The organism is Methylobacterium sp. Leaf465 (genome assembly GCF_001424705.1).
Lineage (GTDB): Bacteria > Pseudomonadota > Alphaproteobacteria > Rhizobiales > Beijerinckiaceae > Methylobacterium.
In genome coordinates this window covers 1-55,400 of sequence record NZ_LMRA01000010.1, presented here as the reverse complement: position 1 = coordinate 55,400, position 55,400 = coordinate 1, and the positions used below count along the sequence as shown (strand labels likewise).

At 67.4% G+C, this 55,400-nt stretch carries 55 protein-coding genes, 1 tRNA gene and 3 pseudogenes (1 of these 59 running past the window's edge); 28 read left to right on the top strand and 31 right to left on the bottom strand.

Annotated elements, in window-relative coordinates; all coding sequences use genetic code 11:
- Both ASG51_RS08305 and ASG51_RS08300 read right to left on the bottom strand, forming a co-directional pair.
- Nucleotides 1-981: the 5' portion of a YVTN family beta-propeller repeat protein gene (locus tag ASG51_RS08305; RefSeq protein WP_056380193.1), read on the bottom strand. Its footprint begins 24 nt before the window's first position; only the first 981 of its 1,005 coding nucleotides appear in the window; its start codon is at nt 979-981; the stop codon falls past the left edge of the window.
- 56 nt (nt 982-1,037) lie between these two features.
- A complete protein-coding gene (locus ASG51_RS08300) occupies nt 1,038-2,183 on the bottom strand; it encodes an ABC transporter substrate-binding protein (RefSeq protein WP_244480094.1) in 1,146 nt (381 codons plus the stop codon).
- A 296-nt stretch (nt 2,184-2,479) separates the two neighbouring features.
- Here ASG51_RS08300 and pedF point away from each other — a divergent pair, with 296 nt between their 5' ends.
- The 6 genes from pedF (at nt 2,480) to ASG51_RS08270 (ending at nt 8,722) form a co-directional block, all read left to right on the top strand.
- Entirely contained in the window at nt 2,480-2,902 is a 423-nt protein-coding gene (pedF, locus tag ASG51_RS08295) for a cytochrome c-550 PedF (protein WP_056380190.1), read from the top strand.
- Nucleotides 2,903-2,916: 14 nt separating this feature from the next.
- Nucleotides 2,917-3,801 carry a transporter substrate-binding domain-containing protein gene (locus ASG51_RS08290; protein ID WP_056275071.1) on the top strand — a complete coding sequence of 295 codons (885 nt, stop codon included), beginning with the start codon at nt 2,917-2,919 and terminating at the stop codon, nt 3,799-3,801.
- Between the two features lie 202 nt (nt 3,802-4,003).
- Entirely contained in the window at nt 4,004-5,767 is a 1,764-nt protein-coding gene (locus ASG51_RS08285) for a PQQ-dependent methanol/ethanol family dehydrogenase (RefSeq protein ID WP_056380188.1), read from the top strand.
- Between the two features lie 168 nt (nt 5,768-5,935).
- Complete coding sequence (locus tag ASG51_RS08280; protein WP_082513924.1) at nt 5,936-6,166, top strand: hypothetical protein; 231 nt, start codon at nt 5,936-5,938, stop codon at nt 6,164-6,166.
- Between the two features lie 378 nt (nt 6,167-6,544).
- The gene (locus ASG51_RS08275) at nt 6,545-7,021 is read left to right on the top strand and encodes a hypothetical protein (protein WP_056380184.1); all 477 of its coding nucleotides are present in this window, start codon (nt 6,545-6,547) and stop codon (nt 7,019-7,021) included.
- An 81-nt stretch (nt 7,022-7,102) separates the two neighbouring features.
- On the top strand, nt 7,103-8,722 hold the full coding sequence (locus tag ASG51_RS08270; protein WP_056380182.1) for an AAA family ATPase: 1,620 nt from the start codon (nt 7,103-7,105) through the stop codon (nt 8,720-8,722).
- Between the two features lie 75 nt (nt 8,723-8,797).
- Here ASG51_RS08270 and ASG51_RS25340 read toward each other — a convergent pair whose 3' ends face one another.
- Complete coding sequence (locus tag ASG51_RS25340) at nt 8,798-8,929, bottom strand: hypothetical protein (protein ID WP_277996202.1); 132 nt, start codon at nt 8,927-8,929, stop codon at nt 8,798-8,800.
- Nucleotides 8,930-8,990: 61 nt separating this feature from the next.
- On the opposite strand from ASG51_RS25340, the gene ASG51_RS08260 reads away from it, so the two are divergent.
- From ASG51_RS08260 to ASG51_RS24970, 6 genes and pseudogenes are all read left to right on the top strand, one after another.
- Entirely contained in the window at nt 8,991-9,377 is a 387-nt protein-coding gene (locus ASG51_RS08260; RefSeq protein WP_056380178.1) for a hypothetical protein, read from the top strand.
- A gap of 485 nt (nt 9,378-9,862) precedes the next feature.
- The gene (locus tag ASG51_RS08255; RefSeq protein WP_156389628.1) at nt 9,863-11,656 is read left to right on the top strand and encodes a hypothetical protein; all 1,794 of its coding nucleotides are present in this window, start codon (nt 9,863-9,865) and stop codon (nt 11,654-11,656) included.
- 2 nt (nt 11,657-11,658) lie between these two features.
- Nucleotides 11,659-12,129 carry a hypothetical protein gene (locus ASG51_RS08250; protein WP_056380174.1) on the top strand — a complete coding sequence of 157 codons (471 nt, stop codon included), beginning with the start codon at nt 11,659-11,661 and terminating at the stop codon, nt 12,127-12,129.
- A gap of 50 nt (nt 12,130-12,179) precedes the next feature.
- Complete coding sequence (locus ASG51_RS08245) at nt 12,180-12,590, top strand: hypothetical protein (protein ID WP_156389627.1); 411 nt, start codon at nt 12,180-12,182, stop codon at nt 12,588-12,590.
- A gap of 521 nt (nt 12,591-13,111) precedes the next feature.
- On the top strand, nt 13,112-14,527 hold the full coding sequence (locus ASG51_RS23260; RefSeq protein WP_156389626.1) for a DUF3987 domain-containing protein: 1,416 nt from the start codon (nt 13,112-13,114) through the stop codon (nt 14,525-14,527).
- A 422-nt stretch (nt 14,528-14,949) separates the two neighbouring features.
- Nucleotides 14,950-15,138, top strand: a pseudogene (locus ASG51_RS24970) (hypothetical protein); the annotation flags it as partial.
- A gap of 6 nt (nt 15,139-15,144) precedes the next feature.
- Here the strand turns inward: ASG51_RS24970 and ASG51_RS08240 are convergent.
- The 5 genes from ASG51_RS08240 to ASG51_RS24965 form a co-directional block, all read right to left on the bottom strand.
- Nucleotides 15,145-15,510 carry a VOC family protein gene (locus tag ASG51_RS08240; protein ID WP_244480093.1) on the bottom strand — a complete coding sequence of 122 codons (366 nt, stop codon included), beginning with the start codon at nt 15,508-15,510 and terminating at the stop codon, nt 15,145-15,147.
- 244 nt (nt 15,511-15,754) lie between these two features.
- Entirely contained in the window at nt 15,755-16,561 is an 807-nt protein-coding gene (locus ASG51_RS08235; protein ID WP_056380169.1) for an SDR family oxidoreductase, read from the bottom strand.
- Nucleotides 16,562-16,647: 86 nt separating this feature from the next.
- The gene (locus ASG51_RS08230) at nt 16,648-17,217 is read right to left on the bottom strand and encodes a type 1 glutamine amidotransferase domain-containing protein (RefSeq protein ID WP_056380167.1); all 570 of its coding nucleotides are present in this window, start codon (nt 17,215-17,217) and stop codon (nt 16,648-16,650) included.
- Nucleotides 17,218-17,254: 37 nt separating this feature from the next.
- Complete coding sequence (locus tag ASG51_RS08225; RefSeq protein WP_056380166.1) at nt 17,255-18,337, bottom strand: catalase family protein; 1,083 nt, start codon at nt 18,335-18,337, stop codon at nt 17,255-17,257.
- 191 nt (nt 18,338-18,528) lie between these two features.
- Complete coding sequence (locus ASG51_RS24965; RefSeq protein WP_055955696.1) at nt 18,529-18,933, bottom strand: hypothetical protein; 405 nt, start codon at nt 18,931-18,933, stop codon at nt 18,529-18,531.
- A gap of 380 nt (nt 18,934-19,313) precedes the next feature.
- On the opposite strand from ASG51_RS24965, the gene ASG51_RS25335 reads away from it, so the two are divergent.
- A complete protein-coding gene (locus ASG51_RS25335; protein ID WP_277996201.1) occupies nt 19,314-19,436 on the top strand; it encodes a hypothetical protein in 123 nt (40 codons plus the stop codon).
- A 336-nt stretch (nt 19,437-19,772) separates the two neighbouring features.
- Here the strand turns inward: ASG51_RS25335 and ASG51_RS08210 are convergent, their stop codons facing one another.
- The 4 genes from ASG51_RS08210 to ASG51_RS08195 form a co-directional block, all read right to left on the bottom strand.
- On the bottom strand, nt 19,773-20,732 hold the full coding sequence (locus ASG51_RS08210; protein ID WP_055955704.1) for a TIGR03885 family FMN-dependent LLM class oxidoreductase: 960 nt from the start codon (nt 20,730-20,732) through the stop codon (nt 19,773-19,775).
- Nucleotides 20,733-20,773: 41 nt separating this feature from the next.
- Complete coding sequence (locus ASG51_RS08205; RefSeq protein ID WP_055955707.1) at nt 20,774-22,603, bottom strand: glycoside hydrolase family 15 protein; 1,830 nt, start codon at nt 22,601-22,603, stop codon at nt 20,774-20,776.
- 77 nt (nt 22,604-22,680) lie between these two features.
- A complete protein-coding gene (locus ASG51_RS08200; RefSeq protein WP_156389625.1) occupies nt 22,681-23,571 on the bottom strand; it encodes an SMP-30/gluconolactonase/LRE family protein in 891 nt (296 codons plus the stop codon).
- Between the two features lie 614 nt (nt 23,572-24,185).
- The gene (locus ASG51_RS08195; protein WP_156389624.1) at nt 24,186-24,455 is read right to left on the bottom strand and encodes a hypothetical protein; all 270 of its coding nucleotides are present in this window, start codon (nt 24,453-24,455) and stop codon (nt 24,186-24,188) included.
- Nucleotides 24,456-24,680: 225 nt separating this feature from the next.
- Here ASG51_RS08195 and ASG51_RS08190 point away from each other — a divergent pair, with 225 nt between their 5' ends.
- The gene (locus ASG51_RS08190) at nt 24,681-25,034 is read left to right on the top strand and encodes a hypothetical protein (protein ID WP_056380157.1); all 354 of its coding nucleotides are present in this window, start codon (nt 24,681-24,683) and stop codon (nt 25,032-25,034) included.
- A 149-nt stretch (nt 25,035-25,183) separates the two neighbouring features.
- On the opposite strand, the gene ASG51_RS08185 is transcribed toward ASG51_RS08190, so the two are convergent.
- Together ASG51_RS08185 and ASG51_RS08180 are read right to left on the bottom strand one after the other, a co-directional pair.
- Nucleotides 25,184-25,843 (bottom strand): hypothetical protein, encoded by a 660-nt coding sequence (locus ASG51_RS08185; protein ID WP_056380155.1) that lies wholly within the window; start codon nt 25,841-25,843, stop codon nt 25,184-25,186.
- A gap of 94 nt (nt 25,844-25,937) precedes the next feature.
- Nucleotides 25,938-26,519, bottom strand: coding sequence for a hypothetical protein (locus tag ASG51_RS08180; protein WP_056380153.1), 582 nt, complete (start codon nt 26,517-26,519; stop codon nt 25,938-25,940).
- 238 nt (nt 26,520-26,757) lie between these two features.
- Here ASG51_RS08180 and ASG51_RS23990 point away from each other — a divergent pair, with 238 nt between their 5' ends.
- The 5 genes from ASG51_RS23990 to ASG51_RS08160 all read left to right on the top strand — a co-directional run bounded on the left by ASG51_RS23990 (nt 26,758) and on the right by ASG51_RS08160 (nt 28,765).
- Nucleotides 26,758-27,036 carry a hypothetical protein gene (locus ASG51_RS23990; RefSeq protein ID WP_156389623.1) on the top strand — a complete coding sequence of 93 codons (279 nt, stop codon included), beginning with the start codon at nt 26,758-26,760 and terminating at the stop codon, nt 27,034-27,036.
- Nucleotides 27,036-27,743: a hypothetical protein gene (locus tag ASG51_RS08175; protein ID WP_056380151.1), complete on the top strand. Its 708-nt coding sequence runs from the start codon at nt 27,036-27,038 to the stop codon at nt 27,741-27,743. The genes ASG51_RS23990 and ASG51_RS08175 overlap by 1 nt, the downstream gene beginning before the upstream one ends.
- Complete coding sequence (locus ASG51_RS08170) at nt 27,740-27,988, top strand: hypothetical protein (protein WP_156389622.1); 249 nt, start codon at nt 27,740-27,742, stop codon at nt 27,986-27,988. Before ASG51_RS08175 ends, ASG51_RS08170 begins: the two co-directional genes overlap by 4 nt.
- Complete coding sequence (locus tag ASG51_RS08165; RefSeq protein WP_056380145.1) at nt 27,985-28,167, top strand: hypothetical protein; 183 nt, start codon at nt 27,985-27,987, stop codon at nt 28,165-28,167. The genes ASG51_RS08170 and ASG51_RS08165 overlap by 4 nt, the downstream gene beginning before the upstream one ends.
- Before the next feature lie 130 nt (nt 28,168-28,297).
- A complete protein-coding gene (locus ASG51_RS08160) occupies nt 28,298-28,765 on the top strand; it encodes a hypothetical protein (protein ID WP_056380143.1) in 468 nt (155 codons plus the stop codon).
- Nucleotides 28,766-28,813: 48 nt separating this feature from the next.
- On the opposite strand, the gene ASG51_RS08155 is transcribed toward ASG51_RS08160, so the two are convergent.
- Nucleotides 28,814-29,377 (bottom strand): metallophosphoesterase family protein, encoded by a 564-nt coding sequence (locus tag ASG51_RS08155; RefSeq protein WP_056380141.1) that lies wholly within the window; start codon nt 29,375-29,377, stop codon nt 28,814-28,816.
- Nucleotides 29,378-29,888: 511 nt separating this feature from the next.
- On the opposite strand from ASG51_RS08155, the gene ASG51_RS08150 reads away from it, so the two are divergent.
- Nucleotides 29,889-31,154, top strand: a complete 1,266-nt coding sequence (locus tag ASG51_RS08150; protein WP_056380139.1) for a tyrosine-type recombinase/integrase — start codon at nt 29,889-29,891, stop codon at nt 31,152-31,154.
- A gap of 107 nt (nt 31,155-31,261) precedes the next feature.
- Here ASG51_RS08150 and ASG51_RS08145 read toward each other — a convergent pair.
- The 9 genes from ASG51_RS08145 to ASG51_RS08110 all read right to left on the bottom strand — a co-directional run bounded on the left by ASG51_RS08145 (nt 31,262) and on the right by ASG51_RS08110 (nt 40,104).
- A tRNA-Pro gene (locus tag ASG51_RS08145) sits at nt 31,262-31,338 on the bottom strand.
- Between the two features lie 97 nt (nt 31,339-31,435).
- A complete protein-coding gene (locus tag ASG51_RS08140; RefSeq protein WP_082513923.1) occupies nt 31,436-32,236 on the bottom strand; it encodes a 4'-phosphopantetheinyl transferase superfamily protein in 801 nt (266 codons plus the stop codon).
- A 120-nt stretch (nt 32,237-32,356) separates the two neighbouring features.
- The gene (locus ASG51_RS08135) at nt 32,357-33,229 is read right to left on the bottom strand and encodes an RNA polymerase factor sigma-32 (RefSeq protein ID WP_055956812.1); all 873 of its coding nucleotides are present in this window, start codon (nt 33,227-33,229) and stop codon (nt 32,357-32,359) included.
- Nucleotides 33,230-33,484: 255 nt separating this feature from the next.
- Entirely contained in the window at nt 33,485-34,075 is a 591-nt protein-coding gene (locus ASG51_RS08130) for a CarD family transcriptional regulator (protein ID WP_056212152.1), read from the bottom strand.
- A 435-nt stretch (nt 34,076-34,510) separates the two neighbouring features.
- Nucleotides 34,511-34,849: a ferredoxin FdxA gene (gene fdxA / locus ASG51_RS08125; RefSeq protein ID WP_056212150.1), complete on the bottom strand. Its 339-nt coding sequence runs from the start codon at nt 34,847-34,849 to the stop codon at nt 34,511-34,513.
- A 234-nt stretch (nt 34,850-35,083) separates the two neighbouring features.
- Nucleotides 35,084-35,359: an RNA-binding S4 domain-containing protein gene (locus ASG51_RS08120; protein WP_056380135.1), complete on the bottom strand. Its 276-nt coding sequence runs from the start codon at nt 35,357-35,359 to the stop codon at nt 35,084-35,086.
- Between the two features lie 6 nt (nt 35,360-35,365).
- Nucleotides 35,366-38,776 (bottom strand): helicase-related protein, encoded by a 3,411-nt coding sequence (locus tag ASG51_RS08115; RefSeq protein ID WP_056380132.1) that lies wholly within the window; start codon nt 38,774-38,776, stop codon nt 35,366-35,368.
- A gap of 66 nt (nt 38,777-38,842) precedes the next feature.
- Entirely contained in the window at nt 38,843-39,139 is a 297-nt protein-coding gene (locus tag ASG51_RS24960) for a hypothetical protein (protein ID WP_082513929.1), read from the bottom strand.
- Between the two features lie 47 nt (nt 39,140-39,186).
- Entirely contained in the window at nt 39,187-40,104 is a 918-nt protein-coding gene (locus ASG51_RS08110) for a DUF3108 domain-containing protein (protein WP_056380130.1), read from the bottom strand.
- 317 nt (nt 40,105-40,421) lie between these two features.
- On the opposite strand from ASG51_RS08110, the gene rpmB reads away from it, so the two are divergent.
- From rpmB to ASG51_RS08090, 4 genes are all read left to right on the top strand, one after another.
- Nucleotides 40,422-40,727 (top strand): 50S ribosomal protein L28, encoded by a 306-nt coding sequence (gene rpmB, locus ASG51_RS08105; protein ID WP_055956796.1) that lies wholly within the window; start codon nt 40,422-40,424, stop codon nt 40,725-40,727.
- Nucleotides 40,728-40,863: 136 nt separating this feature from the next.
- Entirely contained in the window at nt 40,864-41,793 is a 930-nt protein-coding gene (locus ASG51_RS08100) for an AEC family transporter (RefSeq protein ID WP_056355219.1), read from the top strand.
- Between the two features lie 72 nt (nt 41,794-41,865).
- Nucleotides 41,866-42,339 (top strand): nuclear transport factor 2 family protein, encoded by a 474-nt coding sequence (locus ASG51_RS08095; RefSeq protein ID WP_056380201.1) that lies wholly within the window; start codon nt 41,866-41,868, stop codon nt 42,337-42,339.
- 10 nt (nt 42,340-42,349) lie between these two features.
- Entirely contained in the window at nt 42,350-42,913 is a 564-nt protein-coding gene (locus ASG51_RS08090; protein ID WP_056380129.1) for a TetR/AcrR family transcriptional regulator, read from the top strand.
- Between the two features lie 36 nt (nt 42,914-42,949).
- On the opposite strand, the gene ASG51_RS08085 is transcribed toward ASG51_RS08090, so the two are convergent.
- Nucleotides 42,950-44,128: a PQQ-dependent sugar dehydrogenase gene (locus ASG51_RS08085; RefSeq protein WP_244480097.1), complete on the bottom strand. Its 1,179-nt coding sequence runs from the start codon at nt 44,126-44,128 to the stop codon at nt 42,950-42,952.
- A gap of 436 nt (nt 44,129-44,564) precedes the next feature.
- Here ASG51_RS08085 and trxA point away from each other — a divergent pair, with 436 nt between their 5' ends.
- The gene (gene trxA / locus ASG51_RS08080; RefSeq protein ID WP_055956782.1) at nt 44,565-44,885 is read left to right on the top strand and encodes a thioredoxin; all 321 of its coding nucleotides are present in this window, start codon (nt 44,565-44,567) and stop codon (nt 44,883-44,885) included.
- 198 nt (nt 44,886-45,083) lie between these two features.
- Here the strand turns inward: trxA and ASG51_RS23985 are convergent.
- From ASG51_RS23985 to trpA, 5 genes and pseudogenes are all read right to left on the bottom strand, one after another.
- A pseudogene (locus tag ASG51_RS23985) lies at nt 45,084-45,638 on the bottom strand (porin family protein); the annotation flags it as partial.
- A gap of 7 nt (nt 45,639-45,645) precedes the next feature.
- Nucleotides 45,646-46,035, bottom strand: a pseudogene (locus tag ASG51_RS23980) (porin family protein); the annotation flags it as partial.
- Nucleotides 46,036-46,165: 130 nt separating this feature from the next.
- Nucleotides 46,166-47,491, bottom strand: coding sequence for a folylpolyglutamate synthase/dihydrofolate synthase family protein (locus tag ASG51_RS08070; RefSeq protein WP_056278431.1), 1,326 nt, complete (start codon nt 47,489-47,491; stop codon nt 46,166-46,168).
- 45 nt (nt 47,492-47,536) lie between these two features.
- On the bottom strand, nt 47,537-48,445 hold the full coding sequence (accD, locus tag ASG51_RS08065) for an acetyl-CoA carboxylase, carboxyltransferase subunit beta (RefSeq protein ID WP_056355317.1): 909 nt from the start codon (nt 48,443-48,445) through the stop codon (nt 47,537-47,539).
- Between the two features lie 62 nt (nt 48,446-48,507).
- Complete coding sequence (trpA, locus tag ASG51_RS08060) at nt 48,508-49,365, bottom strand: tryptophan synthase subunit alpha (protein ID WP_056380125.1); 858 nt, start codon at nt 49,363-49,365, stop codon at nt 48,508-48,510.
- A 221-nt stretch (nt 49,366-49,586) separates the two neighbouring features.
- Here trpA and ASG51_RS08055 point away from each other — a divergent pair, with 221 nt between their 5' ends.
- From ASG51_RS08055 to gluQRS, 3 genes are read left to right on the top strand one after another with little or no spacing between them, the layout of a single operon-like run.
- Nucleotides 49,587-51,677, top strand: coding sequence for an ATP-binding protein (locus ASG51_RS08055; protein ID WP_056380123.1), 2,091 nt, complete (start codon nt 49,587-49,589; stop codon nt 51,675-51,677).
- A gap of 38 nt (nt 51,678-51,715) precedes the next feature.
- Nucleotides 51,716-51,997, top strand: a complete 282-nt coding sequence (locus ASG51_RS08050) for a hypothetical protein (RefSeq protein WP_056219807.1) — start codon at nt 51,716-51,718, stop codon at nt 51,995-51,997.
- 22 nt (nt 51,998-52,019) lie between these two features.
- The gene (gluQRS, locus tag ASG51_RS08045) at nt 52,020-52,931 is read left to right on the top strand and encodes a tRNA glutamyl-Q(34) synthetase GluQRS (protein WP_056380199.1); all 912 of its coding nucleotides are present in this window, start codon (nt 52,020-52,022) and stop codon (nt 52,929-52,931) included.
- 57 nt (nt 52,932-52,988) lie between these two features.
- Here gluQRS and ASG51_RS08040 read toward each other — a convergent pair whose 3' ends face one another.
- Nucleotides 52,989-54,929 (bottom strand): M23 family metallopeptidase, encoded by a 1,941-nt coding sequence (locus ASG51_RS08040; protein ID WP_244480096.1) that lies wholly within the window; start codon nt 54,927-54,929, stop codon nt 52,989-52,991.
- Nucleotides 54,930-55,400: the final 471 nt, after the last annotated feature.

The following is a 55,400-nucleotide window of genomic DNA, read 5'->3' as shown; positions in this document are numbered from 1 at the left end:
GGCCGGTGCCGGCCGGACCGCCACGCCCCAGGGGAACCGGCCGACCTTGACGCTGCGGATCGGGCGCTGCGTCGCCAGGTCGATCACCGTCACGTCCCCCGACACCCCGTTCGTGGTGAACATGCGTGACTCGTCCGGCGTCATCGCGAGTTGCCAGACCCGGCGTCCGACCAGGATGTAGTTCACGACCCGGTAGGTCTTCGCATCGATCACCGCGACCCGGTCGGAGGGGCCGAGCGCCACGAAGGCGAAACGTCCGTCCCGCGTCAGGGTGATGCCCACGGGCTGAAGGCGGTCCTCGGCGATGCCCTTCACGCCGAACCCCACCGTCTCGACGACCCGGCGGGTGGCCACGTCGATTACCGCCACCGTGCCGCCGATCTCCGAGGAAACCCACAGCGTCCGCCCGTCCGCCGAGAAGGCGGCGGCGCGCGGGCGCTGGCCCACCGGCGTCGCATCGAACGCCGAAAGCGTCGCGACATCGATCCAATGCACCATGTTGGTCGTCTCCGAGGTGGTGACCGCGAGCTTTCCGTCAGGGCTCACCGCCATGCCCTCCGGCTCGATGCCGACATCGATCTGGGCGAGGACCTTGCGCGCCTGCGCATCGACCACAGTGGTGGTGGCGTTCTCCTCATTGGCGATGAACAGCGTGCGGTCGTCCGGCGCGAGGGCGAACTGCTCGGGGTCCTCGCCCGAGGGAAGGTTGTGCCGCACCGCGCCCGTGTCGGGGTCGATGACCTGCACAGCATCCGAATCGCTGGCGCAGATGTAGAGGGTGCGCCCGTCGCGGGAGAAGGTCAGACCGCGCGGGCGCCGGCCTACGGGGAAGGTGCGGACCACCTCCAGGGAGCCGCCGTCGATCACCGAAACGGTATTGTCGCGCTCGTTCGAGACAAAGACCTCCTGGCCCAGAACAGGCAACGCCAGGAGCGCGCCGGCAAGGCAGAGAAGGCTGGCGAGACACGCAGTGCGAGCCATGGCATTCGCCTTCGGATGTCTGTGCGGGCGGTGCGGAGCCGATATGTGCGGTCGCATCAGCCTGCCTTCCGGAAGGTCCGGCACACGCTCTCGGGCTCGTCGAGGCCGAGGGTATCGAGTTCGGTGCGGTGGTGCAGAAACCCCTCGATCGGCGCAACGGCCGTGACCGCACCGGGGCCGATCAGGAACACCGGCTGGCGCAGCTGCCCATTCCAGGCACGGAAGCTCAGGGGCCGCCCCTTGAAGCCGCCGACCTCGAATGTGGGTGCGAGGACCAACGCCGCGACCCTGTCGGGATCGGTGCTGCGCACCTGCACCGCCGCTTCGCCGAGCGCATGCACGGCCATCCAACCGGCATAGTCCACCGGGCGCATCGCCCGCCCGGCGAGCCGGCGGAAGCGCCCCTGGAGTTGGACCGCCGCCCAGGCCTCCACCGGTCGCCCCCAGGCAGCGGGGGTGAGCCCTTGCGTGCCGACGACGGGGCGGGGCGATGCCGTGTTGTAGAGGAGGTTCGTGCCGAATGCCCCCGCCTCGTCGGCCACCGCGACCACGTCGTGCTCGGGACCACGGGTGGGAATCACGAACTCACGCAGCGCCGTGTCCCGTGTGTCGCCGCCCTCCGGATCGAAGCGCGACTCGGCGACGATCCGCAACCCGAACTTCTTCGCGCTCCGCCGCAGCGCTTCGGCGTAGAGGGCATCGGCCGGCGCCGGGCCGGACAACAGCAGGATGCGGGCCCAGCGCTTGAAGGCCAGGAACTGAACCAGGGCATCGGCAAGCATCGCCCGCGAGGGCAGGACATGCAGCAGCCGAGCCCGGCAGTCGGCATCCCGCAGGCGGGTGTCGGGCGCCCCGATATTCAGGAAGACGGTGCCTCGGGCCTCGGGCAGGTCGGTCAGCGCCAGGACGTCGTCGGCCGGCGCGTTCAGCACGACGAACCGGACCGGACCGTGTCCGAGGCTCCTGAACACGTGCCGGAGATCCTCCTCCGGCGCGACGATCCGGGTTTCGAGCGTGAAACCCAGTCCGACGAAGCGGCCGGTGGCGTTCGAGTCCCTTAAACCGAGTTCCGCCCCCTTCAGACCTTCATCGTCGGGGATCGGATCTTCATTATTGAGGGGGGCGGGGCGCTCGATACGCCGTTCGAGGTAGTGGATCGTCAGCGCCTCGCCGGCGGCCGACGCGCGCGTACCGCCGGGCATCGCTATCGCGCCCGCTAGCACCAGGCCGGATACCACCGCCGCTGCGATCCGCGCGGCACGATGGGGACGCGGGCGGCCACGGCCCGCGCCATCCCGCTTCCAGCGCCGACCCTGCATCGGCCCTCCCGCCCTGTTCGTTCTTTGGCGTCAGGATAGCGGCGGCACTGCCGCGGCCGGTATTGGACCAAAGTGCAACGGGGCGGGTGCGGGATTTCGATGCTGACCTGTACCAAAGCACAATGGGTTCGGCTCAGGGCGCTTGCTACCCGTTTCCAATAATAACGGGAGGAACGACGATGAAGCCTGTCATCCTGGGCGGAGGGCTCCTCGCCCTCGGTCTCGCTCTGTCTGCGTCCATGGCGTTCGGTCACGGCGACGTCCAGCCGCAACCCGTCGACACCGCAGGCCTCGCGCCCCTCGGCGAAGGCTGGAAGGAGGAGAATCCATATCGGGGCGACGCCAAGGCGATCGCCATCGGCGATTCGGGCTTCAATCAGAACTGCGCCCGCTGCCACGGTCTTCAGGTCATCTCCGGCGGCCTGGCGCCCGATCTGCGCTACCTTCCGGTTGGCAAGGAAGGCGATGAATACTTCGTCGAGCGCGTGCGTCACGGCGCGATCATCAATGGCATGACGAAGATGCCGGCCTTCGAAGGCGTGCTCTCACAGGAGGCCCTGTGGGCGATCCGCACCTATATCGAATCGAAGCACGAGGAATGAGAAGGTATCCTGCGATGCGGCGTCTCGCTGATCCGTTCGCCCGGACGCGCCACCTCGTCCTGGCCGCCCTCTTCAGCGCGACCTGCCTGGCCACTGGGCGGCCGGCAATCGCGCGGCCCCTCGACGAGGTGACGGCCTCGGGCGTTCTCAGGGTCGCCGTCTACGGCGACAACGTGCCGTTCTCGGGGGAGGGCGAAGCCGCCCCCCGCGGTATCGATGTGGACCTCGCCCGCGCCATCGCCGATCGCCTGAAGCTGCGCCTCGATCTGCGTGTGGTGGATGCAGGCGAGACCGTCGACGGCGATTTCCGTCTCAATCTGTGGCGCGGCGACCTCGCAGGCACACCCCTGGCCGACCTGATGCTGCATGTGCCTCACGACCGGGTGCTGGCCACGCGCAACGAGCAGATTTTCCTGACGACGCCGTATTTCGAGCAGCGCCTCGCCTTCGCCTATCATCGTGACCGGATCGAGGGATTCGAGGGTGTGCGCGACTTGGAAGGCCATGCCGTCGCCGTCGAGGGGATGAGCGCGTCCGACAGCCTCGTGATGAACGCCGAGGGCGGGCGGTATCGCGCCGGCGTGAAGCACTACCGCAGCTTCGACGAGGCGGCGAAAGCGTATCTCGCGGGCGAGGCGCCAATCCTTGCTGGCACGCGCGCCGGCATCGAGGCAGCGCTCTCGGGCGCCGGCGCCTCGCGGGAGAACAATCCCGTGGTCGAGGTGCCCATGCCGGGCATCGTCCGGACTCGATGGGACCTGGGCGGGGCGGTCCGCAGCGATTCTCGCGACCTCGCCTACGCGGTGGGCGATGCTCTGGCGGCCTTGGCGACCGAGGGGCGCCTCAAGGCGATCTGCGACGCCTACGGCGTCACCTACTCCGCGCCGCAAGGCTATTGAGCCGACCGAGCATCGTCGAGGACCGAAAGCCAATACCTCATCCTCAGTCCCGGCACCCGACGGCTATTCGACCAATGGCCAATAAGAATCCCCTGAGAACTTCTCTAGCTTCGACATCAAGGGGCGCCTTCCCAACACATCGGGACGGCGAAACCCAGTGGGTCACGGAGAACCGGGCCTGGCCTTGAGCGGAGGAAATGCCATGAGAATACGCGACCAGTTCCTGACGGCGGTGGGCGTCACTGCCCTTTGCGTCAACCTGACCTTGCCGGCACTCGCCGAAGTCACCGAACAGGACATCCTCAACGACGCGAAGACCACTGGCGACGTCGTTACCTACGGTCTCGGGCCGCAAGCCCAGCGCTTCAGCCCTCTCAAGACGCTCAATCGCGACAACATCAAGGGCCTGGTGCCGGCCTATTCCTTCTCGTTCGGTGGCGAGAAGCAGCGTGGCCAGGAGAGCCAAGCGCTGGTCAAGGACGGCGTGCTCTACGTCACTGGATCGTATTCGCGCATGTACGCCATCGACTCGCGCACCGGCGACAAGCTGTGGGAATACAACGCCCGCCTGCCGGAGGGCATCCTGCCCTGTTGCGATGTGGTGAACCGCGGTGCCGCTCTTTATAAGGACAAAGTCTATTTCGGTACCCTCGACGCCAAGCTCGTGGCGCTCGACCAGAAGACCGGCAAGGTGGTCTGGCGCAAGGACATCGACGACTTCAAGGCTGGCTACAGCTACACCGCCGCGCCGATCATCGTGAAGGGCAAGATCATCACGGGCGTGTCCGGCGGCGAGTTCGGCGTTATCGGCCGGGTCGAGGCGCGCGATGCCGAGACCGGCGAAGTGGTGTGGAAGCGGCCCGTCATCGAGGGTCACATGGGCGAACTCAACGGCAAGCCCTCGACCATGACCGGCCAGGTCAACGAGACTTGGCCGGGCGACACCTGGAAGTTCGGCGGCGGCGCGACCTGGCTCGGCGGCACCTACGATCCCGAGAGCAACCTCGTCTATTTCGGCACCGGCAACCCCGGCCCCTGGAACTCGGCGCTGCGCCCGGGCGACAACAAATGGACCGCCTCGCGGCTCGCCATCAATCCGGACAACGGCGAGATCGTGTGGGGCTTCCAGACCACACCGCATGACGGCTGGGACTTCGACGGCGTCAACGAGTTCGTGCCGTTCGACATGCAGAAGGACGGCAAGACCGTGAAGGCCGGCGGCACCGCCGACCGGAACGGCTTCTTCTACGTCCTCGACCGGACCAACGGGAAGTTCATCTCGGCTACCCCGTTCGTGAACAAGATCAACTGGGCGAAGGGCATCGACGAGAAGGGCCGCCCGATCTACGACGACGCCTTCCGCCCGGGCGACCCGGCAAAGTCCGAGGACGGCAAGAAGGGCAAGTCCGTCTTCGCGGTGCCAAGCTTCCTCGGTGGCAAGAATTGGATGCCGGTCGCCTACAGTCCCGACACCAAGCTGTTCTACGTTCCATCGAACGAGTGGGGCATGGACATCTGGAACGAGCCGGTCTCGTACAAGAAGGGCGCGGCCTATCTCGGCGCTGGCTTCACGATCAAGCCGGTCTTCGAGGATCATATCGGCTCGCTTAAAGCCATCGACCCGGCCTCCGGCAAGACGGTGTGGGAATACAAGAACAAGGCGCCGCTCTGGGCCGGCGTGCTGACCACGGCGGGCAACCTCGTCTTCACGGGAACCCCGGAGGGCTTCCTGAAGGCCTTCGACGCCAAGACCGGTGAGGAAGTCTGGAAGTTCCAGGTCGGCACCGGCGTCGTCGCGTCGCCGATCACCTGGGAGCAGGACGGGGAGCAATGGGTCGGCGTCGCCGCCGGCTGGGGCGGGGCCGTGCCGCTGTGGGGTGGCGAAGTGGCGAAATCCACCGCCGGCATCAACCAGGGTGGAAGCTTCTGGGCCTTCAAGCTGCCCAAGACCGTCGCCACGCGCTGAACGGAGCCGTCATCGGACGGTGGCTCCGGCCATCGCCCGACCGATGACTCCCGAATTTTCTGAAAGCGTGCCGGCCTTCGCTCGAGGGTTTGGCGCGCCCGAGCTCCGGAATGTCGGCGGTATCTCAACAACCGCAGGCATCCCGGAGCTTTCTCATGCCTTGACCATATCGCCCGCTTCGATTGGAGCTGCCCGTTCCGCGTGTCGTGGTGGGGCGTGAGCTTCCCCCTCGCCGCAGCATCCGTCGCGGCCCTGCGGATCGCGACGGCGCGGCCGGGCCCGGCGATCGACCTCCTCGCCGTCTGCCTGCTCGCGCTCGCGACGGCGGTGATCGGATGGCTGCTCGCCCGGACCCTCGTCGGACTCGCCCGCGGGGAGCTGCGTACGCTGGCGCAATGACAGGCAGGCGCGACAGGCCCTCGCTCACCCGCGACGAAGAATTTGAACGTCGAAATTGAGACACCGCGAGAGCCGACTGTGTAGTTGCAAAGGGCGCATCCCTGACAGAGTAGAGGTGGATTACACGTCCGCTTACGGGAGCCGCACGAAGGCGCTTGAACGACTGGGTTGGGTCGGAGGCGGAACGTCTGCTTCAGGGCGAAGAGCCAGGGTCCGTTCCCAACCCCAATCGGACTTTGTAAAACAGGAGTCGAACGCAGACTGACATCTATGAAAATCGATCCCGTAGAATATCGGGGTTCGCGCGATGAGCAATCAGACAAGGCCCCGCCGCAAGCGGGGCTTTCTTCGTTTCGGGGTAGCGCGCTATGCCGGGGCATGCGCGTTGTCTTGTGCCCAGTCCCCGAACACCCCGATGCCGTCGGCACAGTCGACCGCGAGATCCTCACCTATGCTGGACGGGATGCCTACGCCGGCGGCCGTCCCATCGCGCAGGAGGAGATTGGCGAGGCGCTCGCCCAGGCCGTCGAGCAGGCCGCCACGGCGCTGTGGGGAAGCGACTATCTCGGCAGCCTGTCCCGTGTCTCGGGGCTTAACCGCCGGTCGGTCGTGGGCGACCGCATCACCCGGAACGGTGTGCCTGACTGGCTGCTCCGCATCCTCGCCTACGCCGCCGGGCACCCGTCCCCAAGGGCCCTCGGCTACCTGATGCTCGCCGCGGCGGAGGTCCTCGACGCCGATGCCGAGCAGGCCCGCGCTGAACTTGGCGCGCTCGCCCGGCAGGGCCTGGAGGATGCCCTTGCGCTTGTCGCGCGAGCCCGAGACATGAAGCGGCTGCCGGCGGGTACGCGCTAACGTATCCTTCAGGATTGTCGGGGTATGCGGAAGTTCTCTGTGCCTGATTTCCGATCGGGTGCGTGGTGAAGGATACCCGAGATGGACGAGCACACCCCCGCATTCGGGGTCCCCGCACCCCTGCGCGCACTCCTCGCCGGCGCCCCGCTACACGGCGGCAGCCCGCAGCGCGACCTCTACTGCCATCTCGCCTACTCGTGGCCCTCGCTCGTCGTAGACGACCGCCTCGGCCTCTACCGCTCGGTCGGCGATTCGTGGGCCATGGCTGAGCTCCTGACGGGGGCGTGGCAGGCCGCCGCTAGGATGCTCGACCGGCGCGGCCGCCCCAGCCGCACTGCGATGCGCACATTCCATACGCAGCTCTTCGCACTGTGGACGGAGCTCGGTCGGCTGCTGGCCTTGAGGCCGGCGACGGACCTTTACTTCGAGGCCTCCTGCGGCTTCGCAGATCCCCTCGACGATCTGCACGGGCGCCTGACGCTCTATTGCTCGATGCTCGGCGAGCACACCGCGACGCAGGCACTTGTCGACGTCTCATGGCGCGCGGCCCGGGAGGCGCGTCCCATCGATGACGACGCGGTGGCACTGTACGCGGTCGCGTTCGGGGCGACCGTCCTCCAGGGCGACGTGCGCCATCGGCTGTCGGCCGGCACGGACACGGTCGACGTCGTCGGGCAATGGCGCGAGCATGGTCGCGAGGTCCTGGCTGCAGCTATCAAGCCGGTCGCTCCGGCGCGGAGCCTGCCCTCGCACGTTCAGGCCATCGTCGAGGCGCGCAAGGCGCCCGTCGACGATGGGCCGTCGCTGTTGGTTTTGGCGTCGGTCGAACACCTGCCCGGGACCGCCAAGAACAGCGAGAGCAAGCCCGGCGCGGCGGTGCCCTCCACCCCGCGGGGCGAGTACGCTACATTCGCGGGCCGGCGTTTGCCGCTCACTCGCGTGGGAGATCTCGCCGCGGCGCGGGCGGAGCTCCTCGCGGAGTTCCCGTATGCCGCGGGCATCGTCGATGCGGTCCTGCGCGACCTCGCCGGGCGGCCCCACGTCCATGTGCGCCCCGTCCTGCTCGTCGGTTCCCCAGGCTCAGGGAAGACCAGGCTTGCCAGGCGGATCGGCGAGGTGTTGGGGCTCGGTTTCCAGGTCTACTCAGCGTCTGGCGTAGCCGACTCGACGTTCCTCTCGACGTCGAGGGCGTGGTCTACCGGGAGGGCCTCGATTCCGTTGCAGCTCCTGAAGCGCCTGTCCGCGGCGTCGGGGCTCATCGTGATCGACGAGCTCGATAAGACCGCCTCGGGGACCCACAACGGCAGTCTGCTAGATGGGCTCCTGCCGCTGCTGACGGACGACGCGGCCCGTTTCTTCGACGCCTACGTCGAGTCCCCGGTCGACCTTTCCGGCGTCTCCTACATCGCGACGGCGAACGACGTCACCGGCCTGAAGAAGTCGCACCCCGCCTTGATCGACCGCTTTAGGATTTTCACGATGCCGTCGCCCCGGCGCCAGGACCTTCCCGCGCTGCTGCGCGGCGTCATGCGGGAGATCCGCACCGAGCGCGGCCAGGACGAGCATTGGCTGCCCGATCTTGATGGCGAGGAGGCCGAGCTCGTCGAGGCCCACTTCACCGAGGGAGGCAGCGTCCGTGTCGTGCGGCGCCTCGTCGAAACCGTTCTGGCGGGCCGCGAGGCCCTGGCGACCCGGATGTGAGGGGGCGACATGCAACAGCACGACACTCCTCAGGCCGTCCTGGCGCGCGTGAAGCTCGCTTGGTCGACGCGCCGCTCATGCGGGATCATGGCCTCCGCGGCCGACCTGCGCATCGGGCAACTCCTCGCTCTGCTGGATGCCGGGCAGGTATCCCGTGAGGATGCCCTCCGGCTTGCGCTCGAAGCTGAGGCGACGGCCCTGTGCCATGCCCCGCTCCAACGCTTGCGGAACTGCCCTGGCAGGATCTCGCTGTAGCGGCGAGGCCGAGATGGTTGACGTCTACCGCTGCCTGACGCGAGCGCGGCTGCCCTGGTCGCTCCGCGACAGCGGCCGCGTCGTCGGGCACCGGGACGCCCTGGCGCTCCGAGACGTTGAGTTCCGCGTCTCGACCGCCGGGTGCGCCCGCATCCGGGCCCGCCGCCAGCGCGAGGTCGTCGCCTACGCCCGGGGCGTCCTCGTCGAATCCGGAGCGGTCCCGCCAGGCGCGCATCGGGTCCGCTTTCACCCCTACGGACCGCCCGCCTTCACCCTAGACGACGGCAGCCCGATCAGCGCGGCCGCCCTCGTCGTGTTCCTCGCCGACGGCTCTTGCTGGGCCGTCCCCCCATCCCTCGGAGTGTCCCCATGCGTAGCCTCGTCGTCGCCCTCGCGCTGATCAGCGCAGCCTCCCCCGCCGCCGCCGAGGAGAGCCCTTGGTCGGCTCCGGCTTGGTACGTCGGGGCGACACGCACGGTCCGAACCGGTCCGCGAGATCGCGCACGAAGTGATACGGGGTATGGGGGCTTGGCTTTAGCCAAGGTACGGGCAAGAAGATTTTTCAGCCTGCTTTGTCCGGGTTCTACCTCGCCCTTGACGGACGCGAACCGCAGGGAGGCTCGCCAGGCACCCTGAGATGCCCGGATAGGTCTCTACACAACCCCAGGCCCCCGGTGCGCTGCAGCCCCCGTTTCCGGGCGTTTTGAGGCTGGTCTCAACCCCTGCGCGGCGTCCTCTCCTGACGGTGTGTCAAAGTATTGGCGCAGCAACACCCCGTGATTCACCTAGTTTGACCTAAGCCAGCTCCCGTGTTTCATTGTTGTCATCGACCTAGGTCGCGCCACGGACGTGCTGCCCCGTGACAGACCCAGTACAGGGACCGTCGTGACACCTACAACCGCCTACGTGCTGGCCCTGTCCGGGGCGCCCTCCGCTGTCGAGAGCCTTCCCTCTCCGCAGTTTTGCTTCCAGCTACGCCCGCTCGGCTACGCCCGCCTCGTGCACCCGCGTGCCCCGGGCGCCGTCCTGTTCGGGGCGCACATGGCATCCAAGACGAAGAAGAAGGACGACTCCCCGTCGTTCGGCTGGCAGGACCGGCGCTGGAGCCCCGGCGCCCTCGCGAGCCGCGCCGTGGACCTCGGGCGGTTCAAGTTCATGGGCTTCGCCACCTACCCCTTCCACAAGCCCGGTGAGCCCAAGCCGGAGAAGGTCGAGGCCAACTGCATCAGCATCGGCGCATGCTGGGTCGACCTCGACTTCCACGACCACGATGACTGGAAGCACCTCCCGCCCGCCGTCGTCTTGGAGGCCGTCCGGAACACTTGTGCCGAACGCGGTTGGCCTTCGCCGTCCTACGCCACACACTCCGGGAGGGGGCTGCTCGTCGTATGGCTCTACCCGGTCCAGCCCGCCCAGACTGTCATGGCCCGCCACAAGGCCGTCCAGCAGGTCCTGCACGAGGGGTTCCGGCATATGGGTTCGGACCCGTCGGCCAGGACGATGACTAAGCAATTCCGCATGCCGCGGACCGTCAACGAGAAGTCCGGCGTCCCGGTCAGCATCATCTGGCCCGCGATGGTCCGCGAGATCGAGCGGACCACCTTCGACGAGCTCTGCCGCACCGTCCTGCCGTTCAAGCGGCTGACCACGAAGGAGCGGGAGGCCAAGGAGGACGCCGCCAAGGCCAAGCGCACCGCGGCCCGCCTCGCAGCCCGCACGCCACGGGATGGGCACTACGGCGCTCGCCTGACCGGGACGTCTTACTGGTGCACCATCCGCGCGGATCTGGAGAAACTCCTCGCGTTCCGGCACGGCCAAAAGGGCGTCATCGATGGGAAGTCGCGGTCCGAGTTCGGCGCCGGCCGCAACGCCTGGCTGACCTCCCTCGTCTATGCCGCGGCCTGGGACATGACCCCCGAGGAGCTCGACGCCTACGTCATCGAGTGCGCCGACCGCCTCGGCTACGAGCACGCCGAGACCAAGAGCAAGACGTGCAGCATCGTCCAGAGGGCCAAGCAAGCGGCTCGCGGCCTGCGCAGGACCTTCAAGGGGCGCCCGGTCGACCCGCGCTACAAGCTGTCCCCGGCCCGATTCATCGAGACCCTCGCCATCACCCCGCGGGAGATGCGTCGGGCCGACCTGCGCATCTTGGTGGACGAGGCGCGTCGGTCGGAGAACGCGGTCGCCCGCGTCGTGGCCAGCCGCCGCGCCAAGGGCGTGAAGGCCCGCAGCAGCCAGCAGGACCTCCGTCGCCAGGTCGGCGAGCAGGCCCTGGAGATGGTCGCCGAGGGCATGACCGTGAAGAGGGCTGCCGAGCTCTACGGCGCCTCGCCAAGGTGGATGGACAAAGCCCTGCGGGATGCCCGGGCCGTCGCCGGCATCGGCTCCGTGCGGAAGGAGAGGCCGGCATTCATGCCTGAATCCGAGACCACCATCGATCAACCCCTCCTCGTCGTCGACGATGTCGCCAACACCCTCGACACCATCCCGCAGGCCACGCACGAAGTGTTACGGGGTATTAGGCTGGACGCAGTCGACGGTGTTGTCGCTGGCGCCGTCGTGACCTATTCTGCGGCTGTTACGACGAAGGGCAGCACTCTTCTCAGACCGGCGCCCGCTGCGCGCCAACTGGCCCGGCGGGCGTTGTCATGTCCTGACCTCGTAGGGGTGGGAGCGTGACTATGCTGGACGGCACCGCATACGACGAGCGCCGCGCCCGCCTCGGCGCGATCCGCACCGGTTGGTACGGAGACGCCCCAGCCGTGTCCCCGCATGGGCGCCGCATCTACAAGGAAGGCGGCTCGGTCGAGCACCTCGGCGACCAGAACGAAAACCGTCAGCCGCCACCCAGCCATGAGGCAGGGCGTGCATTCCTCCGGTCCCTGCTGCGCGACTGGCGCACAGAGAACGCTCTCCTGGCGCAGTGGGACGTCGAGCACGGTGGAGCGCTGCGGCGCTGCCTCATGGACGCCGGTGTGGCCCTACGGGACGAGACCGACGACGGGCGCGAGCGCGCCGACCATCTAGTTCGCCTGGCATGCAGGGCCGTCACGCCGTCGGGTCTCGCACGGCTCGATGCTAGCGTCGCTGACCTAGCCGCGGTGCCGAAGGGACCATGGCGCTTCGGCTGGCTCGGGCCCGCTTCGATCTGACGTGTGCATTGCCAGGGCTGGTGGCATCCTCCTCGGAGGAGTCCCCGACCATGTTCACCGAGACCTCTCACCTTCTCGCCGGCCTGATCGAGCAGATGCCCGAGGAGGTTCACCTTGACCCCGAGCCCGTGCGCGCGCCCGAGACCGGGTCGGCGCGCACGGCGCGTGAGCGCAGGGAGGCGGCTGAGCGCAAGCGGAGGGAGCGTGCGCGGAGGAAGAGGGGCGGTGTTCCTGACCCTCAGCTGGTCGACCGCGCCATCGCGACGGCCCTCAATGACATTTCCCGCCGCGCCGCCTTTCGTTCCCGTGCGAAGGCGCTGGGAAACTTCAACGGGATGGCCATCACCCTTGAAGCTATCCTCGGGCAGTCCATCCAGGAACTTGTGGAACATCGCGGCGTCGGCCTCCCACAGGCTCGGGCAGCCATCAAGCAGCGCCTCGGGCTGACCCGACAGGCCTGAGCGGGAAAAGCGGGATGCAAAGGCCTGCGCAGGGTGGTGCCGTTGGCCCACCTACGTCGCTCATCGGTTTTCTCACATAATTCAGAGCCATCTGTGTCGCTCGTCGAGTGCAGCTTCGAGGCGATTCCCATTGGCCCCGACTCGGGATCCTTGGGCCGTCGGTCGATCCCACACCTGAGCCGTCCTTGTCCATGATGTGGCAATCCGTGCCGTTGAATGGGGCGCCTGCTACTTTGCAACTCTGCTACCGAATTTGAGTCGGCTTCTTTTGGTGATGGAAGAACTCTCGGGTCAGCTTAACTGTGGATGAAGCTATCATCGTCCGTTCTGAACGGACCGCAGACGCGAATTTGCTTGACAGGCGTTGAGGGCCTGTAGCACCGTAGCACTGTTGCACCGTTGCTAATTTACAGGCTGATACAGAACGAGAGGGGAACGTTTCGTTCCCGGCGACTCACGTTAAAAAAACTGAGAATTACTATAGAGGGTTCCGTAATCCACGAAAAAACTGCGAGTATACAATGCGTGACAACAGAATCGAAAATTCAGATGCAATCTCTGAAAAATATCCTGTAGTAAATCCGATCTTCGATACAAATTATCCTGTCGATGCGCTCGGTGCGACAGCCGATCTTGCACGATCTTTAGCTATAGCATTCCAAACGCCAGTAGAAATTGTTGCACAAAGTTTACTTAGCGTATTGTCATTGGTCACTCAATGTATTGCAAATTCACAAACACCATTTGGGTCTGATTGCCCTCTTTCCCTATGTCTAATCACAGTAGCGGAGCCTTCTGCGCGAAAAAAATATGTCGAAAAACTAATCTTTGCAGAAATTGAAGCCTATGAACAAGGCCTGCAAGACATGTTAATACATGACCCTCAAGTCAAAAATCTATCAGATAAATCGTTGAAGTCAAAAGTTATAAATCAAAACTTATTAGAGTCCTTACATAGAGCGCCAGCATCAAAGTTGGACGTTGTAATAAAAGGGCTCTCAAAACTGGCAAACTCGATTGTATACAGTAGCAACGATTTAACACAATTTGTTGGTGAAAACAAACGTCGTCTGTCGACTGCAAATTTACTTGCTAATTCATATCTTGATAGGCTATGGTTTGGCGAGAATATTATCGTATCGCAGGGTTCAACGGCACAGCTTCTTCGTGGTCGAAGGGTAACGGTAAGCCTCAACGCGAGCCCCGAATCCGCGTCAGATGTACTACGTATTGATAGATCGAGTGCCCAATCGCTGCTATCTAAGGCGCTTGTTTCTTGGCCAAAATCAATCGTGGGCGACAAAAATAGTGTAGAAGTTGATCCAAGCAAAATTGATGGTCTTGAGGATTTCAATAATCGCTGTATCTCGTTATTAACGAAGGCAGATTTTCCGCCTGGATCTGATTCTAGCCAACTATCGGCGCGGGTGCTTAAATTGGATGGAGAAGAGCGTAAAACGCTTTTGAATTTCCTGGATCAAGTTGAGGGGCACTCAGGAGATAGCCAGTATTTTTCCAAAATATCGGCTTTTTCGGAAAATTCTGCTGAGCATATCTGTCGAATTGCTGGTGTTCTGCAGATATACGCGGATCCCAAAGCCCTCAGAATTGATGCGGAACATTTAAAAAGTGCGATGGAACTCTTTTCGTACTATGCGCTGCAGATGTATAAACTTCAAGAAAATAACTCTCTCGCTGACGGCGAGGCTGACGCGAATTGGCTGCTGCTATGGCTGCAAAATAATTACAGCAAGCACCTAAATGCCACGGGAAGCGAAATATTCAAGGTGCGGTATATTCAGCAGAACACTCACTTACCTCTTAGAAAAGCAGACATAATTCAAAGATCTTTAGAAATACTACATTCTCGGCGAGTGATTTTATTCGACAAGAATAATAAACTAGTGAAGCTATTATCAGAGGATGCGCAAGAGTAAGGCGGGGACTCCGTCGGCGACGTTCATGCAGCGTCTTAGACCCCGTTTCATAATGTGTGAGCGGCAGGTGTCGCGGGCGTTGGGAGAGTGTCTGACGCTGACCCTAGATCGCCGATGTGGACCCCTACCGCTCGCACCGCGCTTGTGCGCGAAAGCCGCCCCTACGCAACCTGCCTGACCGACGCTGAAAGAGCCGTCGTCGGCGCGATGCTGCCTAGTCCCGCATCAAGGGGTCGCCCCTGACGTGCTGGCCCTCGTGGTTCTGGAAATCTCTCACGATGCCAAGGCGCTAGCGCCTATCGATGTTCCGCAAAGCGGGCATGGCCTTACGTTCCCAGCGGAAACCGGCACCCCTGCTAGAACTTGCCTTTGGTCCGCCTTCTCGTTGCCGCTTAACCAACGGGGTATCGTACGGTCGACAAGTGATTGGAGAGACAGGGCAGTTTAGCGCAACACAGCGTGATACCGTCGAGGGAAGACCCGGAGCCACGGCGGCCTTCCTGTATGACCGGATGACCGTCGAGCGATTCCGGGCCGCCTTTCGACGCGCGCGATGGCGCGACGACCTAGGTGCCTGGTTCGTACCAGGAACGACCGCGTGCGCATCTCGCGATCGACTACGGAATGCCTTGAGCCTTCCAGCCGTAGGCAGCGATCCGCACCAGGAGCGCGTCGATGTCATCGACAACAAATGCCAGATGAGCGAAGCCAGGGTCGAACGGCTTAGCTGGCACGCCAGGTCGGTCCGGACCCTGATACTCCAGGAGTTCGATCGTCTGGTCCGCCAGCGAAACGATTGCCATGCGCACCTTCGCCCCATTTGCCCCGGTCACCTGACCAAGGAACTCACCCCCCATCTCGCCTGTCCGCACAAGCCGCGCGCCAAGCCCATCGACCCAGAACCGAAGGGCCTCGTCGAGGAAGGCAACCGCGAAGCCGACATGATCGGCGCGCCGTACGGGGATGCTCGTCTGTTCCGTCATGAGGTACGACCTACCGGCAAACGGGCCATTCGTATGCAGCGGGTCGTGGCACGTCCTTCGGCTATGTCCGCTTCAAGGCTTCCGCTGCTCGGAAGCGGAGCGACAGGAAACCACCCGACCTGGTCGTTGAGCGGACGGGCGGGTCACGACCCAACGCAGTCACTGCTGTGAGAGCGTGGGCGTCCAGAAAGCAGCCATTCCCTTGTGCATCAACACAGAACGGCTGCTGGTCCGCAACGAAGCCTTAGGCCCCCATAGTCATAACGGAGCCGCCGTCGACCCGGAGGAACTCGCCGGTGATGAAGCTGGCGTGTTCCGAGCAAAGGAACGTCACTGCCGCCGCAACCTCCTCAGCTCGGCCGCGGCGCTTGGCGACGATGCCGGGGCGCTCCTCATCCAACGTTTGTTGAACCGCCTCGTCGAAGGAGATGCCCTTCTCTTTCGACTTCTTCTCCATCTGGGCGTCGGTCATCGGCGTGGCAATGAAGGCCGGGCCGACCGCGTTCACGAGTACGCCGTCCGGGCCATAGGCCTTCGACAATCCCTTCGCGAGGTTCAGAACGCCGGCCTTGGCGGCGGCATACGGCAGTTCCTCGATATAGGGCTGCACCGCGTCCTCCGAGGAGAACAGCACGATGCGGCCCCAGCCCGCCTTGCGCATGTGCGGGATGAAGGCTCTGGTCGCGCGCACTCCGGCCATGAGATCGGTCTGCAACGCCTCAATCCAGTCCTCGTCCTTGAGTTCAAGGAAGTCGCCGGACGCTCCCGTGATGCCGGCGGCGCAGACGAGGATGGTGGGCTTGTCATCGAAGGCCATGTTGGCGAAGGCGGCGAGCACCTCGATCCCCTTGGCCCCGCTAAGGTCGGCTTCCACGGCGCGGACTTGACCCAGCGCCGACAGCTCCGCGGCGGTGGCCTGCAGTTCGGCGCCTTCCTTGTCGGTCAGAACTACGTGGACGCCCTCGCGCAACAGATGCTCGGCGGTCGAGCGACCCATGCCCGACTTCCCACCTGTCACGACGGCGACCCGTCCCTTGATGCCGAGATCCATGGCTGTCTCCTTGGAAAAGTGGTGGTTAGGTCGACCGACGTTGAGTACCTGGGGCTAGGCTAAGCCGAAGCGGGCGTGAGACGGCTTCAGGCGCTGCGGGCCTGCTCCGGATGGCGCCCTTCCGCGAACTCCTCGACGATCTTGGCGCAGAACGCCGGCAGGTCCTTCGGGTTGCGGCTGGTGACGAGACCCTTGTCGACCACCACCTCCACGTCGACCCATTCCCCGCCCGCGTTACGGATGTCGGTCTTCACCGTCTGGAAGGAGGTAAGCTTGCGCCCCTTGACGACGTCGGCCTCCACCAGCGTCCAGGGCCCGTGGCAGATGACACCGACCGGCTTGGCCTGCTGAAAGAAGTCCCGGACGAAGCCGACCACGGCCTCGCTGCCGCGGAGCTTGTCGGCCCCCACGCTGCCGCCGGGGATGACGAGCCCGTCGAAGTCTGAGGCGGACACGCCGTCGATGACCTTGTCGACTGGATACTTCCCAGCCGAGTCGAGGTCGTTGTTGACCGTCTCGGCCTCGCCTGCCTCAAGCCCGACCACCGTGACGGTCGCGCCGGCCGCGAGCAACGCCTCGCGGGGCTTAGTGAACTCCGGCTCCTCCGTCCCCCGAGGGGCGATCAGGATGGCGATGGTCTTGCCCTGAAGGGTCATGGTTGGCTCCTCTGTGCGTGGCGAAAAGGGGTCGGCGTCAGGCCGGAATGCTCTCCGGCGAGGCAGTGTTCTCGGCGGTCACACCGTTCTCCCGGTGGCGGAAATCGCTCAGCGCCCGGTAGACCTGAAGCCGCGCCCGCATCACCGAACCCAGCGGCTGGTGCGCCGCGAGGCTGTGCGCCGGACGGAAGGTCATCACCTCGTCGAAGTAACGCACCCGCTCTGGGGAGTAGGCGTCCTGCCGGGGCAGGCGGAGCGTCGCCACCGTGCGGTACGGGCTGACCGCGACCGGCCAGTCGACCGACGCATCCTCGATGGGCTGGCGCTCAGCATCGGCCCAAAGCTGCGCCTTCAGCTCGTAGACCACGTCGGCTTCGCGGAAGAACGCCGCCGCCGCGTGACGAAAGCCGTCCTCGTCGCCGTGCGGGTCGAGCCGCCATTCGGCCAGGTCCAGCTGCGCCTGCGAAGCCGGGACTGCGCCAAGCTTGGCGACGTAATCGCCGAACCGCATTGGGGCCTGACTGAAGTAGCTGTCGGCGAGCGGGTGGCTGTAGGGATGGCCGAGGAAATCGGCCATGGCGCTCTCCGTGCCGAAGGCGTGCAGCACGTGGTTGAGGTTGCGCGCCGTGGCGGCGACCGCGCTCTTCACGCGCTCTGGCAGGCCCGTAGATTTCCCGATCACTGTGCCGTCCCGCAGGAAGCCCGCCGCCGTGCCCGACGGGAAGGTCGTGCCGGTGGCAAGCACAAAGTCCTGGGTGTCGACGTCGTGGCCGGGCAGCTTCTCGCCAGGTACCCCGAACACCTTGATCGACATGCCGCGATGGGTGGACACTCGGTCACCCAGGGTCTCGCCCGGCCCCTGGGCGAAGCGCACGGCGACCTTATGCGCCCCTTGCTTGGCGAACAGACCCTGCGCGAGTTCGGGCGGTAGGTTCTCCGTGACGATCAACTCCCCGACGACACAGGCCGAACTCTTGGCGTGGCTCGCACGCACGGCGTGGTGCTCTCGCTTCTCGACGACCTGCGACTGCTGGATCATCCCTCGGATGATCCCATCGATGGACTGCTGCTCGTCCGGTGCGGGCGTCTCGATGCCTGGCGCGTAGCGAAGGTAGGCCATGCTTGTTCCTCCGGAGCTGGTCGGTAGGGGGAGACGGTACAAGTCGGAGGTCGGGCGTCGCCGCCAGGCTTGGAGAAACGCTCCGCGCCTTCCTGGCGTCGGAGCGGACAGCCAGGGAGCATCGACAGCCGACTGACGCGGCGGCGTCTGCTTGCGTGACGCGACAATCCTGAGTTGGCGCGCAGCCGGGGCTACCGGGTGTACGCTGCCCAGGCCTTCACATCTCGGCTTCGGGTGGCCACCGTCCCTGTCGCGGGCTCACGGGCCGACATCATCATCGAGGCGCCAGCTGACACCAAGCCTGCCATGGCCCTCAGGTCGTCCGGCTGCCTAGGGTCGTGGAAGATGGCATCCGCCTCTGTCTGAAGGCGCAGGTTGCAGGCCTTCGTGGCCAACCCGCCATCGGGGGTGCATGCATCGTGTCGGGCGCATGCCGCATCAAGCGCGTCAACCGGGGCCGCGGGAGCGTTGTTGCCTGGGCCGCAGTAGTTGCCGTGTATCAACGCCGCCCCTGACGGGCGGCCCGCGGCCTGGGCCGAAACGGGCGCAGCCAGGACGGCGAGGAGTGGAAGACTGAAGGCGAGCTTATAGTTCATCGTGGGGTCTGACCCTCCGACCTCTAGCCACAGTATGCTTGCGCTCACGTGGCTTCCATTGCGGTTGTTGCGGGAGAAGCCCTTCTACCGGGCTCTGGTTCCGCACAGGTCGCGATGTCGCAACCTGTCGCGTCACCCCGGTTCGGCGGATGCGGCAGGTATCGATCTAGGGTGAACACCTCTTGGTCTTCACTCGACTGCAGCGCCACCTCGTAGGGGCGCTTGCTCACGTCGAACAGGCCGGCCCCGACGATGAGGCAACAATCGATAAGTTGAACAAGACGTTCGACAGGATCCTCCAAACGGTCACCGATTATTCGGGGCATGCCGTCAAATAGGTACATGCCAGGTCACTCGGCATCCTTGAGGGGACGCTGACGGTGGACGCTGGACTGCCCCCCGAACTGGTCCAGGGTCCGTTCGCCAAGCCGAGCGAGCACAAGGTCTACATGCGGCTCTCGACCAATGCCGGCACCATCCTGCCGTGCGCGGTCTCGCCCTGAAGGTTCTCGATGCGGAAGGGGAGCGCCTCCCCGGCGCGGAGGGGACGCCGCAGCACTTCATCATGGTGGTCTTTGAGGTGTTTCAGGCGCCGAACGCCGAGAGGTCTCTGGGCGGCCTCAAGCTCCTCTCAGACCTCGACCGACCGGGTCGGGGGACGCAAGGCGGCCGCCGCTACCGTTCTGCGAGGGGTTAACAAGGCACTGCACGCGGTCGGTATCAACAGCCCAACCGCCAGCTCCCTCGGCGGCACGCCCAATGTCAATTCCCTCGGTGTAACCTGCTATAGCCTCACCCTTGCTGCCGTCAGGTGGCACTTACCCGTGTAAGGGACGCTTCTATGCGATTTTCGGCAGCACGTACCGGCCGAATGCCTCAGAAAACCGACTTTGATCGCAGGCGACCTGGTGGATGATGATCTCCGCCGGTCCCAGCTCGGCCAGTTCGGCGAGCCAAGCGGCGTGTTGGCCAAGATCAGTAGAGACCCGCACATAACCGGGCACGTCTTCGGGCCGAACGAAGCGCGACGCAGTTTCGAACTCCTCGGGCGTACGGAGCTCCCAGTTCACGTTGCCCTCCAGCATGTTGCTAGCCCATTGTGTATGAGCCTCGGCCAGCGCTTTGGCCGGATCGGGATCCCAGCACACCTTGGTCTGGAGGAAGATCGGCTTGCCCGCACCCCCGCTCTCCCGGAACGCCTCGAACACGGGGCGCAGCTTGGCCGGATCGATCCCCACGGTCACGAGACCATCGGCCCATTGGCCGACGCAGCGCGCCGTCTCCGGCGTCACCGCCCCTGCCAGCAGCCGCGGTGCTCGCTCGGGGCGGGAGTACAGCTTGGCGTCGACAACAGTGATCCGTCCGCGATGGGTCACCGTTTCGCCCGCCAGGAGCGCACGGATCACTGCCGCGCACTCGCCGAGCCGGGCAGTTCGCTCTGCCTTTTCGGGCCAGGGCAGCCCAGTCACGTCTTCATTCAGGCGCTGTCCGGACCCCAGCGCCAGCCATAGCCGCTCCGGAAACATTTCGCTCAAGGTCGCAGCGGATTGTGCAAGCACCGCGGGGTGGTGCCGGTAGCCCGGTGCGGTGATGATCCCGAAGGGCAGTTGCGTGCCTGCTAACGCGGCGCCGAGCCAGGACCAGGCATGGCCCGAATGCCCTTGTGCGTTGCTCCAGGGCTTAAAGTGCTCGGAAGACATGGCGCAAGCGAAGCCTGCCGCCTCCGCCTCCCGGACGTAGCGCAGCAGAGCCGACGGGGCGTGCTGCTCATGGGAAGCGTGGTAACCGATACGGACCATGGTCGAACGTTTCCTGCTGGGGTTATGCGGTTTGCAGCCGGTCAGGCAGCGTTTTTGATGTCGGGGGCACGACGGGTCTCTGTCTCGCGCAACGTCCGATCGGCGTAGGTGCCCTGTACGGCGGCTCGCCCGCCGTGCTCGTACAGGTCGAGCATCAGGGCCGAGTGGATGAGACCGAGATGGCTGAAGGCCTGCGGGAAGTTGCCAAGGAATGCGCCGTCCTCGGCGGTCTGCTCGGCAATGAGCCCCACATCGTTCTGCAACACCCGCAGGGCGGCGAAGCGCGTCCGGGCGTCCGCCTCCCGCCCGAGCCACAGCAGTGCGTCCACCATCCAGAAGGCGCAAAGCAAGAAGGTACCCTCGTGGCCGGGCAGGCCGTCATCGTTTTTGTACCGGTAGACGAGGTGTCCGTACCCCAGCCGCTCGTCGATGACGTCGACGGTCCGTGCAAAAACCGCCTCGTCTACGGGAAAGCCGACCATCGGTGCGATCAGTAGAGCGGCGTCGACGTCGTCGCTGCCTAGATACTGCGGGTAGTAGCCGTCCGCGTGTACGCCCTCGCCGTTGACGAAGGCCACGATGTGGTCGCGCTCGGTACACCAGTCCTCCCGGGGGCCGAACAGTCGGATAGCGCGGTCGAGCGCGACCCAGTTCATCATGGCAGCGTGAAGGTAGCGCCGCTCGGGCTTCCGTGGCTCCCATAGGCCGGCGTCCGGCTCGGACCAATGTGCGGCTGAGATGTCAGCAAGCCGTGCTCCGTGTCGCTTGAGCTCCTCCGATAGGGCGCCGCCGAGGCGCTCGTAGAGGTAGAACAGGTCGAGCACTTGGCCGTAGGCATCTGCCTGGTGCTGATCGGCGGCCCCGTTGCCGCGATGCACCGGGCCCGAGCTGCGCCAACCCTCGAAATGGGCGATCTCGGTTTCCTCGAGATCGGCCTCGCCCGAGATGCTGTAGAGCGGCTTCAGTTGTCCCTTCTCACGTTCGCACAGGGCGCCGACAAACGCGAAAAAGCCTTCGGCCTCGCGGGACATGCCGAACTTCTTGAGCACATAGAACGACAGGCAGGCGTCGCGAATCCAGCAGAATCGGTAGTCCCAGTTACGGATGCCGCCAACCTCCTCGGGCAGCGACGTCGTGGCCGCCGCGACGATCGCCCCAGTGGGCTCGTAGGTCAGCATCTTCAGTACGAGGGCCGAGCGCATCAACTCGTCGGCAAGCGGCCCGACATAGGCCGAGTCCTGTGTCCACAGCACCCAGGCCAGACGTACCTCCTCCATAAGCGCAAACGCATCCGGCGGCGCCTCCGGAAGTTCAGCGAGATAGAGGGCGAAGGCGCGGCTTTCGCCACGCCCCAGCGTGAAGCGAGCCGCAGCGACCTCCTCCTCCAGCGCGAAGTCGGCATCGGAGACGAGCCCGGGGCAGCCCTCGGCGGTGATGCGCCCCGCATCGACCCGCAGCGGCGCAAAGCTTTCGGCGAACCCGGCCAGGGGGCGGTACAGGGCGACCATCGGAACATGCCCGGACAAGCCGGAGACGAGGCGCACGAGGCGCGGCCGATCCTCGTCGCCTTCGGGGCCGACCATGAAGTCGTAGAGGTGAACGAAGCCGTCGGCGGTGGTGAACGTGGTCTGCAGGATGTTGGTACGGCTGAGATACTGCCGCGTCGTCTCGTAGGTGCCCTCCGGGCGGATGACAAAGTAGCCGCCACGCCGCCGGTCGAGGAGGCGCGAAAAGCTGGGATCGGCGTCGAAGCGCTCGAGGCAGGCCCAGTCCAACGAGCCGTCACGGGCCACGAGGGCGCAGCCCTCGCAATTGCCCAGCAGGGCATAAGCTTCGATCGGCTGGTAGTCGCGCTCATCGGTGGTCGACATAAGGACTCCTCGCGGGTGCCGCGCTGCGGCCACCCAACGGTGCTGGCTGAACGAGAACGAGAGGGAGGTCGGAGCAGTCAGCCGGCGAGACGGAAAGCCGGCTCGATCAGGCCGCGAACGCCGACATTGACGAGGAGCGTACGCCCGTGTTCCGGATCGCGGGCCTTCGCATCGTCGTCCATGCCCTCGTAGGCCGTCGTCACAAGCAGCCGGTCAAGGTCGCGCCCGACGAAGGTTGGACAGGTCGGCTGCTGGGCTGGGACCGGGACGGTGCGGACGCGCTCGCCCGCGGGGCTGTAGGCGTCGAGGCAGCCCGCGCCGAAGCGAGCGGTCCAGATCAGCCCTTCGGCGTCCACGGCGGCACCGTCAATGCCGCCTTTCCCGCCCCTGTGGTCATAGTGCGTCTCGGGCTCGGCCACGGGCAGGCCCGTGGCGGAGTTCAGGGCGACGCGCCTCAGCAAGCCCTCCTCAGTATCGACGAAGTAGCCGGTCGACCCGTCCGGAGAGAAGGCAATCCCGTTCGGCGTGGTCAACCCGCCGTAGAGCTGGGTGATGTGTGTCCCCGCCACATGATAGATCGCACCGCGCCCGGACTCAGCTTCCAACCCCATGGTTCCGATCCAGAGAGCACCGCTCGGATGTACGCGTCCGTCGTTGGACCGCGTGCCGGGATCGTCCGCCTCCAGGGGGGCGTATAGGGTCAGCCGTCCGTTCGCGACGGTTCGGACGTAGAGACCGTTCTCGGCTGAGAGCAGTTGACGGTCGGCATCGATCGCCGCGACGTCACTCACCATGAGGGGAAGTGCGTGAACTTGGGCAGGCTGAGCCTCCGCGGCCAGCGATCGCTCGAACAGCCGCCGTTCGAGGATGTCGACCCACCATATGGTATCGGTCTCCGGCTCGTAGCTCGGCCCCTCACCGAGATGGCACCGAGACAAGTCCAAGATAATTGATGATATAGGCAGCAAAACGTTGATCCCAACACGCCAACGCTGGGAGACGCACCGCTTCGGACGATGTTCCCAATCTGCGACCGTAAGTCCAAGGATGATTCTGCACGAACATCAGCATATTTTAATCCGCTCGGCTAATACGATAAGTAACATAGTTCCAAGATCGGCTGTTTGTAGATATTAAAATCATACTAAATATAATATAACTTTCGTTTATGGTGAAAAATAGATCGAATAAATAAGTATGCACAATAACTTAATAACTATTTTGCGGGGGTTGGTCTGTGCTAATTAAATGCTTCTGCCTTGCCGACCAGTCTCCAAGCGGACGTTGCCGGCTTTTCAGAGGGTCGGAATCGGTCTCCGCGGCTATGTCCGCTTCCTTGCATACGCCCTCCACAAGCGGAACGGCAGAAATCCACCCGACTCGGCCCTACAGCTCGGTTTAATCGAGTTCCTTGATGCGGACCTCCCGACCCAGGCGCAGGTTCACTTTGCGGGCAATTTGCGAGATGGCTGCCGCGAAGGTGTCCCCCGGCAGGTTTCCATTCGCGCCGAGGACGGCGTCACACCTGGGAAGGAAGAGGCCGCCGGCCTTGATGTCGTAGTGCTCGGCTACGCAACCGCCATCAAAGATCGCGAACCGGAGGTATTGGGCTTGCTGCCGCTGGACGTAGACAGCGGTGGCCGCGGTGCCGGCCGGGCGTGTAGGCGTATACGGAGAGCGTACACGGCACCGGGTTCTGAAGGTAGGCCGGCGTGGTCTCGCGCAGGCTCAGGCGGGCCGATGCCGCCATGAACAGGACGGCCTCCTGCATCGCTGGTGCGGCCGAGTCCTGCATGAACTGGCGCAGCCGCTTAGCGTAGACAGTGCTGTCGAACGTGACCAAGATCCCCATGGCCGTCAGCCTGCCCGGCCCCGCTGCACCGGACCACACATGCCGCTGGGCGGTGACAGCGTACCTCCCACAAAGCGTTACGGATCGCTGAAGTAACGGGACGCTTACCATCTGGCGGCTTTCCACAACGAGGCCGCGTCCGGGCCAGGGATAACGGTTGACTCCCCCTTCACGACGAGTCCGTGAGCTGAGATCGTCGGGCCATCGACGAACCCGGAGGCCCCCATGTCGGCACACAGCATCGCCACCACATTCGACCGGGGCGGCCTTTCCCTAGCTGGCGTGGCCGCTGGATTCGCCGCAGACGCCCGGGCCCGTCAGTACGTCGTCGATGCCGAGCAGGCCGACCGCGATCTATCGGCTGCCGAGCGCGCACGCCGCGCCGTCGTCCGCCAGCGCCAGCACCTGCAGGCCTCCGTCGACGAGGCCGCCACGTTGCGCGCCGAGGTCGCCCGGCTGCAGCGTGCGCTCGCCGCCTCGCAGGCTGAGACCGCCGCGGCCCGGGGCGAGACCGCACGCATGCGCCAGCGCGCCCTCAAGGCCGAGGGCCTCGTCCTGCGCGCCGCACGGTCGGCCTGACGTCAGCACACCGCGGCATGACGTGATGCGCAGAGATGCGCACGAGTGTGCAAAGGGCAAAGGACAACCCCAAAAATGCGGGTGTCCACAAAAAGAAAGGCCCGCCCTGGGTGACCGGGGCGGGCCTTTCGCTGTTCGGGTTGCGGGCTTCAGACGCCGCACTTGAGCTCGTAGGCCGGGTCCGAGATCATGTCCTCGAAGGCTTGGTCCAGGGTCTCCTGCCACTCCCGGATCTCCTCGCGGGCCCGGGGTGTGATCTGCGCCCCGCTCCCAAGGGCGTGCCGGTACTCAGCCTCGGTCGGGCAGAGCGGCAGGCCCTCGATGGGGCGGATGCCGGCCATGTGGGCGCCGACGCGCATCGGGCCAGCGCGGTAGATGTGCATCATCTCGAGGTGGTTCAGGCTGTTCAGCCAGGCGGCCTCGCCCTCGTGGAGGCCGTTGGTCGACGGCTCCTCATCCTGCGTGGCGAGCGCGCAGGCGAAGGCGTGAGCGATCTTGCCCTTCACCAGAACGGGGTCGAGCTCGATGACCTCGGCCGACGCCACGGCCACCGGGGCGGCCTTGGCCTGCGGGGCCGGCGCCGGAGCGGAAGGTGTCACGGATTCGCCTGTGGGGGCGGACGGTGTCACGGGGCGGGTGCCCTGGACGACGTCGTCGAAGGCATCCTCGATGGCGGTACTGGGGGGCGTCGGCATGCCCGAGAGGGCGCGGGTGACCCATTTGGTCCCGTCCCAGACACGCTGGGCGGCGGCGGCCATGGCGGCGATAACGAGGGCGAGGGCGAGGGCGGTGGCGAGGGCACGGCGCATGGGACGGGGTTTCCTGAGAGAGGGCCGGCACTCCGCGGGCCCGTGAGGGGTAGGCTGTGACGCCGGCTGGCAAGGCACCAGCCGGGATGGGTGCTCAGGCTGCGGCGGCCGCCTCGGCCGCCTCCTGAGCAGCCTCGGCACGGATGGCGTCGAGCAGCTCGGCCCCGACCGGCGCGACGGGCAGGACGCCCCCCGCCGCAAGGATCTCGTCCGTCGTTGCGGCGCGCATCCAGGCCTGACGCGCGGTCACCTCGGTCACCACGGCGTACCAGCCGCCACGCACCCGGAACTGGCCCTTGGTCAGGCTGTGTCCATCGGGGAATCGGAAGCGGCGCGACACGTCATCGAGGCCGGCGTCCCGGCGCAGGCGCCCGTGAAGGCGGGTCGTAGCCTCGGCCGGGTCGAGGAGGTCCTGAGCCTCGTGCTCCCAGACGTGCTGCAGTCGACCGTCGAGGACGACGAATGATGTGCCGTGGCGCTGGATGAGCCCAGCGTCCGTCGTCATCAAGACCGTCCCCTCGGGGAGGTCGAGGTCGTGGAGGGACATGAACTTACCGTCGATGCGCTCGTGGCGGCATGGATGGATCGGGTCCCGAACGACGACGGCCCGGCTCATGGGCGTCAGCATCGTTGTCCAGAGCCACAGGTTGGCGGGGATCATCGTCCCGACGCGCATTGTGGTGATGCCTCCTTCCGAATCCGGCGAATCCGCGGATTGACGGATTCAAGCACACTCGCGATGGATTGGAAGATCTAATCGTCGATGCGGAAGCATCGAGCAAGGCAAACGTTACAAAATTTAACGCTAGGCTACTCTGTCTACCGATCGTTCGAATTTCTAAGCATTCCATCAACTTGCGAATCCGCGGAACTGCGGTACCGTTACTGGCGTTCAGCAGCGGGAGATCGAGGCAATGGCTAGGGCAACGGTGCGTCTGAGGCGGGAGGCAGTCATCGACCGGCTGCGAGCCGCCTGCGCAGGAGCCGGCGGACAGGCCGCCTGGGGGCGCCAGAACGGGGTGTCGGTGGCCTACGTGCACGACGTCTTGCGGGGGCGGCGCGAGCCCGGCGACACCGTCCTGCGTCCCCTCGGCCTGCAGCGTGCGGAGCCGACCTACGTGCCGCGCGAGCCGCGTGAGGTCGCGCTCTACGATGCCGACGGCATCACCCTCGCGGTGGCGGAAGTCCTGTGATGGCCCGGCGCGTGGACCACCGCCAACTCGGGTTTGACTTCTCGATGCCGGCGCTCGCCATGGCGCGCGAGATCTTCAAGACGGGGGCGCTCCCGGCCTATCCGCTGCACGTGCCAGGCAGCGCCGAGGAGGCCGAGGCCATCGGCGCCATCCCGTTCGGCCAGCGCTGGGAGAACTACGTTGCAGTGGGCGCCGTCCCGGAGCGCATCGAGATCCACCTGCCGCGGAAGAACCGGCTGGACTTGAGCATCACCGGCACGCGGCTCGGTTGGACCGCCGGGCACATGCTGATGTTCCGGCGCTCGATTGGGCCAGGCGCAAATCCTCGGGCCGGTACCGGTCACACCGGAGAGGCCTGTGGCGGGGGGCTGCACGCCGACGTCGACGAGAATGGCCACTTCCTTTGGACGTCGCGCGCCGCAGCCCTGCAGGCAGCCGCCCACCGGGCTTGGTGGTCGTGCTGGAAGCTGGACGCGAAGGTTGCCGCTGAGGTCGAGCGCGCCGTGCTGGGTGCTTTGGGTTTCTCCCCGGTTGAGGCCCCCGGGCACGAGCACAGGCGCTGGCTCGTCTCGCGCGCCGACGGTTACGCCAGCCTCGAACGGCGGAGGTCGCAGCCGCACGACGCCATCCCGGAGAGCCCCGCCATCGACGAGTACCGCCGGGCCGCCGGGCTGTCCGACACTCGCGCATGGAGGACAGCGGCATGAGCGAACGCTCTCGATTCATCGACGGCCACGCCGCGCTCGATGCCCGCGAGACCCGCGCCCGCTACGCCGCCGTCCTAGCCGCCGCGAAGGCCCGCGCCGGGACGGGCCGCTGGGCGGACGAGCGCCTGCAGATACACGTCGCCAGCGCGGAGGCGAGCGTTCTCATCGCCGTGCGATGCGCCATCGCGTCCATTGAGGCGTCGATGGCCTGGGTCGACCCGAAGGAGGGGAAGGAGCGCCCATGACCAAGCCGCGTCGCCCCACCCGCGTCCCGGCGCGCCCGCAGGAATCCCGGATCTCCGTCATGGCGGAGGCGCGCAACGACAAAGAGGGCAGCTACCGGATGCTCATCGTCAAGGCCGAGGGGGGCGCCGCCGTCGATGCGGCCCTCGGCTTGATCAAGGCCGCCCTCGGCAAAGGCTGAGACCACCACGGCGCACGCGCCTGTGGGAATTAACCTGGCTGTTAACCTTGGACCTCCTTCGGGCTCGGGGCGCGGGCGCGACGCGGGCAGGGTCTCCTCACGGCCGCGGTGGGCGGCCGGGAGAGATCACATGAACAACAACCGGGAAAGCAACCGCAACGGCAAGGTCGAGCCAGCTCCACAGGAGCTGGTTTGGGTCGAACTGTTGGTGGAGCGGGCCAGGGGACTGGAAGAAGCGCTCTCAAAGATGGACGCGCACAAGCAGGCCGAAACGTTGCGCGAAGTCTTCCGTCAGTCCGACATGGTTTGCGGCGTGTACCCGGATGCCGCAAGCCCCGTAGGGTACCGGTACCTCATCATGAAGCACCCGGCGAAGGGAGTGATGGAGCGATACCTCTCACATGGGACTCAGTTCTTGTTTGGCGCCGTGTTCCGTGAAGGGCACATCGACGCTGATTTCATGAAGGGAATCTACGACATGGGCGTAGAGAACCCGACGAACGAGTTGGTGCAGGAATACTGCTCTGCCATGTGGTTGAGCATGGCTCCGGCTAGCCGGGCTGCCAGGGCGAGAGATGCTGGTGCCGTCGAGCGGTAGGACTGCATCCTGCGGGAAGCGACCCCGGGTCATCCCCGGGGCCCTCTTTCATTCAGCGTCGGCGCCGTCCTCGTCGTCGGCCTGCCCGAGCCGACGCTCCTCGGGAATCTCCGGGGTCGCCGCGAGGCGCTCCAGGATCTGCCCCAGGGTGACCGGCGCATACGACCACCTATCCACGCCGACGTCGCAGGACTGCGAAGTGTCCGGCAGCATGCCGTGCGTGTGCCCGAAAAGGTGGATGGACCCACGCCATGCGCCCGGCCACGCACGCATGGGGTAGTGCGAGAGGATGACCCGCTGGCCCTCGATCCGCCGGCTGACAAGGTCGTGCTGCTCGTGCCACGGCAGGGTCAGGATCTTCTGACGGTCGTGGTTTCCCCGGACGAGGTGCTTGCGCCCTCGCATGCGCTTGAAGATGGCAGCGTACCGCTCTGGCGTGCCCCCCATCCCGAAGTCGCCGAGGTGCCAGACCTCGTCCTTGGGGCCGACCACGGCGTTCCAGGACTGCACGAGCATCTCATCGTGCTCGGCGATGGTGTCGAACGGGCGCCGGCTCATGTGCAGGACGCCAGCGTGGAAGAAATGCGTATCCGCCGTGAAGAAGGTGGTCATCGGGGCAGCCTCCGTGAGTGGGGCTGCCGCGCACGGTCACGCCCCGGGGATGGGTCTCGTCAGGGCGGGGCGGGCTATTCGTTTCACGGCGGCCTCGTGTGGCTGGTGGCGGAGCATCGATAGCACGGCGCCAGTTAAGGAATCCCTGGACCCAAGGATCCTTTGATCCTGTCCCCAAGGCATTAACCCCTTGGCAGGCTTACGCAGCGAACGGCGTTGACGGGATTCGGGCGAGCTGGCTCACTGCCTCGATGGAGACGCTCGACCTAGACGCGTTGATGTTCACGGCGGAGGTCACCTCGGAGTGGTGGCCCTACGACGTCGCCGCGCGCGCCCGTCAGGACGACCTCATCCCGCTGGAGCTCGCCTCTTTCACGCCCGAGCTCCAGGACGCTTTCTCCGTCAAGCAACTGCGCCTCGCGATCCAGCGCGGCGAGCTCCGGTCCGAGACCCACTCGAACGGGCGTCGAATATTCACGACCCGCCAGTGGATCAACGAGTGGAGAGAGCGATGCCGGTCAGAGCCAAGAAGCGTAAGAAGCCCCGCACCCTCGGCGTCACCGGCCGCGGCATCCCTTACCTCTGGCTCCGAGAGCCCCGGTCCGACCGCCCCGCGGTCTGGATCATCATGGACAAGGGCAAGCAAGTCCGTAGCACTGAGTGCGGCCCTGGCGATGAGCCGGCGGCTCTCGCGCAGCTAGAGGACTACAAGGCCTCTCTCCACAAGCCGGTCACGAAGAAGAACCTGCGCGCCGACCAGGTCCTCATCGCCGACGTGGTGATGCGCTACCTCGCCGTGAAGCAGTCGACGGTCGCCCGCCCGGCCGAGCTCGGGCAGCGCATGACGACCATCCTGGAGTGGTGGGGCGAGCGGACGCTGGCGGACATCGATTCCGTGACATGCGCGGAATACGTCCGCTCCCGGGTCGGCCAGCCTTGGAAGACCCACGCCCGGCTCGGCACCGGCAAGGACGGCGTCCCCGCCCGGCGCGGCCACTCGAAGCCGACGAAGCAGCGGGTCGTCACCGAGGGCGGCGCCCGCCGGGAGCTTGAGGACCTCCGCGCCGCGGTGAACCAGGCCATCGGCGACGGCCTGACGAGGGAGAACGTGAAGGTCACGACCCCGGACAAGTCGCCGGGGCGCAAGCGATTCCTGGAGAAGTACGAGGCGGCGGCCATGGTGCGGGCCGCCTGGCGCAAGCGCGAGATCCAGAAGGGGCACGTCACCGACCGATTTCCGGCCCGGCACCTCGCTCGCTACCTCATCGTCGCGCTCCGGACCGGCACGCGGTCCACAGCTATTTGCCGGGCCTCGTTCATCCCGGAGATCGGGCGGCCCTGGATGGAGCTCACCCGGGACGCGAAGGACCGGCCCGTCGCGAAGTTCCATCGGCTCGCCCTCGGTACCAAGGAGGCCGAGAACAAGCGGTACCCGACCATCACGTTGCCCGACCAGTTGGCGGCGCAGTTGTGGCGCTGGCACCACCGCCTCGGGCAGCGCTACGTCCTGGAGTGGCAGGGGCGGCCGGTCGACACGACGAAGCGGTCGTTCGCGAATCTGGCGCACGAGCTCGGGCTCGGCGACGACGTGGTCCGGCACACCCTGCGGCACACCGCCGCCACGTGGGGCATGCAGGCCGGGACGAACCTGTCCCAGCTTTCAGGCTACCTCGGCATGAGCATCGAGACGCTGACCCGGGTCTACGGGCACTACAGTCCCGACCATCTGGAGGAGGCGCGACAGGCCATGGGGGGCAAGAAAAAGCGAGCCGCCTGATGCAACGCGGGGTGCGTCCCGGAGCAGTTCCAGGACCAAAACTTGGCGGATTGTTTGGCGGCTGAAAACTTGGCGGCTTCGGGACCCGGCCAAGTCATTGAATTTACTGGTCGGAGTGGCAGGATTTGAACCTGCGACCCCCACGTCCCGAACGTGGTGCGCTACCAGACTGCGCTACACTCCGACAACGCCGGCTTGGTGGGCCGGCGAGCGGACGTATAGCGAGCCCTCCTCCGGGCCGCAAGCGCTTCCTTGCGGGAAATTGTCGGACGAGGCCGTTCTCAAGCCCGCGCGGCCCAGTCCTTCGGGAGGTGGTATCGGTGGCAGGACTGGCCGGGCAGCGGGATAGCGACGGCACCGGCTGCCTCTGTTCCAAGGTCGAGGTCGGAGAGCGACCATCCGGAGGCCACGGGGTCCATATCCTCCCAGGCGATGGCAGGGCCGGAAGGATCACCGGCGCTGACGTCGAAGCCGTCGAGCGCGCCCATCAAGCCGGTGCCCAGCGCCTTCACCACGGCCTCCTTCCGCGTCCAGAGCCGAAAGAACGTCGGCCCCTGGCGGGACTGCGGCACCTGTGTCAGGGCCGCGATCTCGTTCCGATGGAAATGGGCGCGCGCGATCGTGAGCGGGTCGCCAACCGGCCTGATCGCCTCCACGTCGACACCGATCGGGGCGGCAGTGGAGATGCCCACCAGTGCAAGAGATCCCGAATGCGACAGGTTGAAGTGAAGGCCTGCCCGAGGATGTGACGCCAGGACCGGCCGTCCGCCGGCTTCCCGCGCGAAGATCAGGTCCTGAGGCCGCCGATCCCCATATCCCGCGAGGATCAAGCGAAGCGCCGCGTGGCTTTCAACGAAGCGCGCACGATCCTCGGCCCGCAGGAAACGGTCGGCGCGGTCGTGCTCCTCCTGCGACAGCCAAGCGGATTGTTCGGGAGGAAGGGCCATGCGAAGCGCGAGGTCGATCCGCCAGACTGCCGTACCGGCACCGGGGCAAGGCACGGCACCATTCCAACCCCGGGCGGCGGGCGTCGCCTCCTCCGCGACACCGTGCGCCGCATCATTCACGATGAGCCGATCCATCCAACTGCGGTCATTGCCCCAGTCAAGCCCGTATGGTGAGCGTGGACAGTGCTTTAAGCTGGTCCGCGCAACCCGCGAAAGCCCACGTTTCGCGGGGCTTCGCGAAGCGCCGACAACGTCTCAAGCGTAGACGTTGCCACCGGTCTGGGGAAAGCGCTCGGCCAGGGCGCGTCGCAACTTCTCAAGAGCGCGATTCTCGATCTGCCGGACCCGCTCCTTCGAGATGCCGAGCCGATGACCAAGGGCCTCGAGGGTCGCTTGGTCCTCTGCGAGACGGCGCTCCTTGAGGATGCGCAGCTCGCGTTCGGACAGAACAGTCAGGGCCTCGTTCAGCCAGATCAAACGGCGCTCGCCGTCCACCGTCGCGGAGACCGTCTCATCCGGAAGCGCGGCTCCGTCGACGAGGAAGTCCATGCGCTCGGAGGAGGCTTCGCTCTCCTCGCCAACCGGCGCGTTCAGGGACATGTCGGGGCCCGAGAGCCGGGCGTCCATCAGGGCCACGTCCTCCCGGGACACGCCGATGGCCGTCGCGATGCGTCGGTGGATCTCGTCGCCGACATGCTCTTCGGTCGACTGCATCAGGCGGGCGCGCAGGCGACGCAGATTGAAGAACAGCGCCTTCTGGGCGGAACTCGTGCCACCACGAACGATGGACCAGTTGCGGAGGATGTAGTCCTGGATCGAGGCCCGAATCCACCACGTGGCGTAGGTGGAGAAGCGAACTTCGCGCTCGGGCTCGAAGCGGGCCGCCGCCTCCATCAGGCCCACATGGCCCTCTTGGACGAGGTCGGCCATGGGAAGGCCGTAGTGCCGAAAGCGCCCGGCGATCGCGATGACGAGACGCATGTGCGCCGAGATCAGCCCATGCAGGGCTCGCTCGTCGCGCTCGTCCTTCCAACGGACGGCGAGACCCCGTTCCTCATCCCGCGCAAGGAAGGGCGCCTCCATCGCCGTGCGTATGAACTGCCGCCGTATCCCTGCGATGTCCGCCATTCCCGCCTCCGCCTCGATGAAACGTGTGCTTCTGACCACAAGTCGACGTCGCCGATGGTAATCGGGCAGAGGACCTGTGCCTGGCAACGCGACAACCCGAGGTCGCCGGGATGGTTCCGCAGGCGGCTTGCTTCACACGGTCTCGTGAGCGTGCGACGCGTCGCCGTCTCGACCATGAAAAAAGCCCGGCGCGTGCGCGCCGGGCTTCGGGAAACGGGGTGTCCCGGACTGCGTCCGGGATGATGGGTCTGGTGGTCAGGCCGCCTCTTCCTGCAGGTCGTCGCCCTCGGCTTCGCCTTCCGCCTCGGCCTCGCCCTTGGCGCGGCGCGGGGACTTGGCAAGGCTCTGCTCGATGAGCTTCAGGGCCTCGGTCTCGGTGATGCGGTTCACCGACGAGATCTCGCGCACGACCCGGTCGAGGGCCGACTCATAGAGCTGACGCTCGCTGTAGGACTGCTCGGGCTGAGCCTCGGAGCGATAGAGGTCGCGCACCACTTCGGTGACCGAGAGGAGGTCGCCAGAGTTGATCTTGGCCTCGTATTCCTGGGCGCGACGCGACCACATGGTCCGCTTGACCCGGGCGCGGCCGGTGAGGAGATCCAGGGCTTTCTTCACGAGATCCGGCTCGGCGAGCTTGCGCATGCCGACGCTGTTGGCCTTGGCGGTGGGGACGCGCAGGACCATCTTGTCCTTCTCGAAGGACACAACGAACAGCTCAAGTTTATAGCCGGCGATCTCTTGCTCCTCGATGGCGGTGATGCGACCGACACCATGGGCTGGGTACACGACCGCTTCGCCGGTCTTGAAGCCTTGGCGGCCTGCCGTCGTCTTCTTGGCTGTGGTCATGCGAGAAGCGCCTCCAGAACATTGCGCGGCCTTGAACGCCGCGCCGAACCCTGTAATCCGGGGTGGGTCACCCGGCTTCAGCCCCTTATCCGAAGGATCTGCATCAGTGACGCACAGCCGCCGGTTCCCGGGCACGCCGATGATCGCGCAACGAGAGAGCGTTCGCCGAAAGCACCTGAGCCTTCAGCGATCGATCGCATGCGACCCCAGTCCACAGCTGAGTGTGAGACCCATCAAGTGATGGCTGGAGGCAGCACGTCGGGCACGAACGACGGCAGGCATTTGTCATAACACAAACCAGCCGACGAATCAAAGGATTGCCGGCGCTAGGCCATGGGATGGGCGACCGCGGGCCAACCCTCCACAGCCTCTTCGTGAACGCTCCCTCAGGTGCGCGTCGTCCATGACGGAACGCACCGAACCCCCGCGCGGCGATCAGTCGCCGGTGCCGGGATTGGCCGAGAAATGCGCCTCGAATTTGCCGGCAACGCCGTCCCAGGTCTTGGCGTCCGCCGGAGCGTCCTTCTTCTGCGTGATGTTCGGCCAGGTCCGCGCGTAGTCCGCGTTCACCTTCAGCCAGGTCTCGAGCTTCGGCTCGGTGTCGGGCTTGATCGCCTCAGCGGGGCATTCCGGTTCGCAGACGCCGCAATCGATGCACTCGTCGGGGTGGATGACGAGCATGTTCTCGCCTTCGTAGAAGCAGTCCACCGGACAGACCTCGACGCAGTCCATGTACTTGCACTTGATGCAGTTGTCGGTGACGACGTAGGTCATGGGGCCTTCAGTCCTTGATCCGGGCATCGCCGGGAGCGTCCCGATGCCGATGCATGGTCGCTCGCGCAGATCGTTGCACGGATGCCTTAATGCGGGGTGGCGGTGATGCGGGGTCGCATGGGCAAGATGGAGTCGCGCTGGCTCTAGACCCTGTCCGAGGGGCTGACAAGCGCGTCGGCGGGCCTGCTGCACCACCGTGTCTCCGGTGTCGCGCGGGCGACACGGGCGGGCGGCCTATTCGAGGTCGCTCCCCACGATCCTATAGAGCTGCTGGGCCTCCGGCGCCGGGCCGCGCCGCTCGCCGAGATCCAGGATCCGGGCGATCACCGTGGCGTGCGCCGCGGCGACCGTCACCACATCGCCGAGGGCGACGGCGGTGGCGGACGCATCGACCCGCTTTCCATTCACCCGGACATAGCCATCGGTGACGAGGCGTGCCGCGAGTGATCGGGTTCGCGCGAAGCGCGCGAACCACAGCCATTTGTCGAGCCGCTGACGTCCCGGCTTCATTCCACCTCAACGCTTGCGGTCGGTCCCGGCCTCGAGCTGCGCCTTCAGGGCGGCGAGTTTGGCGAACGGCGAATCCGGATCCGGAGCCCGCTCGCGCCGCTGCGGACGCGGCTCGTCGCGGGGCGCCGCCCGTGATTCGTCTCGACGCTCGGGTCGCGTGCGGCCCGGCTCGAAGCGCTCGCGGCGCTGCGGCCGCCCCCCATCCGGACGCCCCTCGCCGGGGCCGCCGCGGCGTCCCCCCTCAGGCCGATCCCCAGGCGGGCCACTGCGCGGACGGTCGCGGCCCTCGCCACTTCCACCGCCCGGACGGCGATGGTCGGGGCGCGCTTCGCCCGCGGCGCGGTTCGGGGCGCCGCCGTCGCGGCTCTGGCCACGCGGACGATTCTGACGCGGGTTGGCATGGCGCTGGTGACGCTGAAGCCGCCAGACTTCGACGGTCGCGATCTCGGCCGCGGAAACGTCGGACGGCGTCTCGCCGTCAGCCGTCTCGGCCCGAGCCTCCGCGGAGGCGTCCTCAGGCTGGGCGAAGTCGGCGTTCTCCGGCGGATGTTCCGTCGCCTCGGCGACAGCCGCGGCGTCGGCGACGGGCTGTGCCGCAGCGTCTTCGGCAGATTCGGCGGCCGCGTCGGCCGCATCGTCCCGCGGCGGGCTGTCCTGAGACGAGGTCTCCTGGGCCGGGCTGGCCACGGCGGCCTCTTCGGGAGCGTCGGCGGCAACGGAATCCTCGGTCGAGCCGGGAGCGATCTCGGGCTCGGCAATCTCGGCCGATGCCGCGCTCTCGCCGGCCGGAGTCGTGTCGGTCCCACTCTCGGGCGCCATCTCGCCCGCGGCCTCGGCCGAAGCATTCTCGTCGGCTGCCGTCTCGGGGCCGATAGGGTCCGTGCTGGCGGTCGCGGCGGAAGGAACGATGGGCTGGGTCGCCGCCGCCGGGAGCAGCGGCACGGTGATCGCCGGGCCTGGACGGGTCTCGGGTGCGTAGCCGAGGGATTTGAGGATCGAGGCGAAATCCTCGCCGGAGCAGCCGACCAGGGAGGTCATGCCCACCGTCGCCACGAAGGCGTCGCCGTCGGCTGCGCCCATCGGGGCGTCGCCCGGCGTTGTGCCGGGGCGGTAGGCGATGGCCGGCCGGATCAGGTCGGCGAGGCGCTCGAGGATGTCCACGCGCACGGCGCGCTCGCCGCAGACCCGGAAGCCGGCTGCGCGGTACAGGCCCTTGGCGATCTCGGGATCGACCTTGATCGAAGTCCGGCCGGAGCTCGCCAGATGGGCGATCTCGTCGAGGCCGCGCTGGTCGAGGCCGCCGTTCTTCAGGGCCCAGAGCTGGGCCGCCAGGGTCCGGGGCGCCGGCTTGAGCAGGGCCGGCAGGAAGATGTGGTAGGCGCCGAAGCGGACGCCGTGGCGGCGCAAGGCTCCGCGTCCGTCCTGGTCGAGGGTGCGCATTTCTTGCATCACCTTGGCACGCTCCAGCACGCCCAGGGACTCCACCACCTGGAAGCCGATGCCCTTGGCGAGACCGGTGAGGTCCGCTGCGGTCTCGATCTCCATCAGCGGGCCGAGGAGGCGCACCACGGTGGCCTTGAGCCAGGCGACGAGCCGGGCTTCGACTATGTCGCGGGCCGGGCCGGTCAGCTGCTCGTCGGCGAGCAGGCGGACATGCGGCTCGAACAGCTTGTCGCCCGGCGTCAGCTTGGCCACCGGATCGCCGGTCCAGCGAATGACGCCGTCGTGGCTCAGCACGAGGGAGGCGTCCGCGGCCGACGAGAACCGCTCGGCGCGGGCCTCGATCTCGCCGCCGAGCGCCTTCTCGGCCGCGCTGCGCAGAGTCTTGGCCTCATGTCCTTCCGCACCGGGATCCGGAACGAACTGGAAGCCATGCAGATGGCCGACATGCTGGCCCTCGACGGTGACGTCCCCGCCGGCGGTGATCTCAGCTTCCAACATCGTATTCTCTCTCAGGCGCCGCATCAGGACGCTGGTGCGCCGATCGACGAAACGGCTCGCAAGGCGCTCGTGCAGGGCGTCAGACAGCCTGTCCTCTACCCGACGCGTCTCGCCCTGCCAATGCACTGGATCAACGAGCCAATCCGGACGGTTCGCCACGAAGGTCCATGTCCGCCCCTGCGCGATGCGCTGGGACAGCGCGTCGATGTCGCCGTCGGTGCGGTCGATCATGGCGACGTGCTTGGCGAACCAGTCGTCGGGGATGCGCCCCGCCATGCCGCGCATGAGGAAGCGGAACAGCTGGGCGACGAGGTCGGCATGGGTCTGCGGATGCACCTTCCGGTAGTCCGGGACGCCGCAGACGTCCCAGAGCCGGCGCACGTTGGCGGGGCTGTTGGCGAGGTCGCGGATGTCGTCCTCGCGCATCAGGATCTCGAGGGCCGACTGGTCCTCGCCCATGGGCGCGCGGGTGAGACCTTTCTCGCGCGGGTGCTCGTCCAGGCTTTCCTGCAGCGCCTTCAGGGAGGAGAAGTCGAGGTCGGGATTGCGCCATTGCAGGACGCGCAGGGGCTCGAAGTCGTGGGTCTCCAGCGCCTCGATCATCTCGGGCTCGAAGGGCGCACACCGGCCGGTCGAGCCGAAGGTGCCGTCCGAGAGGTGGCGCCCGGCGCGGCCGGCGATCTGTCCCATCTCGGGCGGGGTCAGCTTGCGGAAGCGGGTGCCGTCGTATTTCCAGTTCGCCGCGAACGCGACGTGGTCCACGTCGAGGTTGAGGCCCATGCCGACCGCGTCGGTGGCGATGAGGTAGTCGACGTCGCCGGACTGATAGAGCTCCACCTGCGCGTTGCGGGTCCGCGGCGAGAGCGCGCCGAGCACCACCGCTGCGCCGCCGCGCTGGCGCCGGATCAGCTCCGCGATGGCGTAGACCTCCTCGGCTGAGAAGGCGACGATGGCCGAGCGGCGGGGCAGTCGGCCGAGCTTCTTCTCGCCCGCGAAGGTGAGCTGCGACAGGCGCGGTCGCGTTGTCGTGTGGACGCCGGGGATCAACGACTGCACCAGCGGCAGCATCGTCGACGATCCGATGAGCAGGGTCTCCTCCCGCCCGCGCTGGTGCAGCAGGCGGTCGGTGAAGACATGGCCCCGGTCCATGTCGGCGGCGAGTTGGATCTCGTCGATCGCCACGAAGGCGACGTCGAGGTCGCGCGGCATCGCCTCGATGGTGGAGATCCAGTAGCGCGGTCGGTCCGGCTTGATCTTCTCCTCGCCGGTGACGAGGGCGACCTTGTCGACCCCCACCTTGGCGACGACCCGCAGGTAGACCTCCCGCGCGAGCAGCCTGAGGGGCAGGCCGATCATGCCGGTCGGATGGGCGAGCATGCGCTCGATAGCCAGATGAGTCTTGCCGGTATTGGTCGGCCCGAGCACCGCCGTGACGCCGCGTGCGCGGGCCTGCGGGGAGAGGGAGGGGCGGATCATGAGGTGGGGGCGGTCCCTTCGGCGAGGCCGGCAGGCTCAGGAACGGGGGAGACCGCCGCGGCGCCGTCAGGGTCGGCGCTGCCGTGGCGGCAGCGCCTCATATGGGTCGCCATCGCCCCGCCTGCCATCCCGTGGCGGCATGCCGGGTGTACCGAGACTCGGGTAGCCTCCGATCTCGACGGGGGGCTGGCCCCCCTGCGGTGCGACATCGGCGCAGAGGGTGTCGGGCACCGCCGTGAGGGGGCCGCGCCGGGGCGGGCGGTTCTCGATCACCTGGGCCGACGAATAAGCATCGCCGCCGCAATCCGGGCCCGTGGACAGGCTCGCCTGCGCCAAGGCCCCGCCGCCCGTCAGGACAAGCAGCGCGACCAGCGCGCAGGGCCGGTCGATTCGCGATTCGGCGCGCCGTCTCACTGGGCCAGGCTGGCCTGCGTGACGGGAGTGCCCGGCGCCGACGCCGTGGTGCTACCCTGCTGTCCGCCGGTCTGCGTCCAGCGCGTCGCCTCAATGATGTTGGTGCCGACGGTGGTTCGGACCGCGATGCGCACGGGCAGGAGCACGCGGGTGCCCTCGACCGGCGCGAGCCAGACCGACATCTCGCGGTTGTCCTCCATGAATTTCACGCCCGGCCGATCCGGACGGTGGCCGGCGATGGGCGTGTAGCGCGCGTTGCAGACCAGGACGGGACCATTGTAGCCGGGCTTGGCGACGCTGCGGGTCTCGCCGTAGCTCAGCACGACGTCGAACCGGGTCGCACCGTCGAAGATCGGCAGGGTCCGGTTGCAGTTGGCCGGGTCCATCGGGTCAGCGCGCCCCTGCACGGGCATCATCAGGGCGCTCGCCGGATCGATGACGCCGCGCTTGTTGGCGGGGGTGATCGGAACCCGGTCGCCCATGTCGATGAGGGGCGGGGTGATCTCCGCCTGGGTGACGGTGCCACGGGCGAGCGCCATGCGCACGGCGATTCCGGAATTCGTGGTCTTGGTGGCGATCGCGAAGGTATTGGGCTGCGGCGCCGCCGCGATGGCGCCGCTGGCGCGGGCCGAGCCCATGCCGCCCGTAACCACGCCGGCGAGGCCCGTGAGGCGCGCCGAGACGTCCATCCGGTAGCCGGACCCCTCGAAGGCGCCGGCCACCTGGGCGGTCCCGATGGTGAGGCCGGCCAGAGCGATGTCGTAGTCCACGGTGACGGCGGCGGCCGTCCTGGAGGCCGACCGGCCGGCCTTGGAGCGGGCTTCCGCCGCCGGGGCGGCGAGCAGGGCCGCGAGCGTCAGCAGGCTGGCGCCGAGGAGGGAGAGCGGGGCGGGGCGCTTGCGGGTGCCGCACATGGCTGGGGACTCGGGGTTGGCTGTCGGTCTCCGGTCGAACGGCCCGGAGACATCTCGCCGGCATCGTCCGTCTTCATGGTTAACACATCGTTGGGCGCGGAACAGCCAGGCTTGCACGCCGCGGGCCGCCGGTCCGCGAAACGGCGTGAAAGATCGCCTCGGACCTTGACGCCAAGGGGCACAGTCCCCTATAGGCTCGCGCCTTCAACGAGAACGCCGCTCCACCGGGCCTGGCGTGCGAGAAGCCGTTTGCCGCGACGCGGTTCTGGTTTCCCGCCAGCCTGTCGGACATGCGGAACGAGACGGGAAATAGAACAATGTCGCGCCGTTGCGAACTCACGGGCAAAGCCGTGCAGACCGGCCACCTCGTGAGCCACTCGAACCGCAAGACCAAGTGCCGGTTCCTGCCGAACCTGTGCCAGGTCACGCTGCAGTCGGACGCGCTCAAGCGCCGGGTGCGCCTGCGCGTCACCGCTCACGCCCTGCGCTCGGTCGAGCACCGTGGCGGTCTCGACGCCTTCCTGATCAAGGCCCGCGAGATCGAGCTGTCGCAGACAGCCCGCCTCCTCAAGCGCGAGCTGCACAAGAAGCTCGCCGAAGTCGAGACCCCCGCCGCCGCCTGAGGCTTCGGCGGGATCGAATCACTCCGGCGCGCACCGCCGGCGGTCCCCCACAACGCCTCCGTCCAGGTTCCCGAACGGTCGCCGCACGCTCAGCGCGTACGGCGACCGTTCGCGTTGGAGCACCGGCTCGCCTTCGATGACCATCCTGTCGCTCGTCGCCCCGATCTTCGGGCTGATCCTGATCGGCTGGATCGCGGCCCTGGCCGGCTTCCTGTCCGACAAGGTCAGCGACGGCCTGTCGGAATACGTCTTTTCGATTGCCGTTCCGGCCCTCATCCTCTCTACGCTGACGCGCCCGGGCCTGACCGGCGAGATCACGCCGTCCTACTGGGTCAGCTACTTCGGTGGCGCCGGGCTGTCCTGGTTGGTCGGCTCCCTCCTCAGCCTGCGCCGCAAGGGCGTGGAGCGGCGCGGCGCGATCCTGCACGGCTTCGCCTCCAGCCAGTCGAACACCGTCTTCATCGGCGTACCCATGATCCTCCAGGCCTATGGCGAGGAGGGGGCTTTCCCACTCTTCATGCTGCTGGCAGTGCACCTGCCCCTCATGATGGGCTGCGCGACCTTCCTGATCGAGGCGGACGGGCAGGCCTCGATCCTGAGGCGCCTGCGCGGTCTCGCCCTGGTTCTCCTGCGCAATCCGATCTTCCTGGCGCTCATCGCCGGACTCGCCCTCAAGGGGCTCGGGCTCGCCCCCACCGGCATGGTCAAGTCCCTTGTCGACGCCCTGGCGGGGACAGCCTCGACCTGCGCGCTCATCGCCCTCGGAGCCGGGCTCGTGCGCTACCGGGTCCTACACGACCTGCCCAGCGCCATGGTCATCACCGGGCTGAAGCTCGTGATCCATCCCCTCGCGGTCTGGGTGCTGGCCTTCCATGTCTTCACCATGCCGCCGGCCTATGCCGGCGTGGCGACTTTGTTCGCGGCCATGCCCGTGGGGATCAACGCCTATCTGCTGGCCTCGCGCTATAAGACCGAGACCGGCGTGGTCGCCGCCGCCGTGATGCTCTCGACCCTGCTGGCGATCGTCACGACCATCGTCTGGCTCACGATCCTCGGACACGCTTGACGATTCGTGCAGGCGTTTGTACCGATCGGTACAGATGCCGAGGCGTCGATCATGGACGAGGGAGATGCCGTCATGTCCGAAGCGCGTCCGCCGCTGCCGCCCTTCACCCGGGAAACCGCAATCCAGAAGGTGCGTGCCGCCGAGAACGGCTGGAACGGCTGCGACCCCGAGAAGGTCGCGCTCGCCTACACGCCGGACAGCCGCTGGCGGAACCGGGCGGAGTTCTTTTCCGGTCGCCCCGCCATCGTCGCCTTTCTCCAGCGCAAGTGGGCGCGCGAACTGGATTATCGCCTGATCAAGGAAATCTGGGCTCACGGCGGCGATCGGATCGCGGTGCGGTTCGCTTACGAATTCCGCGATGCGTCCGGGCAATGGTTCCGCGCCTACGGCAACGAGAACTGGGCCTTCGACGCGAACGGCTTGATGCGCGACCGCCATGCCAGCATCAACGATCTCGCAATCCCCGAATGCGAGCGCAAGTTCCGGTGGGACCGCTCCGCGCCGCGTCCGGAGGATCACCCGGGCCTGACAGAGCTTGGTCTCTAGGGATCTCGGCATGGGACAGGGGGAGGGCGCCCGGGCGGCCGCGATCCCGGTCCTCGCCGAGGTGTTCCGGGAGCGCGGCTACGAGGGCGCCAGCCTTGCGCTTCTCGGGGCACGCACCGGTCTCGGTAAGGGGAGCCTCTATCACGCCTTCCCGGGGGGGAAGGCGGAGATGGCGGAGGCCGTGCTCGCGGCGATCGAGGCATGGTTCGAGACCCGGATCTACGCGCCGCTGCGCGAAGAAGCCGATCCGCGTGCGGCGATCACCCGGATGCTGTCGGAAACCGACACCTATTTTCTCTCCGGCGGCCGGGCCTGCCTCGTCGGGGCCGTCGCCCTGACGGGGGGACGGGATCGGTTCGCCGCGCGCATCGCCGGATACTTCGCGGCCTGGCGCGATGCCCTGGCCGCTGCGTTGCGGCGGAGCGGACACGGCCCGGAGGCGGCGGCCGACCTCGCCGAGGAGGCCATCGCGGCGATCCAAGGAGGGCTTGTCCTGGCGCGCGCCCTGGACGAGCCCGCGGCTTTCGGGCGGACCCTGGAGCGGGTGCGGTTCCGCCTGATCCCGTCACCTTGAGGCCGGCGGCCATGCCGCCGGGCTGAGATGGGGGGCTCAGCTGCCGGGAGTCAGCTTCAGGATCTTGCCGTCCGCTCCCTCGGTGACGGCGTAGACCGCACCCTTGCTGCCGACCCGGACATCCCGAATGCGGGCCTGCAGGGGAATACGCTCTTCGGTCACGACCTTGTCGCCGTCGAGCTTCACCACGACGAGGCCCTCGCTGACGAGGCCACCGATGAGGAAGGCATCCTTCCAGTCCGGGAAGGCGTCACCGGTATAGAGGGCCATCCCCGAGGGCCCGATCACCGGATCCCAGTAATAGACCGGTTGCGCGGTCCCGCCTGCCTGGGTCCTGCCCTCGCCGATCTTCTCGCCGCTGTATTCCAGGCCGTAGGTGACCTCGGGCCAGCCGTAATTCACGCCCGGGCGAGGCCGGTTGAGCTCGTCGCCGCCCTTCGGGCCATGCTCGGCGGTCCAGAGCCGGCCCTGCGGGTCGAGGGCGGCCGCCTGGACGTTCCGATGTCCATAGGACCAGATCTCGGGCTTGGCCTTCTCGCCGCCCGAGAACGGGTTGTCCTTGGGCGCATTCCCGTCGGTGTCGATGCGGAACACCTTGCCGAGCCCGCTGGTGAGATCCTGCGCCTGGACACGGGTGGCCTTGTCGGAGCGCTCGCCCACCGTGACGAACAGCTTGCCGTCGGGCGCGAACACGAGGCGCGAGCCGAAATGCTTGTCGCCGTCATAGCTCGGCATCTGCCGGAAGATCACCTTGACCTCGTCGAGACGGGCGACGCCGTTCTCCTCGATCAGCTTGGCGCGAAGCACGCTGGTGCCGTTGCCCTTCTCACGCGGCTCCGAATAGCTGAGATAGATCCGCCGGTCGGCCGGGAAGCTCGGGCTGAGGGCGACGTCCAGCAGACCGCCCTGACCCCGCGCGTCGACCTTCGGCACCCCCGGAATCGCCGGACCGGGCGTGCCGTCCTTGGCGACGATCCGCAGCTTGCCAGCCTTCTCGGTCACGAGCATCCGGCCGTCCGGTAGGAACTCCATCGCCCAGGGGCTGTCGAGGCCCTTGGCCACCACCTCGGTCTTCACCTTGGTGGCGACCTCGGGCTTCGGGGCCCGGGTCTGGTTTGGCAGGAGGGGTTTGTAAGGCGCGTTCGGTACTTCCGTCTCCGCCGGGCTGTTGCCGGTCGCCGGGCTGGTGGGTGCCGCAAAGGCATCGCCGCCCACCCGGGGCTGCCTGGGTTCGGTCCCTGCCGGCTCCTGCCCATGGACGGCTGTGCCGAGGCTGAGGAGGGCTGCGGTGGCGAGCAGGCGATACGGGGTGCGCTTCACGTCGGATGTTCCTCCATGCCGGTCCCGGGACCGGCTTCGGATCGAGCCCCGTCGGCGGGCCGATCGGCCCGCCGGGGCAGAGACGAGAGGGACATGGGGCGACGGACACGCTTTGACGAGGGTTGGGACGGTGCGGATCGCTTGGGCGTGGGCTGGCGTGGGGGCCGTGGACAATCCCCGTTCCGGATGGAGGTCAGCCCTGCTTACGGTGCGGGATGCCTTGACCGTTCCCCGCGCCATCGCCAAGTCTGGTCGACAGCGCACAGTCTCGCGGCGCGATGACGGCGAAGAGGTGGGTCCGCAGGCGCGGAACCGGAAAGGAAGTTTCCCCATGGCGACGGTGAAAGTGACCGACGCGAGCTTCGAGCAGGACGTTCTCCAGTCCGCGGAGCCGGTCGTAGTGGATTTCTGGGCCGAGTGGTGCGGCCCCTGCCGCCAGATCGGCCCGGCTCTTGAGGAGATCTCGGCGGATCTCCAGGGCAAAGTGAAGATCGCGAAGGTCAACGTCGACGAGAACCCGGGAATCGCCGCCCAGTACGGCATCCGCTCGATCCCGACACTGCTGATCTTCAAGGACGGCCAGCTCGCGAGCCAGAAGGTCGGCGCAGCACCGAAGGGCGATCTGTCCCGCTGGATCCAGGCCAGCGCCTGAGCCCTTGGCTCGCCTGGTCGCCGACTCGGCGGCTGCGGCGTGGTCCTGAAATGCAAAGGGCCCGGCGCGAAGCCGGGCTTTTTCGTTTCGCGGGCGGGAGTCCCGCATCCGCGCGAGCGCCTCACAGGGTGAAGCCCCAAACGAAAGAAGCCCGGCCTTGCGGCCGGGCTTCTCCGTCTCGAGACCCGAAGTGTCGGCTTAGTACGAGCCGAACTTGTAGTTCAGGCCGGCGCGGACGACGGCGAACTCGGTGTCGCGCACCTGGCGGCCGCTGCTGACGAGCACGACGCCCGGGCTGGTGACGCTGACTTCCTGGCCGGCGTTGTTGACGGCGAAGACACCGTTGTTGCGGTTGCCCTGGTCGAGGTTCACGTACAGACCTTCGATCTTCAGCGTCACGGCCGAAGAGCGGAAGAAGTTCAGGAACGAGTCGGTGGGCCCGCCGCCGGCAGCCCAGCCGGTCTGGAAGTCGTCACGGCTGCGGTTGGTCAGACCGAAGTCGCGACCGCCGCCCGAACCGTAGGCGAAGCCGCCGGTGCCGTAGAACAGGACGCGGTCGAAGGCGTAGCCGAGGCGACCGCGGACGGTGCCGAAGTAGTCGAGGCCCGAGATGCCGGCCGGGTTGAAGACCTGCTGGGCGGCCAGCGGGCCGGTGGCCGAGAAGCGGTTCCGCTCACGACCGAAGTCGACGTACTGGGCGTCGGCCTCGACACCGATCACGACACCGGAGCCCGGGGTGAACTGGTAGTTGTAGAGCCGAGAAGCGGTTCCGCTCACGACCGAAGTCGACGTACTGGGCGTCGGCCTCGACACCGATCACGACACCGGAGCCCGGGGTGAACTGGTAGTTGTAGCCGATCTGACCGCCGCCGACGAAGCCGTCGTTGCTCTGGCCGTTCTGGAAGGCGACGACAGCGGTGGTGCCCGGCAGGACCAGGGTGCTGGCGCCGTTCAGGCCGATGACGGTCGGCTGGTTGTTGCTGGAGGCGTCGAAGCCGTAACCAGCGTTGAAACCGGCGTAGAAGCCGGTCCAGGTGAACACCGGCACCGGCACGAACACCGGGGGCGCCGCGCGACGCGGAAGGTCAGCGGCCGAAGCGGCCGCGGTGAGGGCCGTGAAGGCCGCGAAAGACGTAAGAAGCTTTTTCATTATTTGATCCCCAGCGATATGCCCGATCGAGGGAGAACCTACTGCAGTTTCCACAGCCAAGATGTAGCGCCAGGGTCACACAGCAGAGCTGACGTGGTCGTGAGCGAACCCCGGGAAAAGTTAAGGAAAATCAGGTGGGAGGCGTCCCGTTCGCGGTCAGCACAGCGCCCACCAAGTAGAGCGAACCGCAGATCAGGATGCGTGGCGGCTGCTCGAACGCGATATCGGCCAGGCTCTCCAGGGCGGCCTCGACACTCGGCGCGGACTGCGCGTTCAGGCCGACCTCCGCCGCGATGCTCGCCACCTCGTCGGCGGGTCTGGCCGCCATCTGGCCGGCGATCGGAACCGCCACGAGCACCCGTGCCAGACCGATGAAATTGCGCAGGAACCCCTCCGCGTCCTTGGTGCCCAGCAACCCGACGATGAGAACCAGCGGCACGTCGGAGCGCTCGCCGAGATCCGCCATGGCGGCGGCGAGGATGCGCCCGCCGTCGATGTTGTGGCCGCCGTCGAGCCAGAGCTCGGCGCCCGGTGGCACGAGCTCGGACAGGCGTCCCCGGTTCAGCCGCTGCAGGCGTCCGGGCCACTCGACGGAGTTCAGGCCGGCCTCGATGGCGGCGGTGCCGATATCGCCGAAGCCGGCCGCGCGTAGGGCGGCGATCGCCGTGCCCGCATTGGTGAACTGGTGCCGGCCGTTCAGGCGCGGCTTCGGCAGGTCGAACAGGTCGAGATCGTCCTGGTAGACGAGTCGCCCACGCTCGGCATGGACCGAGAAATCCTGGTTGCCGACCCGGATCGGCGTGGCCCCGGCGGCCTCGGCGAGGCGGCAGAGCACGGAATCGGCCTCGGCGTAGTCCTGCGCGGCGATGATCGCCGGGCAGCCCTTCTTGAAGATTCCGGCCTTCTCCGTGGCCACGGCCTCGACGGTGTCGCCGAGGTACTCCGCATGGTCGCGCCCGATCGGCGTGACCACCGCGGCCGCGGGACTGTCGATCACGTTCGTCGCGTCCACCCGGCCGCCGAGGCCGACCTCCAGGAGGAGCACGTCCGCGGGCTGCTCGGAGAACAGCAGCAGGGCGGCCGCCGTGGTGATCTCGAACACCGTGATCGGCTCGCCCTCGTTGGCGGCCTCGCAGCGCGCGAAGGCATCGGCGAGCTGGTCCTCGGGCACGAAGTGGCCGCCGCCGATCGCGCCGATGCGGATGCGCTCGTGAAAGCGCACGAGGTGGGGCGAGGTGTAGACGTGGGCCGCCAGCCCCGCCGCCTCGAGAATCGCCCGCATGAAGGCGATGGTCGAGCCCTTCCCGTTGGTGCCGGCGACGTGAATCACCGGCGGAAGCTTGCGCTCGGGATGTCCAAGCCGGGCAAGCAGGCGCTCGATCCGCCCGAGCGACAGGTCGATCGTGCGCGGGTGGAGGGCGAGGAAGCGCGCCATCAGCGCGTCGGAGGAATCCATGATCGAACGTCGTGTCGCGAAGGGAAGGGAGCGGGGTGTGGCGCCTCAGACGGGCTCAGGGACCGGCGTGGCCGTCCGGGCCGGCTGCGCTCCGGGCTCCTGGTTCATGAGGAGACCGCACAGGTTGGCGATCGTGTCCTTCAGGGCGTGCCGGTGCACGACCTGATCGACCATGCCGTGGTCGCGCAGGTATTCCGCGCGCTGGAACCCATCGGGCAGCTTCTCGCGGATCGTCTGCTCGATGACGCGGGGGCCGGCAAAGCAGATCAGCGCACCGGGCTCCGCCAGATGGACGTCGCCCAGCATCGCGTAGGACGCGGTGACGCCGCCGGTGGTTGGATTGGTGAGCACCACGATGTAGGGCAGCTTGGCGGCATTGAGCCGGCGCACCGCCACGGTGGTGCGGGGCATCTGCATCAGCGATAGGATGCCCTCCTGCATGCGCGCGCCGCCCGAGGCGGAGAACAGGACGAAGGGGGTACGCTTGTCGAGGGCGGTCTCGGCGCCGCGCACGAAGGCCTCGCCTGCCGCCATGCCGAGCGACCCGGCCATGAAGGCGAAGTCCTGCACCGCCAGCGTCATCGGCAGGCCGGAGACCCGGCCGAAGCCGACCTTGAAGGCGTCGGTCATCCCGGTCTTGGCCCGAGCGTCCTTCAGGCGGTCGACGTAGCGCTTCTCGTCGCGGAACTTGAGCGGGTCCGCGGCGACCTCCGGCAGGGGCACGTCGATCCAGGTGCCCTCGTCGAACATCATCTTGAGGCGCGCCTGGGCGCTCATCTTGAGGTGGTGCTCCGAGCCCGGGATGACCCAATGGTTGCTCTCCACCTCCTTGTGGAAGACCATCTGGCCCGTGTCGGGACATTTGACCCAGAGGTTCTCCGGGGTCTCGCGCTTGAACAAGGTCTTGATCTTGGGGCGAACGACCTCCGAGATCCAGTTCATCGGTTCAACCATCATGCGACGGCGTCCTTGTGCGGGCTCGAAGCGAGCGAGCCGGAAGCTCTCTGTAAATTGCGTCAGGCGCGGGGCGAGGAGCGAACGCCCTCGGCCAGCTCGCGGACCAGGGCGCTGACGGCCTCGACCGTCCCGCCCTTCGACGCGCCCTTTTCGTCGAGGGTCGCCCGCATGGCATCGACCAGGGCCGAGCCGACCACCACCCCGTCGGCGCCGCGGGCGATCGCGGCGGCATCCGCGCCGGTGCGCACGCCGAAGCCCACGACGATGGGCAGGTCGGTGTGGCGCCGGATACGGCCCACGGCTTCCGCGACCCGGTCGAAGTTCGGCTTCGCCGTACCGGTGATGCCGGTGATCGAGACGTAGTAGACGAAGCCCGCCGTGTTCGCGAGAACGGCCGGGAGGCGCTTCTCGTCGGTGGTCGGCGTGGCGAGCCGGATGAAGGCGAGGCCCTTCTCCAGCGTCGGAAGGCAGAGCTCGTCGTCTTCCTCCGGCGGAAGGTCGACGATGATCAGGCCGTCGATGCCGGCCGCCAGGGCATCGTCGAGGAAACGCGCGACGCCGTAGGCATGGATGGGGTTGTAGTATCCCATCAGGATCACTGGCGTCTCGGTATTCCCCGCGCGGAAGCGCCGGACGAGGTCGAGGGTCCGTACCACACCCTGCCCGTGCTTGAGCGCGCGCAGGCCGGCCGCCTGGATCGCCGGGCCGTCGGCCATGGGATCGGTGAAGGGCAGGCCGAACTCGACGATGTCGGCCCCCGCGGCCGGGAGGGCCTGCAGGACCTTCAGGGAGGTCTCGGCATCCGGGTCGCCGGCCATGACGTAGGTCACCAGGGCCGCCCGCTTCTCGGCGCAGCAGCGCGCGAAGGCGGCGGCGATCCGCGCCTGACCGGGATTTGCCGAACTCGTAGCCGTCATGACACTCACGTCTCGCGTTCCTCGGAGCCGCCGGGAGCGCGGCCCGGGATCAAGCCGCCGCGCCTACACCATCGCGACCGGCCCGTGAAGCGTACGGCGCGTCGCGTCAATCCCGAAGGGGGCCGGCAACGAACCTTTAACAGCCTTTCGAAAGCCGGCCTTCAACCTCGGGCGGCATGGTCGGCCCCCGGTGGGGTCCCGACCCGCCAGGGGCTGGCTGCATGACTCTGCCGGACATCGTCCTTGTCCTTCTCCCGTCCGGCCTGGCCTTCCTGGCGGGCTGGCTTCTGCGCGCGCGCAGCCATCGGGCTAGAGTTGGCCCCCGGCCGGTCGCGCAAGAGGAGGGACGCACCGAGCATCTCGAGGACCGGATCTGGCGCCTCTCCGAGAACGAGGAGCGCTACCGCGCCTTGGTGCAGGCCACGACGGAGATCATCGTCCAACGGGATTCCCAGGGCCGGATCACTTTCGCCAACGCGGGCTTCGGCCGTCTCGTCGGGGCCGAGCCCCTGTCGCTCCTCGGCACGACCCGCCAGCCGGAGGTGCTGGAGACCGGCGAGATCGTGCGGCAGGCGGACGGCGTCCGCCGGATCGAGATGCGGCTCGCCCCGGCCACGGGGACGCCGCGCTGGTACACTTTCATCGAGATGGCGGTGCCGGGCAGCAACGGCGAGACCCAATGGCTGCGTGCCGGTGCCGACATTACCGAGCGGGTCGAATCCGCCCGCTCCCTGGACGAGGCCCTGACCCGGGCCGAAGCCGCCAACGTGGCGAAGTCGCGCTTCCTCGCCACCGTGAGCCACGAGTTCCGCACGCCGCTGAACGGGATTCTCGGCATGGCCGACCTCGTCCTCGAGACCGGGCTCGATCCGGAGCAGCGCACCTACGTCGAGGCCATCGGCACCTCGGGCAAGGCGTTGCTGACCCTGATCGACGGCATCCTCGATTTCTCACGGATCGAGGCGGGACGCCTCGACCTCGCCGCCGAGCCCTTCGATCCGGCCGAGATCGCCGAGGGCGTTGTGGAGCTGCTCGCGCCCCGCGCCCAGGACAAGGGCATCGAGATCGCCGTGGACGTCGCCGACGACGTCCCGCGCCTCGTGATCGGCGACGCGGACCGGGTCCGGCAGATCCTCGTGAACCTCGCCGGCAACGCCATCAAGTTCACGGGGACCGGTGGCGTCGGGGTGGAACTGACCCACGGGGACGGCCATCTGCGCATCGCCATCTCGGACACGGGTCCGGGCATCCCGCAGGACCGCATCCCGCGCCTGTTCGAGGAGTTCGAGCAGGGCGACGACAGTGCGAGCCGACGGCACGAGGGAACCGGGCTCGGCCTCGCCATCACGCGTCGCCTCGTCACCCGGATGGGTGGCCATGTCGAGGCGACGTCGCGCCTCGGCACGGGCAGCACCTTCACCGTCGCCGTTCCGCTCGATGTCGCCGAGGCGGAACGGGAGCGCCCGCCCGGTTTCGCGGGACGCCGAGTCCTCATCGTGGCGAGCTCGCCGTTCCAGGCGCCCTACCTCGCGCGCCGGCTGACGCGGTCCGGGGCCTCAGCCCGGGTGGTGCCGGACCTCGAGGCGGGACTCGCCGCGCTGCCGGGGGCCGCCTTCGACGCCCTCCTGGCGGATCGGACCCTCGGGGACGCCGCCGTTCGAGCCCTCGCCGGGGAGGCGCGGCGGCACGGCGTGCGCTGCTGCCTGGTGCTGCTCTCCCCCTTCGATCGACGCGACTTCGGTGCGCCGGCCGCGTCCGGTTTCGACAGTTACCTCGTGAAGCCCGTGCGCGCCCGCTCGCTGTTCGATCGTCTGCTCGCGCCGGCCCCCCCGCGGGGCGAGCGGCCGGCGACGCCGAACGAGGCCGCGCACGGGGCCGCCCTTCAGCCAGGATCGGAGGTTCTGCTTGCCCCGATCTCCGGCGGACCGCGCGTGCTCCTGGCCGAGGACAACCCGATCAACGCCCTCCTGGCCACCAAGGCCCTGCAACGCCTCGGGGCGATCGTCGTCCTGGCGCGGGATGGGGAGGAGGCGCTCGCTCGCATCCGCGAAGCCTCCGACGCGGCGCCCTTCGATCTCGCCCTCCTGGACATCCGCATGCCCGGGCTCGACGGGCTCGAGACCGCCCGACGGATTCGCGCCGGCGAGAGCGGGCCGCGCTCTTCCGCACTCCGGCTCATCGCACTCACCGCCAATGCGGGCCGCGACGACGAGCGGGAGGCTCGAGCGGCCGGCTTCGATCATTTTCTCGCCAAGCCCCTGGATCTCCGGGCCCTGCCGGACTTGCTGGCTGGTCGTGCGGCAGCCGCGTGAACGTTGACACGCCGGTCCGCCCGCGCGAACACCGCGCCATGGCCGATGACCGCATATCCGACGCGCCGACGCGCACCCACGACCGCCGCGTCGCCTGGGGCGTGGTCGCCCTCACCGCCGCGACGGTGCTGATCGGGGCCGCCGTGCCGGCGCCGTCGCACCCCAGGGCGAGCGTGGCGCCGAGCGAGGACACGGCCTGTGCCGAGTGGGGCGACGGCTGCCGCGTCTGCCAGCGCGGCGAGGGGGGCATCCATTGCTCCCTGCCGGGGATCGCCTGCGTGGCGAAGGAACAGAGCTGCCTGCGCCGCGTCGGCGGCTGATCGACCGGCGGTCGGGAGGGATCTGTCCGTGAACGCCCCGGTCTTCCGCTTCGCCCCCAGCCCGAACGGCCGCCTGCATCTCGGACACGCCGCCTCCGCCCTCCTGAACGACGCCCTCGCGCGGGGCATCGGCGGCCGCCTGCTGCTGCGGATCGAGGACATCGATCCGGTCCGGTCGCGCCCGGAGCTGATCCAGGGCCTCCGTGAGGACCTCGCCTGGCTCGGCCTGCGGTTCGCGCCCCCCGAGCGCCGACAGTCGGAACATCTCGACGCGTACCGGTACCAGGTCTCCGCGCTGGCCGAGCGCGGTCTGGCCTATCCGTGCTTCTGCTCCCGCGGCGCGATCGCCGCGGTGGTGGAGGCCGACGCCGGCCGCGGCGCGCCGGTGCCCCGCGACCCCGACGGAGCGCCGCTCTATCCGGGCACCTGCCGGGCCCTGTCCGAGAGCGTCGCCGATCGGCGACGCGCCGCTGGCGAGCCGCATACCTGGCGGCTCGACACGGCCCGGGCCCTGGTTGCGTCACCCGGCCCGCACGTGGTGCGGACCTTCGCCGTCGCGGCGGGGGAGGGGAGGGGGCCCGTCCGCCAAATCGGCATCGAGCGGGACGAGGCCGCCGATCCGGCACGGTGGGGGGACCCCGTCATCGCCCGCCGGGATGTGCCGACGAGCTATCACCTCGCCGTCGTGATGGACGATGCCGTGCAGGGCATCACACACGTGGTCCGAGGCGAAGACCTGCGCGCCAGCACCGACCTGCACGCCCTGCTGCAGGCCCTGATCGGGGCGCCGTCACCCCGCTACCATCACCACGCCCTGCTGCGGGACGCTTCGGGCGAGAAGCTCGCGAAATCCCGCGGCTCGCGTTCCCTCGCCGACCTGCGCGCGTCCGGCGAGAGCCCGGCGGGCATACGGGCCCGCCTCGGTTTCGCCTGAGCGGCGGCGATCAGCCCGAGAATGCAGATATGAGGGACGGGACCGTCGGGGCCGGGATCAGCGCATCGCGTCGCGCTGGGCCATGGCGGAGGCCGTGCGCGACTTCTGCATCGTGCCCTCGATCTGCTCGCGCTGGCGGGTGAACTCCGCGAGCATTCGCCCGTCGAGTTCGCGCCCGCGGGGGACGCGGATCTTCATCGGGTCGACGAAGTGCCCGTTGATGATGACCTCGTAGTGGAGGTGGGCACCCGTGGAGAGGCCGGTCGAACCGACATAGCCGATCACCTGGCCCTGGCGCACCTTGGCGCCGGCGGTGATGCCGCGGGCAAAGCGGGACATGTGATTGTAGGTCGTGACGTAGCCGTTGATGTGCTGCAATTCCACTCGGCGGCCATAGCCCGAATCCCAATCCGCCTTCAGCACCGTCGCATTGCCGGCGGCCACGATGGGCGTGCCGATCGGGTTCGCCCAGTCGACGCCGGTATGCAGCTTCGCGTAGCCGAGCACGGGGTGGCGCCGATAGCCGAAGCCCGAGCGCATGATGCCGTCGGCGATGGGCTTGCGGATGAGGAACTTCTTGAGCGACCGACCCTGCTCGTCGAGGTAGTCGATCGTCCCGTCGTCGGGGGACTGGAAGCGGAAGACCTTGCGCATCTCGCCACCCAGATTGAGCGAGGCGTAGAGCAGTTCCGGCCGTTCGGTGGAGCCCTGCGCCCCCTCGTCGTCGAAGGTATAGAAGACGTCGAGGCTGTCGCCCTGCGAGATCCGGCGCTGAAAATCGACGTCGTAGCCGAAGATCTTGACCAGGTCGTCCACGGCACCGCGGGGCAGGTCGTGCCGGGCTGCCGTCTCGTAGAGGCTCTGATACAGGCGCGGACCCGTGCCGCCGTCCTCCTCGCCGTCCTCGGAAGCGTCCGCCACCGCCGGCGCCGCCCGCGAGGGGGCGTCCTCGGTCGGCGGTGCGACGGAAACGAAGGTGCCGCGATCATTGATCGCCGCGATCCCCTCGATGCCGCTCTCGCCGTAGAGCACCACGCGGGTCACCTGACGCGGATCGCCGGGCCGTGGCCCGGGTGCGACCTGGACCCGGAACTGCTGGCCCTCGGAAAGGTCGGCCGTGCGCGTGCGCCCGCCGAGGGCGGCCACGATGCCGCGAATCTGGTCGTCGCCGGTTCGGGCCGTGTTCTTGAGGGCGGCCTCCAGCGTCTCGCCGCGCTTGAGGGCGAGGTCGCGCTCCTCGACGAGGGGCGGCTCGGAGCCGGCGCCGCTCTTGGCTAGGCTGGTGACGTTCTCCGGCACCACCAGGACGTCGATGGACTTGAAGGGCGAGCCCTCGTCGCCGAGGCGTGCGGCCGGATCGAAGCGCGACGCCGCCATACCCTGCTGCAGGGTCCGCGACAGCATGATCTGGGGCGCGATCGGGATCGCGGCCCGGCGGCCCGCCTCGGCCGAGAGGCGCCGCTCCTCCTCGATCTGCGCCGCCACGTCGTCGTCGGAGAGGGCCGGGGCGCCGGGCTCGACGTCGATCCCGGCGAGATCGCGCTTGATCACCGAGACCTCGGCGCCCGGTGCATCCGCCAGGCCCGACTCGGGCGCGCGTTCCAGGGGCTCGTCCGTGCTGAGCTTCATCGGATCGAAGCGCGGCATCTCGGTCGCGAAGACGCCCGTCGTCATCGAGAGCGCGGTCGAGACGCGCATGAAGGGCCGCACCTTGATGATCTCGCGGTCGCCGAGCCGTACCGTCACGGGCGAGCGGAAGCTCTGCTTGGCCGAGGCGATCATCAGGTTCCGGACCAGCCGGTCGCTCTTGCGGGCCACGTTGGCGGTGCCGTCGCTGAGGGCGGGCCGAACGGCGTTCGAGGCTCGCTCGGGGATCGCCGCGAAGGAGACCTCGCTCTGCAAGGAGACGTGGATCGCCGCGCCGATCAGCGCCGCGCCCGTCAGGCCGGTGAGCGCGCTGGCGCAGAGCCAGCGCAGATTGACGTCGCGCCGGTCGATCCGCGCGGCGTCGGGACCGAGGAGGTCGAGGGCCGGAAGGCTGCCGTTCGGCGACCGTCCCGGGGCGCGCGCCTCCGTTGGGCCGTCCCGCTCCCCGATCTTCAGACGGCCGCGCTTCACTCTGGCATTCCTGTTCTGTGTATCGGCGACGCGGAGTCCCCGCGTAGGGCGCTGCGAAGCGACCGGCGACGGATGTCGTGGCCCAGCATGTCGAGATTGAGGCACGCTTCGGCGCGCCCGTCACCGGAGGAGGGGAGGGGCGCCGTGACACCCACGGGGAAGTTTTTTCGTTTCCGGCAGTTGACGGGTCTGGGAGTGATCCGTATACCCCGGTTCATCGGCGGGCGGCCAACGGGGTTGGCGGCTTGCTTTTGCATCTCCTGACGATTGGCGGGGTTTGGGCCATAGGAATGTGGCGTCTTTCGAGCCGCAAACGCCGGAATGTGGCGTCTTTCGAGCCGCAAACGCCGG

Coding starts and splice junctions, on each gene's coding strand:
- ASG51_RS08300 (WP_244480094.1), bottom strand. CDS start 2,183: ATGCCCGGCGGTACGCGCGCGTCGGCCGCCGGCGAGGCGCTGACGATC.
- pedF (WP_056380190.1), top strand. CDS start 2,480: ATGAAGCCTGTCATCCTGGGCGGAGGGCTCCTCGCCCTCGGTCTCGCT.
- ASG51_RS08290 (WP_056275071.1), top strand. CDS start 2,917: ATGCGGCGTCTCGCTGATCCGTTCGCCCGGACGCGCCACCTCGTCCTG.
- ASG51_RS08285 (WP_056380188.1), top strand. CDS start 4,004: ATGAGAATACGCGACCAGTTCCTGACGGCGGTGGGCGTCACTGCCCTT.
- ASG51_RS08275 (WP_056380184.1), top strand. CDS start 6,545: ATGCGCGTTGTCTTGTGCCCAGTCCCCGAACACCCCGATGCCGTCGGC.
- ASG51_RS08270 (WP_056380182.1), top strand. CDS start 7,103: ATGGACGAGCACACCCCCGCATTCGGGGTCCCCGCACCCCTGCGCGCA.
- ASG51_RS25340 (WP_277996202.1), bottom strand. CDS start 8,929: ATGGCACAGGGCCGTCGCCTCAGCTTCGAGCGCAAGCCGGAGGGCATC.
- ASG51_RS08260 (WP_056380178.1), top strand. CDS start 8,991: ATGGTTGACGTCTACCGCTGCCTGACGCGAGCGCGGCTGCCCTGGTCG.
- ASG51_RS08250 (WP_056380174.1), top strand. CDS start 11,659: ATGCTGGACGGCACCGCATACGACGAGCGCCGCGCCCGCCTCGGCGCG.
- ASG51_RS08245 (WP_156389627.1), top strand. CDS start 12,180: ATGTTCACCGAGACCTCTCACCTTCTCGCCGGCCTGATCGAGCAGATG.
- ASG51_RS23260 (WP_156389626.1), top strand. CDS start 13,112: ATGCGTGACAACAGAATCGAAAATTCAGATGCAATCTCTGAAAAATAT.
- ASG51_RS08240 (WP_244480093.1), bottom strand. CDS start 15,510: ATGACGGAACAGACGAGCATCCCCGTACGGCGCGCCGATCATGTCGGC.
- ASG51_RS08235 (WP_056380169.1), bottom strand. CDS start 16,561: ATGGATCTCGGCATCAAGGGACGGGTCGCCGTCGTGACAGGTGGGAAG.
- ASG51_RS08230 (WP_056380167.1), bottom strand. CDS start 17,217: ATGACCCTTCAGGGCAAGACCATCGCCATCCTGATCGCCCCTCGGGGG.
- ASG51_RS08225 (WP_056380166.1), bottom strand. CDS start 18,337: ATGGCCTACCTTCGCTACGCGCCAGGCATCGAGACGCCCGCACCGGAC.
- ASG51_RS24965 (WP_055955696.1), bottom strand. CDS start 18,933: ATGAACTATAAGCTCGCCTTCAGTCTTCCACTCCTCGCCGTCCTGGCT.
- ASG51_RS08210 (WP_055955704.1), bottom strand. CDS start 20,732: ATGGTCCGTATCGGTTACCACGCTTCCCATGAGCAGCACGCCCCGTCG.
- ASG51_RS08205 (WP_055955707.1), bottom strand. CDS start 22,603: ATGTCGACCACCGATGAGCGCGACTACCAGCCGATCGAAGCTTATGCC.
- ASG51_RS08195 (WP_156389624.1), bottom strand. CDS start 24,455: ATGGGGATCTTGGTCACGTTCGACAGCACTGTCTACGCTAAGCGGCTG.
- ASG51_RS08190 (WP_056380157.1), top strand. CDS start 24,681: ATGTCGGCACACAGCATCGCCACCACATTCGACCGGGGCGGCCTTTCC.
- ASG51_RS08185 (WP_056380155.1), bottom strand. CDS start 25,843: ATGCGCCGTGCCCTCGCCACCGCCCTCGCCCTCGCCCTCGTTATCGCC.
- ASG51_RS08180 (WP_056380153.1), bottom strand. CDS start 26,519: ATGCGCGTCGGGACGATGATCCCCGCCAACCTGTGGCTCTGGACAACG.
- ASG51_RS23990 (WP_156389623.1), top strand. CDS start 26,758: ATGGCTAGGGCAACGGTGCGTCTGAGGCGGGAGGCAGTCATCGACCGG.
- ASG51_RS08175 (WP_056380151.1), top strand. CDS start 27,036: ATGGCCCGGCGCGTGGACCACCGCCAACTCGGGTTTGACTTCTCGATG.
- ASG51_RS08170 (WP_156389622.1), top strand. CDS start 27,740: ATGAGCGAACGCTCTCGATTCATCGACGGCCACGCCGCGCTCGATGCC.
- ASG51_RS08165 (WP_056380145.1), top strand. CDS start 27,985: ATGACCAAGCCGCGTCGCCCCACCCGCGTCCCGGCGCGCCCGCAGGAA.
- ASG51_RS08160 (WP_056380143.1), top strand. CDS start 28,298: ATGAACAACAACCGGGAAAGCAACCGCAACGGCAAGGTCGAGCCAGCT.
- ASG51_RS08155 (WP_056380141.1), bottom strand. CDS start 29,377: ATGACCACCTTCTTCACGGCGGATACGCATTTCTTCCACGCTGGCGTC.
- ASG51_RS08150 (WP_056380139.1), top strand. CDS start 29,889: ATGCCGGTCAGAGCCAAGAAGCGTAAGAAGCCCCGCACCCTCGGCGTC.
- ASG51_RS08140 (WP_082513923.1), bottom strand. CDS start 32,236: ATGGATCGGCTCATCGTGAATGATGCGGCGCACGGTGTCGCGGAGGAG.
- ASG51_RS08135 (WP_055956812.1), bottom strand. CDS start 33,229: ATGGCGGACATCGCAGGGATACGGCGGCAGTTCATACGCACGGCGATG.
- ASG51_RS08130 (WP_056212152.1), bottom strand. CDS start 34,075: ATGACCACAGCCAAGAAGACGACGGCAGGCCGCCAAGGCTTCAAGACC.
- fdxA (WP_056212150.1), bottom strand. CDS start 34,849: ATGACCTACGTCGTCACCGACAACTGCATCAAGTGCAAGTACATGGAC.
- ASG51_RS08120 (WP_056380135.1), bottom strand. CDS start 35,359: ATGAAGCCGGGACGTCAGCGGCTCGACAAATGGCTGTGGTTCGCGCGC.
- ASG51_RS08115 (WP_056380132.1), bottom strand. CDS start 38,776: ATGATCCGCCCCTCCCTCTCCCCGCAGGCCCGCGCACGCGGCGTCACG.
- ASG51_RS08110 (WP_056380130.1), bottom strand. CDS start 40,104: ATGTGCGGCACCCGCAAGCGCCCCGCCCCGCTCTCCCTCCTCGGCGCC.
- rpmB (WP_055956796.1), top strand. CDS start 40,422: ATGTCGCGCCGTTGCGAACTCACGGGCAAAGCCGTGCAGACCGGCCAC.
- ASG51_RS08100 (WP_056355219.1), top strand. CDS start 40,864: ATGACCATCCTGTCGCTCGTCGCCCCGATCTTCGGGCTGATCCTGATC.
- ASG51_RS08095 (WP_056380201.1), top strand. CDS start 41,866: ATGTCCGAAGCGCGTCCGCCGCTGCCGCCCTTCACCCGGGAAACCGCA.
- ASG51_RS08090 (WP_056380129.1), top strand. CDS start 42,350: ATGGGACAGGGGGAGGGCGCCCGGGCGGCCGCGATCCCGGTCCTCGCC.
- trxA (WP_055956782.1), top strand. CDS start 44,565: ATGGCGACGGTGAAAGTGACCGACGCGAGCTTCGAGCAGGACGTTCTC.
- ASG51_RS08070 (WP_056278431.1), bottom strand. CDS start 47,491: ATGGATTCCTCCGACGCGCTGATGGCGCGCTTCCTCGCCCTCCACCCG.
- accD (WP_056355317.1), bottom strand. CDS start 48,445: ATGGTTGAACCGATGAACTGGATCTCGGAGGTCGTTCGCCCCAAGATC.
- trpA (WP_056380125.1), bottom strand. CDS start 49,365: ATGACGGCTACGAGTTCGGCAAATCCCGGTCAGGCGCGGATCGCCGCC.
- ASG51_RS08055 (WP_056380123.1), top strand. CDS start 49,587: ATGACTCTGCCGGACATCGTCCTTGTCCTTCTCCCGTCCGGCCTGGCC.
- ASG51_RS08050 (WP_056219807.1), top strand. CDS start 51,716: ATGGCCGATGACCGCATATCCGACGCGCCGACGCGCACCCACGACCGC.